The 57,671-nt window shown below is 55.8% G+C and carries 34 protein-coding genes (2 of these 34 cut by a window edge); 5 read left to right on the plus strand and 29 right to left on the minus strand.

All coding sequences use genetic code 11. The annotated features are described in order from the left end of the window. The 5 genes from ACFSKT_RS06380 to ACFSKT_RS06400 all read right to left on the minus strand — a co-directional run. Positions 1–826, minus strand: partial view of a carbohydrate ABC transporter permease gene (locus tag ACFSKT_RS06380; RefSeq protein ID WP_377716670.1) — the 5' portion only. It extends 44 nt beyond the left edge of the window; only the first 826 of its 870 coding nucleotides appear in the window; it begins with the start codon at positions 824–826; the stop codon falls past the left edge of the window. Positions 827–919: 93 nt separating this feature from the next. After that, complete coding sequence (locus ACFSKT_RS06385; RefSeq protein ID WP_377716672.1) at positions 920–2,233, minus strand: extracellular solute-binding protein; 1,314 nt, start codon at positions 2,231–2,233, stop codon at positions 920–922. 166 nt (positions 2,234–2,399) lie between these two features. Continuing rightward, entirely contained in the window at positions 2,400–4,229 is a 1,830-nt protein-coding gene (locus ACFSKT_RS06390; protein WP_377716777.1) for a sugar-binding protein, read from the minus strand. 190 nt (positions 4,230–4,419) lie between these two features. Then, positions 4,420–6,000, minus strand: coding sequence for a response regulator (locus ACFSKT_RS06395; protein ID WP_377716674.1), 1,581 nt, complete (start codon positions 5,998–6,000; stop codon positions 4,420–4,422). Next, a complete protein-coding gene (locus tag ACFSKT_RS06400) occupies positions 6,000–7,817 on the minus strand; it encodes a sensor histidine kinase (RefSeq protein WP_377716676.1) in 1,818 nt (605 codons plus the stop codon). The genes ACFSKT_RS06395 and ACFSKT_RS06400 overlap by 1 nt, the downstream gene beginning before the upstream one ends. Positions 7,818–8,146: 329 nt before the next feature. On the opposite strand from ACFSKT_RS06400, the gene ACFSKT_RS06405 reads away from it, so the two are divergent. Then, entirely contained in the window at positions 8,147–9,898 is a 1,752-nt protein-coding gene (locus tag ACFSKT_RS06405; RefSeq protein WP_377716678.1) for an alpha-glycosidase, read from the plus strand. A gap of 136 nt (positions 9,899–10,034) precedes the next feature. On the opposite strand, the gene ACFSKT_RS06410 is transcribed toward ACFSKT_RS06405, so the two are convergent. The 6 genes from ACFSKT_RS06410 to ACFSKT_RS06435 form a co-directional block, all read right to left on the minus strand. Further along, positions 10,035–11,396 carry an MATE family efflux transporter gene (locus ACFSKT_RS06410; protein ID WP_377716680.1) on the minus strand — a complete coding sequence of 454 codons (1,362 nt, stop codon included), beginning with the start codon at positions 11,394–11,396 and terminating at the stop codon, positions 10,035–10,037. Positions 11,397–11,399: 3 nt separating this feature from the next. Then, entirely contained in the window at positions 11,400–12,110 is a 711-nt protein-coding gene (locus tag ACFSKT_RS06415; protein WP_377716682.1) for an HAD family hydrolase, read from the minus strand. Continuing rightward, on the minus strand, positions 12,110–12,769 hold the full coding sequence (locus ACFSKT_RS06420; protein WP_377716684.1) for a RibD family protein: 660 nt from the start codon (positions 12,767–12,769) through the stop codon (positions 12,110–12,112). The genes ACFSKT_RS06415 and ACFSKT_RS06420 overlap by 1 nt, the downstream gene beginning before the upstream one ends. A 14-nt stretch (positions 12,770–12,783) precedes the next feature. Continuing rightward, positions 12,784–15,876, minus strand: a complete 3,093-nt coding sequence (locus ACFSKT_RS06425; RefSeq protein ID WP_377716686.1) for an extracellular solute-binding protein — start codon at positions 15,874–15,876, stop codon at positions 12,784–12,786. Between the two features lie 71 nt (positions 15,877–15,947). Further along, complete coding sequence (locus ACFSKT_RS06430; protein ID WP_377716688.1) at positions 15,948–16,955, minus strand: zinc-dependent alcohol dehydrogenase; 1,008 nt, start codon at positions 16,953–16,955, stop codon at positions 15,948–15,950. Continuing rightward, entirely contained in the window at positions 16,942–18,741 is a 1,800-nt protein-coding gene (locus ACFSKT_RS06435; protein WP_377716690.1) for an alpha-glycosidase, read from the minus strand. The genes ACFSKT_RS06430 and ACFSKT_RS06435 overlap by 14 nt, the downstream gene beginning before the upstream one ends. Positions 18,742–19,311: 570 nt before the next feature. On the opposite strand from ACFSKT_RS06435, the gene ACFSKT_RS06440 reads away from it, so the two are divergent. Beyond that, entirely contained in the window at positions 19,312–21,411 is a 2,100-nt protein-coding gene (locus tag ACFSKT_RS06440; protein ID WP_377716779.1) for an alpha-amylase family glycosyl hydrolase, read from the plus strand. A 108-nt stretch (positions 21,412–21,519) separates the two neighbouring features. Here the strand turns inward: ACFSKT_RS06440 and ACFSKT_RS06445 are convergent, their stop codons facing one another. The 18 genes from ACFSKT_RS06445 to ACFSKT_RS06530 all read right to left on the minus strand — a co-directional run bounded on the left by ACFSKT_RS06445 (position 21,520) and on the right by ACFSKT_RS06530 (position 54,343). Continuing rightward, positions 21,520–22,953 carry a glycosyl hydrolase gene (locus ACFSKT_RS06445; RefSeq protein WP_377716692.1) on the minus strand — a complete coding sequence of 478 codons (1,434 nt, stop codon included), beginning with the start codon at positions 22,951–22,953 and terminating at the stop codon, positions 21,520–21,522. Positions 22,954–23,327: 374 nt separating this feature from the next. Beyond that, positions 23,328–26,174: an endo-1,4-beta-xylanase gene (locus tag ACFSKT_RS06450; RefSeq protein WP_377716694.1), complete on the minus strand. Its 2,847-nt coding sequence runs from the start codon at positions 26,172–26,174 to the stop codon at positions 23,328–23,330. Positions 26,175–26,229: 55 nt separating this feature from the next. Next, on the minus strand, positions 26,230–28,977 hold the full coding sequence (locus tag ACFSKT_RS06455; RefSeq protein WP_377716696.1) for a family 43 glycosylhydrolase: 2,748 nt from the start codon (positions 28,975–28,977) through the stop codon (positions 26,230–26,232). Between the two features lie 136 nt (positions 28,978–29,113). Continuing rightward, complete coding sequence (locus ACFSKT_RS06460) at positions 29,114–32,590, minus strand: carbohydrate-binding protein (protein ID WP_377716698.1); 3,477 nt, start codon at positions 32,588–32,590, stop codon at positions 29,114–29,116. A 670-nt stretch (positions 32,591–33,260) separates the two neighbouring features. Further along, positions 33,261–34,163, minus strand: a complete 903-nt coding sequence (locus ACFSKT_RS06465; protein ID WP_377716700.1) for a carbohydrate ABC transporter permease — start codon at positions 34,161–34,163, stop codon at positions 33,261–33,263. A 13-nt stretch (positions 34,164–34,176) separates the two neighbouring features. Next, a complete protein-coding gene (locus ACFSKT_RS06470) occupies positions 34,177–35,145 on the minus strand; it encodes an ABC transporter permease (protein WP_377716702.1) in 969 nt (322 codons plus the stop codon). Positions 35,146–35,253: 108 nt separating this feature from the next. Further along, a complete protein-coding gene (locus ACFSKT_RS06475; RefSeq protein WP_377716703.1) occupies positions 35,254–36,960 on the minus strand; it encodes an ABC transporter substrate-binding protein in 1,707 nt (568 codons plus the stop codon). Between the two features lie 578 nt (positions 36,961–37,538). Beyond that, positions 37,539–39,602, minus strand: coding sequence for an alpha-glucuronidase family glycosyl hydrolase (locus ACFSKT_RS06480; protein WP_377716705.1), 2,064 nt, complete (start codon positions 39,600–39,602; stop codon positions 37,539–37,541). 36 nt (positions 39,603–39,638) lie between these two features. Then, positions 39,639–41,384 carry an SGNH/GDSL hydrolase family protein gene (locus tag ACFSKT_RS06485; RefSeq protein ID WP_377716707.1) on the minus strand — a complete coding sequence of 582 codons (1,746 nt, stop codon included), beginning with the start codon at positions 41,382–41,384 and terminating at the stop codon, positions 39,639–39,641. A gap of 144 nt (positions 41,385–41,528) precedes the next feature. After that, positions 41,529–42,476: a carbohydrate ABC transporter permease gene (locus ACFSKT_RS06490; protein ID WP_377716781.1), complete on the minus strand. Its 948-nt coding sequence runs from the start codon at positions 42,474–42,476 to the stop codon at positions 41,529–41,531. Positions 42,477–42,492: 16 nt separating this feature from the next. Then, on the minus strand, positions 42,493–43,404 hold the full coding sequence (locus ACFSKT_RS06495) for a carbohydrate ABC transporter permease (protein ID WP_377716709.1): 912 nt from the start codon (positions 43,402–43,404) through the stop codon (positions 42,493–42,495). Next, a complete protein-coding gene (locus ACFSKT_RS06500) occupies positions 43,401–45,953 on the minus strand; it encodes a DUF5696 domain-containing protein (protein WP_377716711.1) in 2,553 nt (850 codons plus the stop codon). The genes ACFSKT_RS06495 and ACFSKT_RS06500 overlap by 4 nt, the downstream gene beginning before the upstream one ends. Before the next feature lie 16 nt (positions 45,954–45,969). Further along, on the minus strand, positions 45,970–46,557 hold the full coding sequence (locus ACFSKT_RS06505; RefSeq protein ID WP_377716783.1) for a YIP1 family protein: 588 nt from the start codon (positions 46,555–46,557) through the stop codon (positions 45,970–45,972). A gap of 28 nt (positions 46,558–46,585) precedes the next feature. Beyond that, positions 46,586–48,058, minus strand: a complete 1,473-nt coding sequence (locus tag ACFSKT_RS06510) for a hypothetical protein (RefSeq protein WP_377716785.1) — start codon at positions 48,056–48,058, stop codon at positions 46,586–46,588. 17 nt (positions 48,059–48,075) lie between these two features. Continuing rightward, the gene (locus ACFSKT_RS06515; protein ID WP_377716787.1) at positions 48,076–48,939 is read right to left on the minus strand and encodes a carbohydrate ABC transporter permease; all 864 of its coding nucleotides are present in this window, start codon (positions 48,937–48,939) and stop codon (positions 48,076–48,078) included. 14 nt (positions 48,940–48,953) lie between these two features. After that, positions 48,954–49,916: a carbohydrate ABC transporter permease gene (locus tag ACFSKT_RS06520; protein ID WP_377716713.1), complete on the minus strand. Its 963-nt coding sequence runs from the start codon at positions 49,914–49,916 to the stop codon at positions 48,954–48,956. Between the two features lie 17 nt (positions 49,917–49,933). Further along, positions 49,934–52,825 carry an extracellular solute-binding protein gene (locus ACFSKT_RS06525; RefSeq protein WP_377716715.1) on the minus strand — a complete coding sequence of 964 codons (2,892 nt, stop codon included), beginning with the start codon at positions 52,823–52,825 and terminating at the stop codon, positions 49,934–49,936. A 93-nt stretch (positions 52,826–52,918) separates the two neighbouring features. Continuing rightward, positions 52,919–54,343 (minus strand): extracellular solute-binding protein, encoded by a 1,425-nt coding sequence (locus ACFSKT_RS06530; RefSeq protein WP_377716717.1) that lies wholly within the window; start codon positions 54,341–54,343, stop codon positions 52,919–52,921. A 272-nt stretch (positions 54,344–54,615) separates the two neighbouring features. Here ACFSKT_RS06530 and ACFSKT_RS06535 point away from each other — a divergent pair, with 272 nt between their 5' ends. The 3 genes from ACFSKT_RS06535 to ACFSKT_RS06545 form a co-directional block, all read left to right on the plus strand. Further along, positions 54,616–55,362, plus strand: coding sequence for a helix-turn-helix transcriptional regulator (locus ACFSKT_RS06535; RefSeq protein WP_377716719.1), 747 nt, complete (start codon positions 54,616–54,618; stop codon positions 55,360–55,362). 264 nt (positions 55,363–55,626) lie between these two features. Beyond that, complete coding sequence (locus ACFSKT_RS06540; protein ID WP_377716720.1) at positions 55,627–57,192, plus strand: response regulator transcription factor; 1,566 nt, start codon at positions 55,627–55,629, stop codon at positions 57,190–57,192. 11 nt (positions 57,193–57,203) lie between these two features. After that, positions 57,204–57,671, plus strand: partial view of a sensor histidine kinase gene (locus ACFSKT_RS06545; protein ID WP_377716722.1) — the beginning only. 1,299 nt of this gene lie beyond the right edge of the window; 468 of the gene's 1,767 nt are visible here — the first part of the coding sequence; it begins with the start codon at positions 57,204–57,206; the stop codon falls past the right edge of the window.

Genomic DNA, 57,671 nt, shown 5'->3' on the forward strand with positions numbered 1-57,671 from the left:
GGCATTCCACAATAATAAAGACGGATATTGCGCTTCCGTATCCGTATCGGTACGTGTCGAAAATGGTCGTGTACATGAGCGTGCTCGGCACCTCGGTGGAGAAGAACGGCCCTCCGCCCGTCAAGACGTACACCAGATCGAATACCTTGAACGCACCGATGATCGAGAAGACGAGACAGACTTTCAGAATCGGCCTCATCAAGGGAATCGTGATGGAGATCGCCGTCCGCACGCGGGAAGCCCCGTCAATCTTGGCCGCTTCGAAGATATCCTGCGAGATCGACTTCGCCCCGGCGTACATCAGCAGCATATGATAACCGATATACTGCCACAAGGTCGGAATAAACGAGAAGATAAGTGCCGTCTTCTTCTGCCCCAGCCAATCTTGCGCCCAACCGGACAGTCCGATTTCCTTCAGCAGGGTGTTCAGAAGACCATAGTCCGCGTTGTAGATTTTCGACCACAGCTGCGCGATGACAACGGTAGAGATCAGCACCGGGATGAAATAGACGGTACGGTAGAACCCCTCTCCCTTGACCGCGGATGCCAGAATAAGGGCCAGCAGCAGCGAGATCGGCAATTGTATGAACACGGACGCGGCCGCGAACAGTAGCGAGTTTTTCATGGCATGCAAGGCCCGCGTATCGGTGAACATCTCCACATAATTTTGCAGGCCGATAAACGTGCCTTTCCCTACGCCATTCCAATCGAGCAGACTATAATAGCTGGAGACCACGATCGGAACCAGAACGATGCCGCAAAAAATGAGGAGCGTCGGCAGAACGAATAGGCAAATCGCCGTTTTATTCGAAAATACGGTATTCATCAGGGTTCTCCTATTAAAGATGCGATTAGGGGAAGAATCCCTAACCGCATCGGATTTCGGGCGAGGTTCGGATCACAGATCACAGATCACAGATCACAGATCCAGCTCCGTCGGTTTCAGCTGTGCCATCTGTTCGGAGAATTGCTCCGGCGTAATCTCCCCCGACAGCAGCTGCGCAATCAAATTTTTGTGCGCATCCGCCGATTCAGCCGGGAGGATATTATCCCACCACGTAATGAACGAGTTCCCCGATTTCATGATTTCGGCTGCGGCTTGGTCAAGCTCGGACAGGTTGGACGTGTCGAGTCCGTCCGTATTCCAGCAAGGCAGTCCCGCGCCGGCCTGGAACCCTTTCGTGCCGAGCTCCATGCTCAGATACGTGAGGAATTCGACGGCTTCCTTCGGGTGTTTGGTGGAATTGCTGACGTAGAAGCCGTCCTGGCCTCCGCCGAAAATCTCGGTGTTCTTGCCCTTGCCGTCTTCAAAGATCGGGAAAGGAACGACCTTCACCTTGCCCTTGACCGCGGACGAATCGTCCTCGATGCCGCCATTGACCCAATTCGCCTGGACCATCATGGCTCCGTTGCCCGCATTGAAGGCGCCGAGCATCTCGTCGTAGCTCATGCTGAACATGCTGCTGTTGAAGGCGCCGGCTTTCGCCAGCTCCTGCATTTTGGCGGCCGCCGCGACGAAGTCGGGCGTGTTCCACTGGGAAGGGTCCTTGAACGCTGCCATAACCGCGTCGTTGCCCGCCTGGCGCATCGCCATGAGATCGTACCAGTACATGCCCGGCCAGCGGTCCTTCTCGCCGATGAGCGCAGGTGTAATGCCCGCTTCCTTCAATTTCGATACCGCGTCGAGCAGCTCCGTATAGGTGGTCGGGATCTTGGCGCCGGCTTTCTCGAACAGCTCCGTATTGACGTAAAGGCTTGCGATATGCGTATAGACCGGCAGCGTATAGATTTTTCCGTTGGTCGTGATGCCTTCCAGCATCCCCGGCGCCATCTTCGCCTTGATGTCGTCCGTGACATGGCTCGTAATGTCGAGCACGTTGCCGGACTTGATATAAGGCTGCATAAAGCTGCCGCCGCCCATGCCGTAAAAGACGTCGGGCGCCTCGTTCGCCGCGAGCGCAGTCTTGATCTTGGTCTTGTACTGCTCGCCGGTGGTACCGGTCCGTTCGACTTGAATGTCAGGATGCTCGCTGTTCCATTTTTCAATGATTTCCGGCAATAGTTTGGCGGATGGGTCCGTATTGCCGACGGACTGATCCCAGAGCGTCAATTTGATCTTGCCGCTCCCGCCCGATTGCGTATCGCCCGAATTTTGGGACGCGCATGCGGCCATGCTGCCTGCGACGCCGACAGCCAGCACAACCCCCATCGACCTTTTTAGCAACGCTTTCATCTTTTGAAAAACCTCCCCGGCAATTTCGTTGTTTCTTCTCACATTTTAAGAGGCGCGCCTGGATTACTCCATTCACAATCCCTGCATCCGCTTTCAAAATTCCAACATCCAGTATGCAAAAGAAAAGCCTAACCCCCTACGGGAGGCTAGGCTTGGTTAGGCACGCCTACTGAAATAAATCCGGCAAAATGTCATAAATATACTGGTTCACCCAATTCCAAGCATGGGTGCCGCCATCGCCTACGATGAAATAGAAATTCCCTTTCGTCGTATCCGATGAATAAATGAATGTGTCCGTCAATTGCTTCATGGCATCGATCTGCGGCTTCAGGTTGGGATACGCGATATCCAGATTGCCCGTGGCCGCGAACACGTAATAATCCTTCGGCGTATAACCGGAATCTTTCGCAACCTTCGCCAGGTATTCCGCCGTTTCTTTTGGCTTGCTGCCGCCGGCGGCCTGACCTAATACCCAGCTGTCGCCGCTGAGCGGCATGTAATATTTGAAATAGTCCAGACCATGAATAAAGGTGTACCAGGTCGTGACGGACCCCATGGAGAAGCCGCCGAATGCCCGATGCGCCCGGGAGGCTTTCAGGTCGTCCACGCTCGCGGATTGGGCATACGTAGCGTACTTGGTTTCCACCAAAGGCACAATGGTTGAAATCAACTCCTCATGGAACAAGGCGGTGTCGTTCTTGCCGCCGTAGAAGGTAGGCGTCACGACGATCATCGGCTCCATATCGCCGTTTGCGATCATGTTATCCAAGATTCGCTTCAGTTCCTTGCTCTGGCCAGGTCCGCCGAAGATGAGATTCTCGTTCTCCCCGCCGCCGTGCATGAGATAGAGGACATTGTATTTCGTCGTCTTGTCGGAAGCGTCATAACCGTGCGGAAGATAAACGTTCAGCTTCTTGTCGTCTGTCCCGCTCGTTAAATTAGGCGCTTTGTACGCCACGGTTTCGATGGTCCCCGGCTTCTTGCTCTCCAGCCGGTATTCGTCGGGAACCGCCTTGAAATATTTCTCGTTCGCCGCTTCTTCCGTCATTTCCAAGCTGCTGATCGCCTCCTTGATCGCCGCATAGTGTGCATCCAGTCGCGCTTGGGTCGCTTGATCGTCCTGAATGACGTTTTCGGCAATGACGCTCATAATGGCATTCTTTACGCTGGCTGAATTTTTGTACAGCGTGAAATCAAGCTTCAGCGCCTGTTGGATAAGATTCAAGAGATCGTACGGATTGCGTCCGCTCACCGCCCCTTTCGTCTTGCCGGTCAGGAGGACCGCGCCGAATGTCCGCGTATCATTCCATGCGCCGCCCGTCGAATCGAACACATTGATCGTGCCGATGCGTTCCGTTTCTTTGGCGTCATTCACCTGCAATTCGATGCCAAGCGCTTTCCCATTGTCCGGCTTCGCCCCGAGCGCGATTCTGGCTTCAACGACATATCCGCCTTCCGACTTTCTCGCGGCGGTATAAATCCGGTCGACCTTTCCGTTATCCACGGACAGTGCATTGTCAACATTCACGCGAATATGCAGGTCATCCACGCCATATTCCTGTGTCTTGTCGTTGTTCTCGTCCAGGAAGATTTCCACGGAATCCTGCATGTAGGGCGTGCCGGATTTGACGGATAATTGCGGATCTTTGACTTCGGCAAGAATGTACAGCGCATGATCATCCCACAACGTTTTGAAGACGGCAGAAGCCTCCGTTTGGTTGGTTCGGTGTTTGGGCGTGACCACCTGCGCGCTCTTCCAGGCTTTGTCCACGGTGCCGTCAATCACGGGCGACCCGAAATAAGCCACCATTCTCCCTTGGGCATCCAGTCCATACTTGTCTACCGATACTCTTGCCGGGCCGGGGGCCGGTTTCTTGGGCGTCTCGTTCGCGGAGCTCGTTTGGTTCTGGGCAAGCTCGCTTTGAGCTGAGGCCGCAGCGGCATCCACCCCCGCACCGGGCGCGCTCGACAACGCAAGGGAGACCGCGACGGCCATCACCACGGGCTTCAGAAGCAACTTCTTCGTTCGCTTGTTCAACAACATTTCCTCCTCTTCTTATTGTAGCGCTTTCATTTTCAACCTCCGCAGGTGAATCGTTGCTGTACCTCCTATTTTAGGGAGGCGGCCAGACGTACTCCATTCAAAAAACAAGCATCCGCTTTCATTATTCGAGCATCCCGCCGCTTTAGGATTTCAGGCTTCGGTATTCGTTGACCGACCTGCCGATATTTTTCTTGAACACGATGCTGAAATAGTGTGGATCGGCGATGCCTACCTGCTCCCCCACCTCATAGCCTCTTAGGTCCGTTCGTTTAAGCAGCGTCTCCGCTTTTTTCATGCGGATATTCGTCAGATACTCCACGAAGGTTTGGCCCGTTTCCTTCTTCATCAGCCTGCCCAGATGCCCAGGACTAATGAAAAACGCCGCGGCCGTGCTCGTAAGTCCCAGATCCGGATCGCTCATGTTCTGCTCGAGATACGATTTCACGCGGGTAATCAGGCTGCCTTCCGGGGCTTCTTTTTTGGCGCGAATGGTCGTGGACAGTTGAACGACGTAATGGGTTACGATGGACTGTAACTCCGGCAGATTATCCGCGCTTAGCATGGACATCAGCGTCTCCTGATGAAACGCGCGCTCATGCTCGATCTGCTGTTCGATGGCGGCATGCTGACATTCCGTGAAGACATCCATCGCCGCCAAGCGAAATTGAGATACGCTGGAGAACGACGCTCCGAAAATCGCCTGTACAATCTCAACCGCTCGTTCGGACGAACCGACGCTGACATGGAACTGCAGCTGCTTGAGCAGGTCCGGGTCGGAACGATACAGCACGCCATCGTGATCGACGACATCTTCGTAGCAGACGACCCGGTTATGGCCGACGAAGGCTTTATATTGAAGCGCGCGGGAAGCTTCCTGATAACCAAGGCTCAACTCCTGCAGATCCCGATATTTTCGTCCGATTCCGATGTTCGCGGCGCATCGATTAGACGTGATGAGGTCGGCTAGAAGCCGCTGGCACTCGCTTACGAACGCGACGTCCCGGTCCATGGCGATGGCGACGATGCGGTTGCGGGCATCCGATAAGACGATGACGCCCGAATCGTGCTCGAAGGAGGCTTCCGCCTTGTGCTTGGCTTCCATCCGCAGCAGAAGCAGCTGCTCCTCGGATTGCTGCTCCGATACCGGCACAATCTCGATTACGGCAACCTGAAGCGAGACGGCCGGATGTACCGGAATGTTGAAATGGTCCGCCTTTTCCCGAATTTCTTCGGAAGCAAGCATGCCGGTTAACCATTGGTTCAGGAACCTCTCCCTCAGATACGGCAAATTCCGCTCCAAGTCTTCCTTCAGCCGTTCCAACTCTCGAACGCGAATACGCTCTTCTTCTATTTTAAGTTTTAGCTTATGCGTGACTTGGAGCAGCTCCGCAGCGCGGATCGGCTTCAAAATAAAATCCGATATCCCAAGCTGGACGCTCTTGCGCGCATACTCGAACTCGTCATGTCCGGTTACGATCACGATTTTGGTAGCCGGATACTGCTCCAGCACCATGCCGCTGAGCTCGATCCCGTTCATGACGGGCATGTAAATGTCGGTGAAGATGATATCCGGCCTCCACTGCTCCGCCAGCGCAAGCGCTTCATGTCCGTTGGAGGCTTCCGCTACGATCGACATTCCCAGCTGCTCCCAATCGATGCGCATGCGGAGCAAATTCCGAATGAGGTATTCGTCATCCACGATGAGAACCTTTAGATTGTCCATTATGCCTCATCTCCATCTCCTATAGGTATGAATAAGGTGATCGCCGTTCCTTTGCCCGGTTCGCTGTCGATTTTGAAGTGGCTTCGATCATCGTAAAAAATGCGCAATCGCTCCAAGGTTCCCCACAAGCCAAAGCTCTGGATTTGCCCGTCTCTCTCCGAGCCGATGATTCGCGCGACTTCCTCTTCCGACATGCCCATGCCATCATCGGCCACGGAGATCGTCAGCATCCCGCCCGAGCGGCGTGCGCGGATCCGAATGGTGCCCTTCGTTCCATAGGACCTTATGCCGTGATAAAGCGAATTTTCGACAAGCGGCTGTAAGACCAGCTTCGGAATACGGATGGCGCAACAGCTTTCGTCCACATCGTAGACCGCTTCGAAAATATCCCGATATCGCGCTTTTTGGATTTTCAAATAGTTTCGCACCATCTCGATCTCTTCGCCAACCGTGATGATGTCCCGCCCTTTGCTGACGCTCGCGCGATAATAGCCGCCAAGCGCCTCCAGCATGTCGCATACCTGATCGTTCAATCCGGAGAGCGCCAGCGACGTAATCGAGTCGAGCGTGTTATAGAGAAAATGCGGCTTGATTTGGGCCTGCAGCGTATTGAGCTCCGCCTTGCGAATCGTGTGCTGTTCTTCGATAATCCGCTTCAGCAGCTGATCGATTTGTTCAATCATGTTGTTGTAGCCGTTGAAAAGCTGTTGGAATTCGTAGCTGCTGCGCGTGGCGGGAACCTTCTGGAAACGGCCGCTTTTGGATTTGGTCATCGCCCTCAGCAGCCGGTGTATGGGTTGAATAATACTGCGCGAAATCATGAAGGAGGTCACGAAGAAGACGGCTCCGTTGATGATGAGCAGCGCAAGCGCCAGGAGCACGAGCGATTTATTGACCGTGCGGACGACATTGTGGGGCGTAATGCTCAAGAACGTCCACTTATTACTCCCTCCCGTCAGAAAAGATGCCGTATAGGATTGGGACCCGGATTCCAGGGGAAGGAAGCCTGCGTTTGTCTGCTGCAAGGCTGGCTTGATCTCCAGATCGTCCGACGCCAGCAGCTGTTCGAATAACGCGAAAGGCACTTCATCCGTCGCATGGGCGGCGATGATCTGATTTCGCTCGTCCAAAATCGCGAAGGGCAGCGCGCTTGGATTCGGCAGATTGGCATACGCCTTGACGAAAGCTTCGCCCTTGATGTTGATGACCAGTACGCCGAGCGTCGACGTGTCGTCAATGTCTCGAATCAATCGGATGAAGGAAACGAAGTTTTGCTCGGCGCTTTCCGTGAACGCCCCGCTTCCGTTTAATTTCAAGATGTATTTCCCTTGCTCGGACACCACTTGCGAATACCACTGCGCATCCTGAACATTCGCTCTCGTGAATGTCGGCGATTGCTGGGTGCCGATGGAGAAGAGATTGCCCGAATTGTCAAATATATAGACGGAATCAATCATCGGAACCGCTTGCATGAGATTGTATAAATACAGGCTGACCTTGGACTGCGTTGGCAGATTGGCGTACACATTCCCCTGCCGCAGCAGGTTTTGCAAATTTTCATCCGAGAAGATCATCTTGGAGTAGTTATTCACGTTCTCCACCATGAAATCGACGTTGGTTTGGATAGAAGTAAGCGTTTGCAAAGATGCTTCGTTCATGTTGTTCTGCGCCGAATGGGTGGAGATTTGATTGAACACGACATAGCTGAAGGCGACCGAAAGCAAGATGACGAGGAAATATAAGAAAGGGATTTTGAGCGCCAATTTAACTGGCTTGCCGCGAATGGAAGCGCTCATGTTTTGGATCGTTCGCAGCAACGCATGCACCTCCGTTTGTGTCATGATGTTCTCATTTTGTTGTAACTCCCGCACGGGCTGCAACGTCCGTGTTTTTACTTGACCCCGCCAATCTTTACCGATTGCATGATGAATCTTACCCGCAGACGCGATCGACGGACGAACACATCTCCGCAACGGCTTCCCGCCGGGAAGCAGATTCCATTTTTTTCTTCCAAGCCTCTTGATAAGGTGACGAACCTGTGGTAAATTTATGCCATATTAAAGGCAATGTTACCAAAAAGGTACAACCTCGATTTATTCGTGGGTTGTGCCTTTTTTATTTTCCCATCGAAAAGGAGAGAGACGAAATGAACTTGCATGCCGTCTACCATCGCGCGAAAGGAAACTGGTCGTACGCCTACGACGCGACCACGCTGCACATTCGAATCCGTACCGAGCGAGACGATGTCGACCGGGTCGATCTCATCTGTGGCGACAAGTACGATTGGGTCAACACGAAGCTGATCGTGCCGATGAAGCGTATGCTTTCCGACCGGCTATTCGACTATTGGGAAGCCGCCGTTGAACCTCCTCACCGCCGGCTCGTCTATTACTTCGGGCTTCACGACAAGAAGGGAAGCGCTTACCTGCTGGAGAAGGGATTTTTGGAGACCGAGCCCGAGAATGCGTACCACGGCGTATTCGACTTCCCTTATATGAACCCGATCGAAATTTTCACGCCGCCGGCATGGGTGAAGGACGCGGTCTTCTATCAACTCTTCCCGGAACGTTTCGCTAACGGCGACCCTTCCAACGATCCGGAGGGCGTCGAGCCATGGGGCGGCGCGCCTACGCCCAAAAATTTCTTCGGCGGCGATCTGCAAGGGGTCATCGACCATCTCGATCACCTGACGGAGCTGGGCGTCAATGCGATCTATTTCAACCCGCTCTTCGAAGCGACGACGAATCACAAATACGACACGGCCGACTACATGAAGGTCGACCCGCACTTCGGGACGAACGAAACGCTTAAGACATTGGTGGAAGCCTGCCATGAGCGCGGAATCCGCGTGATGCTCGACGCCGTCTTCAACCATTGCGGCAAGACCTTCCCGCCCTTCGTCGATGTGCTCGAGAACGGCCAAGATTCCAAGTACGCGGACTGGTTCCATGTTCGCGACTGGCCGCTTCGCCTCGAAGGCTATGTGCCAACCTACGAAACATTCGGTTTCGAGCCGATCATGCCGAAGCTGAATACGGAGAATGCGGAAGTGAAGGCGTATCTGCTCGGGGTTGCCCGGTATTGGATCGAGGAAATCGGCATCGACGGCTGGCGTCTCGACGTGGCGAACGAGGTCGACCACCATTTCTGGCGCGAATTCCGCCAGACGGTGAAGGCGATCAACCCAGAGGCCTACATATTGGGCGAAATTATGCATGACGCCATGCCTTGGCTGCAGGGCGATCAATTCGATGCGGTAATGAACTACCCGTTCACGAATGCCGTGCTTGAATTTTTCGGCCAGAGCAAAACGGATGCGTTCCGGTTCGCCAATTCGATCAGCGCCCAGCTGGCCAGCTACCAGCGTCAAGTCAACGAGGTCTCGTTCAACCTGCTTGGCAGCCACGATACGCCCCGCCTGCTGACGGTGTGCCAGGGCAGCGCCGAGCGCGCGAAACAAGCGACGCTGTTCCAGTTGACGTTCCCGGGCGTGCCGTGCATCTACTACGGCGACGAAGTCGGTCTCGACGGCGAGAACGACCCCCACTGCCGCAAATGCATGGAATGGGACCGCTCGAAGCGCGACGAAGAGCTGTTCGACTTCTTCAAGCAGGCGATCCGCCTTCGCAAGTCGCATGACGCGCTGCGCACCGGCGAGATCCGTTTCCTGCAGGCCTTGCCGGGCGATGACCGCTTGATCTACGAGCGTTGGAACAACGACGAGCGCTTCCTCATTTTGATGAATACGCGAAGCAAACCGTCCGAGCTGTCTGCCGAGGTAACGCCGGGTCGGTGGACCGATGCTTTCTCCGGTCAAGTGCTCGAGACGTCCGGCAGTTTACTTAGCTTGAAGCTGCCGGCGCATGGATTTGCGGTGCTGCATCGGGTTACGAAATAGGGTAATCGACGAACGTATAAAGAAGCATCCCTCTAGCATCATCGCGGGGGATGCTTCTTTGGCATGGTTCGAGTTTGACGCTAGCTGCAATATTAAAAGGGCTGTACCTGTCATTCCGACCGGTACAGCCCGCGCGTTAAGCCGCTATATCGCTTACCAAATTCTTCATCCATTTCCGCGAACTGATCCGGACCCAACCGAACATGAACCGGACGAGCTCCTCCATGGAGAGCACCAAATAAACGAGGAACACCGGCTGCTTCCATACGAAAGACAACAGCAGCCCGGATGGGACGCCGATTAGCCACGTAGCCGTCGATTCCATGGCGAAGACATATTTACTGTCCCCGCCGCTGTTCAGAATGCCGCCGGCCATAATCATGTTCGACACCTTGACCCACAGGAAGCCCGCGAATACAAGCACGATGTACACGGCCAGCCGGTTTGCTTCGCCGGAAATATTAAACGCCGATACATAGAGCGGCGATAATGCGGCAAGGGCAGCGCCCAGCACCACCGAGATGATGATGCCTAGCCGGACGAAACGGCGCGCATGGGCAAGTGCGATGTCGTACTCCCCGGCGCCCAGCCGATTGCCGACCATGACGGCAGCGGCGCTGGCCAAGCCGGAGAGCAGTCCGATGCTGATGCCCTGGAGCGGGAAGGTCACGGTCATCGCGGTCATCTCGACCGTGCCCATCCGACTGTAGATCACGGCATACGAGGTCTCCCCTAACACCCAGACCAATTCGGTGAGCAGGATCGGATAGGTGGTTCCGATAAACTTCTTGAGCAGCGGGCCCGGAATGCGGAGCAGATTCATCACCCCGACTGCGCCAGGCAGGCGGTACCAATAGACAGCCCCGATGATCAGGACGCACTCCAGCACCTTCGAGATGACCGTCGCCACCGCGGAGCCTTTCAAGCCAAGCTCGGGCGCCCCGAAGTTGCCGAATATCAGCAAATAGTTCAGCACGACATTGGCAATGACGCTGACGAGACTGACGATCGTCGGCCAATTGGCGTGACCGGTGCTGCGAAGAATCGCGGAATACATCATCGTGAGCATCGTCGGCACGTAGCTGATCGCCACGACCTGGAGGAAGATGTAGCCGTATTCCGTTACATTCGTATCGGTCGTGAACAGCCCGAGAAAAAACTGCGGCTGCACGTAGACGGCGATGGAAAACACCAAGGATAACGCCGTCCCGCCGATCAGGCCAATGCCAAGCACCTGCGTAACGCTGCTGGTGTCTTTATTGCCCCAGAATTGCGCCGAATAAATGGAAACCCCGGTCGAAAGACCGGCCAATACAACGGAGATGACGCCAAAAATTTTCGTCGCCATGCCGACGGAGGCAATCGCCGTATCGCCGAGCTGACCGACCATCAGCTGATCCGTAAAGTAAAGCAGCGACATGAGCAGACTTTGCAGCGTGACCGGAATCGCTATTTTATAGATGCTTTTGTAAAATCCATCTTTTTCTTGTTCGGCCATCAATTAACCCGCCCCTTTTGATTTGTTGAGGTCTGTCGCGAATCGGCCGTACCCTTCGACGATCCAGTCCGCGAGCGATAAATCCTGGTTGCCGGAATGGGGATTGCGGAAGCCGGCGCAGGCCATGCCGGCCGCCTTGGCCGCCTTGACCCCGTTGCTCGAATCTTCGACAACGAGGCATGCATTCGCCTCGACGCCAAGCCGATCGGCCGCCAGCAGGAAAATGTCCGGCGCCGGCTTGCCCTGCCGTACTTCCTCGCCGCTCGCGATCGCATCGAACTTCTCGATTAGGCCGATTCGGGTCAGCATCCGTTCGATCAGCGCCATTGGGGAGGAGGAGGCAACCGCGACCGGAATGCCCCGCTTCTTCAGTCGATGGAGGAACGCCGCCGCTTGCGGCATCGGCGCCAGCTCGCGGTGACGCTCGATCGCCTTCAGCACGTTCGTTTGATGAAAGGCGGTGAGCTCCGCAACCGAAGGCGCCAGCCCATAACGCGATTTCACCCGTCTCCACATCTCTTCCGGCGTGATGCCCACGAATTGATGCTGCTCCTCCTCCGCCATATGGATCCCGTAATGGCGAAAGGAAGCCTGCTCAATTTCGAAATAGATCGGCTCGCTGTCCACCAGCACCCCATCCATATCGAAGATAACCGCCCGGATGGCCGACGTCGGGCCGATCTCTATCCCGTTAGCCGCCACGTCCGCCCCCATTACACCGCCCGCTTGAAGCGCATAAGGGTATAGGTGGCCCGGGGCTCGACTTCGACGACCTTGAATTTCTTCGCCAAGTCGATCGTCCGGTAGCCTTCGCCGTCGACCAGCGTGACATTGTCCGCTCCGCCGATAATGATGGGCAGCTGCATGAGAATGATCTCGTCGACGAGGTCCTGATCGAAGATGTGCCAGTTCAGATAGCCGCCGCCTTCCACCATGAGATGCTCCATCCCGTATTGATCTTCCAGCTGGCGATACAGCCCGACGAAATCCACCTTCTCGTAACCGCTGATCAAGCAGTCCTTGCCCCTGCTGCGAATCAACGCCATCTTCTCCGGATCTTGGCCATGGACCGTCGTGACGATGATCGTCTTCTCCTCATCGGTCAGCACGTTGCTGTCGAGCGAGATGTCCATCGTGGCGGTCGGGATGATCCGAATCGGATTTTTATTCGTCTCATAGCGGTTGGTCAGGAACGGATTATCCGTTTGAATCGTGTTCTTGCCGACCATAATGCCTTGCACGTTGCCCCGGAATTTATGGATAAATTCCATGTCCTCGCTCGAAAAAAGGGTGAACAGCTCTTTGCTGGAGCTGCCCGCGCCGAGCGTCAGTTTGCCGTCGATCGAAATTTGGCTGAATACCGTCGTTTTCATCGCGTTTCCTCCTCCTATATCCGGTTCGCGGCGGCAAGCTTCTCTTCGAGCTTGCTTTCCATTCGCGCGCAAATTTGATCGATTGTGTAATCCGGCAACAAATGCAGGCCGAGCTCCATCGCGATCCAGACATAAATCATATGCGGATGGATCGGCATCGGGCGGCACTCCTCCAGCAGGGCGATCAGCCGCCGTTTGGACGGGGAACTCGATTCGGCCAGCATCTTAAGGACCGACTGATTGGTCGGGATCCGCTGCACCTTGTTCGCCCATAGAAGCTGGCATTCCTCGCTTAGCATGAAGCGCGTGAACGAGAGGATGTCTTCGGCGTATTCCGATTCCAACGACTGATTCGGGTAGACCAATCCGATCGAAGAAGACATGGAGATCGATTGGCCGTCGTATAGGCTCGGCAAGCTGCCGACGACCAGCCGTTCGCCCATCTTTTGGTCGAGATAGTTGAAAATCCACTCGCCGCAAATGATCGCGCCGATCCGGCCGTCGATAAACTTCTCGAGCAATTCCGTCGAGCCGTCGAAGCTGGCCAGTATCCCCGCCTCCTGCTTATCGCGGACGAAGGCGAGAGCCTGCTTCATCGCCGGCGTCGACACGGACGGCTTGCCCTCTTCCATCGGCCAGCCGCCGAAAGCGGACAAGAACGGCACGAACCAGTACGATTGCTTCAAATCCCCTGCGATCGGCACGATGTCCCGCGCGAGCAGACGCTCGGCGGCGTCTTCAATAGCCTGCCAGCTATCCGGGGCCGTCTCATAGACGTCGCGGTTGACGAACAGCACAAGATGGTTGCCTTGCAGCACCGGAATGCCGTATTGGACGCCGTTCATCCTCATGCTCGCAAGCGTGTCGTCGGCGAGCAGATCGGCGACAATCCGATCCGGCACCTTGGAATAGGCTCCGATGTCGGCATAGCTGGCCATATCCGCCGGCACGAACGCCATATGCGGCCCGACGCCCAATTCCTTCACGCTGCCGAGCCGTTCACCCAGTTCGGTAATGTTCATGACCTGCGGCGTCACCTGTACGCCGTTACGCTCCGAATAGAGCCGGCAAATTTCCTCCAGCACTTCGATCGAGGTATCCCCCGGGCCGTCAAACTCATGCCAGAGGATTAATTCCTTCTTGTTATTCGTCCGTTCTTGCATCGTTCTCATCTCCCCGCGGTTATGTTGGTGTAAGAGCAGGCCTTGATACGGCGCCAGCGTCAATTGCGACACGGCGCGATTCCCCAACGTCGAATCAAGACTGCTGTCGAGCTTAATCTCGTAGGCTTCGATGTCCGGCCTTATGGCGGCCAGGTCGACTTGAACCGATGACGCTCCGCTTACATTCATGCAGACGAGCGCAGTCTCCTCGCCGTTCTCGTAGCCGTAGATCACGACATCCGAAGGCGATTCCGCGATAAAGAACCGATCGGGCCGAAGCAGTCCCGGCTTGCTCGATTTGAAGGCATGCAACTCGGCCAGCAGCCGCATCATGTCATGGTTCTCCGTCCAACTGATCGTCATGCGGTTAAAGAATGCCCTCGGAATGTCGGCCCCGTTCGTGTTGTCGCCAAGCCCGCAGTTAAGCGGCTGCTTCTCGTTCACCTCGTAACCGGTCGTCAAATACGGGATCGCATGGGGCAGAAACTGGTTGAACACGGCGAGCATTCGCGCCAGCTCAACGCCGCCCCGGCTCGTAATCCGCGGCGTATCCGCGGTTTCGGCGCAGGCGAAAATCGGGATGCTCAGCTCGGGGAGCTCCCGCAAGTACGATAGCAAGTTGTCCTTCGTCAGATCGGTCATGACGTTCCATCCGCTGCCGAGCATAATGTTGTAGCCGGTCGCCGCCGCCTTCGCGTGATTGCGGTTAAACAAATCCTCGCTGATCAGGATCGCGTGCGGGTTCTTCTCCCGGATCGTCTCGAACATCCGCGTCAGCAGCGGAATCGGAAGTACATGCCCGATATCGATGCGGAACCCGTCGATGCCGTACGTATCCAGATTGAAGCGGATCGCTTCTAGCAGACGCTCCCACAGGTCTTCGTTCGGCTGCTCGCCCGGGTAGTAATTGCATTTGATCGTATCGAACAGGACATAAGGCGCCTGACCTTCGCGCAAATAAGGCCGGGACTGCGGGCATACGTCCTTGTACAGCCGCAGGAAGGTGATGTCCGTCCAGATCGGCTGCACGTCGTTGATCCAATCGGAATGCGCAGGCGCGGTCGTTATGCCCATCTCCTGCTCGACCAGCGTCAGCAGCTCCTCGCCGGTCTGCGCCGAACGCGCTTTCAGCGCCTCCCACAGCGCCAGATCCAGCTGATTCGGAGGCAGCGAGAATTTGTCCAGGAACGCCTGCGTATCTTTGCTGCGATAGACGGTCTCCAGCTTGTCGGGCGTGCACTCCTCGAAAAATCCGAGTTCCGGAATCGGCGGCGGCGCAAAGCCTTCAAGCGCTTCGTTCTTGATCCAATACACCCACTCCGGGTTTTCTTTCATCAATTCGCTGTTCTTCGCCGTTACCCGCGGTATGAAATCGACGACCGCTTTGATGTCGAGCAGATGACAGGCCTCTACAAGCGCGGCCAGCTCGTCGTGCAGCGTGAAATCGTCCATGCCATCCAGCAACGGATCGTGCAGATTCGGATCAAGGTCGAACAACGATTGCACCGCATACGGCGAACCGATGTCGCCCTTCAGGTTCAACAGACTGTATCGATTGACCGGCAGCATGTACAGGATAGTGACGCCGAAGGTTTTGAGCAGCGGGAGCAGCACGATCAGACGCAGGAAGGTGCCGGATTCGATCATGCCGTCATGATCGTAATCCCACGCGGTCGTATAACGGACGAGCGAAGAATAGATGACGCTGTCATGCGGATCGGTTGCCTTGGTCGGCGCGTATTGCTTCGACGTTGCCCGCAAATAACGGAAGTGTTCGCTAAGAAATTGATAGGGATGGACGAGGATTTCCCCATCCCGCTCCCCAAGAATGGATTGAAATCCGCATTGGTTCCAAACGGCGGGCATCCAGATCGGCTTCGCCTCCGAATGCGCGCGCGATGCCAGAAATGCGGTTAAAGCCTCCAGTCTGCTATTGCTCTCCATTTGTAAGACTAGCTCCTTCCAAGTCGTTCTTCTCTTTTTAAAGTTCCTTGTTCTGGCCGTCTTCCCGATCTTCAAGGTACCAGCACGGTCTTGACGGACTCGCTGCTTACCTTGGTCAAGGTGTCGAGTTCGTAGCCGAGCAGCTCATGGACGGCGTCCGCGTAGTCCGCGAGCTTGTAGGTTTTCGTAACCAGGCGGCTGAGCTCCGGGTGATCCGCCGCAAAGCGCAGCGCCTCTTCGAACGTATGGCGATATTCGCCCGCCCCGATTAGTTTGACGGCGCGTTGAATATAGCTCGTCGGCGCGATCGTATGCCGATAGCTGCCATTAATGCCGAACGGTATGATCGTACCGCCCCGGTCGACCCAACGCTCGGCGACTTCCAGCTGCGTGCCGACGGTATCGATGACGACGTTGAACTTGCCTCCGGGGACAAGCTCCGACGCCGCCTCTTCGGTTAACTCCTCCGGAAGGAACGCGCGGTCGGACAGCTCGCGGGCGAACGACAATCGATACGGATTCACCTCGGTCGCGGCGGTAAATCCCGCTCTTGTCTGACTGACCATTTGGCACAGCAGTCCCATCGGTCCCGATCCGAGGATAAGGACCGAATCTTTGCGCGTGATGTTCGCGACGTTGAAATTATGGAGCACGCATGCCAGCGGCTCGATCAGCACGGCGGCCTCCATGCCAAGCCGCTCCGGCAAGCGGTGAACAAACCGCTGATTCGTCACCATGTACGGCGCGAACGTGCCGTGCATGTTGATGCCCGCGATGCGCATCCCGTTCCCGTCCGCACCTTCGCACAAATGCGGATTGTCATCCCGGCAATAGCGGCACCTGCCGCAGCTTTCGTTCGGATCGATGACGACCCGGTCGCCAAGTGTGACGCGATCGACGCGTCCTCCGACCGCTACGACGACGCCAACCGCCTCGTGACCGCGAACGATCCCGTGGGCCCCCTCCTCCTTACCGGTTATGACGGCCAGATCCGTGCCGCATATGCCGGTCAGCTCGATGCGGACCTTCACGTCGTCCGGCGTGTCCAGCTGCGGCTCTTCGATTTCAGATAACTCCAACCGGTTTCTTGCGCTCCATACTAACGCTTGCATCATGTACCCCCGCTTGTTTGAAAATTCGAAACCCATACGGCGGAAGCAGGAACCAGCCATCGCTCTTGTCGCCCGCTGCCGCTTCCTCATGCCACGCATCGCGCCAAGATCCGTCCAACTGCGGAAGCTCGATCGTCCGCGCCTCCGCGCTCGCGTTCAACAGCACGATGATCCGCTCCTCCTCGTTCGAACGCTCGTACACGAGCGTCCTGGCGCCCGATTCCGCCTGCAGGAAACGGAATCCGCCGTCCCTCAGCGCGCGGCTGGAACGTCTTAGCCTCGTCGCCTGCCGATAGAAGGCCAGCAGATCGAGATCCTGCTTGTCTGGGTCCCACTCCATGCATTGGCGATTGTCCGGGTCCCCGCCGCCCGTTAAGCCAACCTCGTCGCCGTAATAAATGCACGGCGTGCCCGGATACGTGAACTGGAAGATCACGGCCAGCTTCATTCGATCCTTGTCGTTATGGCATAGCGTCAACAAGCGGGGGGTATCGTGGCTGTCCAGTAGATTGAAGGCGATCTCGCTCACCTTGCTCGGGTACATCGCAAGCTGATTACCGATGCAATTCGCGAATTGTGCCGCATGGAATACGTCCTTCACGAAAAATTTCATGGCGAAATCCGTGACCGCGTAATTCATCACCGCATCGAGCTGGTCGCCTTGAAGCCATGGCGTCGCGTCGTGCATAATTTCCCCCAGAATGTAAGCGTCCGGCTTCAGCGACTTGACTGCTTCGCGGAACTTGCGCCAGAACGCATGATCCACTTCGTTGGCGACGTCGAGCCGGAAGCCGTCGATGTCCGTTTCCCGAATCCAGTAACGGGCCACCTCGAGCAAATAATCGCGCACCTTGGGATTGGCGGTGTTGAACTTCGGCATATGCGGCTCGAATCCGAACGTTTCGTACGTCGTTGAACCATCCGCCTTCGCCTGCATCGGCCACTCGCGAACGAGGAACCAGTCGGCATATGGCGATGACGCTCCATTGTCGATCGCATCCCGGAACGGCGGAAAATGTTCCCCCGCATGGTTGAAGACGGCATCCAACAGGACGCGAATGCCTCTTCGGTGACAAGCTTCCACGAGCTGCCGCAGCGTTTCCTTGCTGCCGAAATGGCGATCGACCTCGAAATAATTGGTCGTATCGTACTTGTGGTAGGACTTGGCTTGGAACAACGGATTAAAATAAATCGCGTTCACGCCGAGCGTCTCCAAATAGTCGAGCTTGTCGATGACCCCTTGCAGATCGCCGCCAAAATAGTTCTCTCGCGTCGGCTTTCCGCCCCAAGCCTCGACCTCCTCCGGGTCGTTCGTCGCATCCCCATTCGCGAAGCGGTCGGGAAAAATTTGATAGAACACAGCATCCTTCACCCAGCTTGGCGGCTCGTACAGATCGGCGTTGCCCACGTACGGATACTCAAAGTTGCCGAATTCGCCCTCGCCCGGCTGCGGCGCGTCCCACCGTTCCGCATACCAGTGACGTTCCTCGCCTGATTGCAGCTCGAAGCGATAGCTCAGCCGGCCGAACGGCGGCCGAACCAGCGCTTCCCAATAATCGAACCGCTCATCCGTAATCCGCTTCTCCATCGATGCTCGGCGTTCCGTGCGATACCAGTCGTATTTGTCGCCAAATACAATCGTCACGGCATCCGCATCGTCTCGCTTCGTCCGCATCCGCACCAAGACGGCGCCCGAGCCGTCCGGGAAAGCCCAGCTCCCTTTCGCTCGATGGTAGAAAGCCTCTACTAACATGCCCTTACCTCCTTTAAGATCTGAATGTCCGAATCTCACGCCATGCCCCAAGGAACGCAAAAAAAGGCACAACCTGCGTAATTACGCGAGGTTGTGCCTTTTTGCAAAGGTAACATAGCCTTCAGATTCGAGTATAGTATTGGGTTGATCTAGATGACTGAAAATTACTATGGACGAAACTTTATCATACTGAATTTGTCCTTGTAAAGCCGAATTTTGTCGACAACCTTATTAATTTTTTGTGGAAATTAGGCAGTTATAGCAGAGAAAGCGCATCCAAAATAGGTGTTGACAAATTTACCCTCCGTCGCCTAAACTCAGAAACAGGAAACTTGAGGGCGATGATTTTTAGACCAGCCGGTTTAAAACAACCCCGTTCATCTCACATGAGATAAACGTGGGTTGTTTTTTGTTTCCCAGAAAACGGAGATAGGAGATGAGGCCCCGATTGTAGCGATTCCGTAAGTCTATACAATCCGAATTTGTTTGCGAAACCTAATTCATATCTCAATTGGAGGTTATTTCGTGAAGAAAACAGTCTTGAAGCTTACTTCAACCCTTACTTTATCCATGGCGGTGGCGTTCAGCGCGGTTCCGTTCGCAACGGCGGCTCCGGACACATCCGTACAGAACAAGCAGAACTTCAGTACGGACGTTATCTATCAAATCGTGACGGACCGGTTCCTTGACGGCAACGCCTCCAACAATCCAACAGGCGCGGCTTTCGACGGGACATGTTCCAACATGAAGCTGTATTGCGGCGGCGACTGGCAGGGCATCGTCAATAAAATCAACGACAACTATTTCTCCAATATGGGCGTAACCGCGCTGTGGATCTCGCAGCCGGTGGAGAATATCTTCGCGGTCGTGAATTACTCGGGCGTCAACAACACGTCCTACCACGGCTATTGGGCCCGCGATTATAAGAAAACGAATCCGGCGTTCGGCAGCATGACCGATTTCGAGAATCTGATTGCGGCGGCGCACGCGAAAGGCATTAAGATCGTCATCGACTTCGCGCCGAACCATACCTCTCCGGCGATGGAGACGAACACGGCGTTCGCCGACAACGGACGACTGTATAACAACGGCACGCTCGTGGGCGGTTATACGAACGATACGGCGGGCTACTTCCATCACAACGGCGGCACCAACTTCTCGTCGCTAGAGAACGGCATCTATAAGAACATGTACGATCTTGCCGACTTCAATCTGCAAAACCCGACGATCGACGGTTACATGAAAGACGCGATCAAACTTTGGCTGGACAAAGGCATTGACGGCATCCGCGTCGACGCGGTCAAACATATGCCGCTCGGCTGGCAGAAAAACTGGATGGCCGCCATCAATAATCACAAACCGGTGTTCACGTTCGGCGAATGGTTCCTCGGCGCCAACGAGGTCGATGCCGCGAACCATCAGTTCGCCAACGAAAGCGGCATGAGCTTGCTCGACTTCCGCTTCGGCCAGAAGGTCCGCCAGGTGTTCCGCGACGGCTCGGATAATATGTACGGCCTTGACTCCATGATCTCCGGCACGCAAACGGCCTACGAAGAAGTAAACGACCAAGTGACGTTCATCGATAACCACGACATGGACCGTTTCCAAGTCGACGGCGCGAACGGCCGCAAGCTGGAACAAGCCATTGCCTTTACGCTCACTTCACGCGGCGTACCCGCCATCTACTACGGCACCGAGCAGTACATGACCGGCAACGGCGACCCTAACAACCGTAAGCGCATGACGTCCTTCTCGACAACGACGACAGCCTACAACGTCATTAAGAAGCTGGCTCCGCTGCGCAAGTCGAACCCGGCGATCGCCTACGGCACAACCCAGCAGAAGTGGATCAACAATGACGTCTATGTTTACGAGCGTAAATTCGGCAACAATGTCGCCGTCGTCGCGATTAACCGCAGCGCGACTGCGGCAGCCTCCATCGCCGGACTCTCGACGTCCCTGCCGGCTGGCACTTACGCGGATGTACTCGGCGGCACGCTGAACGGCAACTCGCTCACGGTAGGCAGCGGCGGCGCGGCTTCCACCTTCAACCTCGCGGCAGGCGGCGTAGCGGTATGGCAGTACACGGCCGCAACTTCGGCTCCGACGGTCGGTCACGTCGGTCCGATGATGGCGAAAGCCGGCAATACGATTACGATTGACGGCCGCGGCTTCGGCGCGACCAAAGGCACGGTATACTTCGGCACGACGGCCGTAACCGGAGCAAGCATTTCGTCTTGGGAAGACTCGCAAATTCGAGTGGTCGTTCCGGCCGTCGCTGCAGGCAAATACGCGGTGAAAGTTCGCACGTCCTCGGCGGTCGACAGCAACGTGATCAACAATGTCGACGTATTGACTGGCCAGCAAGTGAGCGTGCGTTTCATCGTCAATAACGCGACAACCAATCTGGGCGAAAACCTGTACCTCGTCGGCAGCGTCAGCGAGCTGGGCAATTGGGATGCGGCGAAAGCGATCGGACCGCTGTTCAACCAAGTCATGACGACCTACCCGACGTGGTACTACGACGTCAGCGTCCCGGCTGGCACCGCGATTCAATTCAAATTCATCAAGAAGAACGGCTCCACTGTTACATGGGAGGGCGGCTCGAATCACACGTTCACGACGCCGACCAGCGGTACCGGGACGACGATCGTCAACTGGCAACCGTAAGCGCATGACGATACTTTAACCCCATAGGAATGAAGCAAGCCGTTCATCCGAAGCGATGAACGGCTTTTGCTCGTTTTCAACAGATTACCGGATTCAGGCCGAACCGGGTTATTTCAACTTCGGAAGCTCATCCTTGGTGATCACATTCGATGCATTGTATACCGCTCGGATCTCGGCATCTGTATTGTACTCCACCCCGTTAATGGGCTCGTACACCCATTCCGACCAGCCCATGGCGAAAGCCCATTTGGGCTGTGCCGCAAGAACGCTCGAGCTCGGCAGCTTGGCGCATTCGCCGATGGCGATCGGCTTGCCGCCGGCTACGGTCAAGGCCGCATTATACTTCGCCGTCGTGAAGAAGTCCGGATTATAAATATCCAGCGCGAAGATGTCCCAGTAAGAACTGCCGGGGTTATAGGAGCTCCAGGTGGATACGAACTTGTCCGGACTTTCCAGATCCTGCATATCCCACACCCAGATCAGGTTGGTCAGGCCCTTGGTATTCACCAGATAATCGCGCGTCAGTCGGTACAGCGCCGCCGTTCCATTCGTCCCCGGTCTGCCCGCCCACCAGAATACGCTTTGGTTCATTTCGTGAAATGGCCGGAAAAGAACCGTGACTCCGCTGTCCTCCAGCTGCTGCAGATAACCGGCATACGTGTCCAAACGTTTTTTCCACGCGGTATTCAGCGTTCCTCCATTGGTAATGAGCGAGGACCACTGCGAATCTGACAGCTCGCTCACCACGCCGCCATCCCAATTTCCCACTTCCGGCTGCGTTGGCGGCGTGACATGCATCATCAGTTGCACGATAGCCCCATTCGCCCACTGCTTCTTCGCTTCGTTGATCATCGTCTGCCGATTGCTCACATCGCTGGAGGAGAAGAGGAAGTCACCGCTCCAGAGAGCCGGGGTTTTGCCCGTGATGCCAATAATCGCGTTGGTGTATTTGGCCGGATCGGAGTTGGGCTCCCGGTTGTGCTCGCCGATAACCGTACCCGTTCGGCCTGTCCCCTTGAGGTAATCCAGAACGCCCACCGCACTTTCGGAAGCGCTTCCATAAACCTCAAACTCCCAGATCGAGAAACCGTAAGCGGTTGCGCGCTTAATCCCGAACATCTTCACATATCGGGCGGTTACAGCCGGAAAGGAAATCGAGCTGGTGCCACCGGTCGCATTGTAGTTCTCGTATCTCGTCGTCCAGCTCACATTGTCCGTGGAGGTCTGGATCTGAAACTGGGTTGCATAGGCGGCCTCCCACTTGATCAGCACACGCGATACGGTTTGAGGGGATCCCAGGTCAACAATAAAGTTCTGGTTGTCCGCAAACCCTGAAGACCATCTCGTATTGCCATTCGCGTCCACCGCGTTGGATCCCGGATGGGCGGATTCGGAAGACGATACGATAACGGGGCGGCCGTACGCTAGATTGATATCGGCCGCAGACGACGGCGATGGCGTGAAATAAACGAGCATGCTGACCAACATCGAAAGGATCACGATCCATTTAACACCTTGATCTTGAGTTGCCATTTTCATCATTATACCTCGCTTTTTTCGTCATTTAATAACCTTCACATCCCCTGTACTCGATATGGCTCGGCACATGCACGAAGCCCCTAGCCCCCCTCTCGAAATATTTGTATTCGCTTACATTTAAATATTCTAAACAAATTAACCTACCGTGTAAATATGTTTAATTAAATAATTTATACTTATTTAAATATATTTTTACTTTTGGGGTCGCCTGCAATTGCCCTCCACGCTACATCCCCCCCCCCACGGCTTAGGCATTGGGTGTCCGGCATGTGACAGGCGCTTCGCCGATCGAATCGACAATGCAGCAAAGAAGCCGCCGCGAATGTAAATTCGGGCAGCTTCTTCGTCTAGTCATTCATCGCGGTTGTCTCATCCGGTCATTGCAGAATCAAACTCGCAATGGCGGAGAGGTCTACGATATCGATCAAGCCGTCATGATTGAGGTCCATCTTGCTGTATTGGCTCCAGTCCGGATCGCCGGCCTTCTTGCCGTATGCGGAGGCGGCCATGGCAAGGTCGCCAATGGAGTAGCGTCCGTCGTTATTCAGATCGCCGGAAGGCTGATCTACGATTCGGAGCGTATGGCCGGCAGCGGCAAGCTCTACTTCTTTACCTTCGCCGTTGGCCAGCTCGGCTTGCGCGAGCTGAATGCCGGTGCTTGCAGCCGGACGGAGCGGTTTCCATTCCAGCTTTAACAACGCGCCTTCGGCCGTTACGGCATTGTCCGATCCTTTGCTGGCCAGCAGGATCCGGACTTTGCCGGCGGTATCCTCGTTCACGCCGATGACGTCAATCGCATCGTCGAGCGATGTCGCCGTAACGAATTGCAGCTTCTCCGGATCGTAGGTAAAGGTTAAGTCCTGCGCCAGAATACCGTTGTCGGCTTTCACTTTCGTTAATCCGTAGGTAAGCTCGAATGGGTGTCCGGTAAATACTTGCGCGGGACCGGACAAGGCAACGGCCGGGACGTCGGCATGACCCGTTTTGCCGGTCAAGGTCAGTTCGCCGAACACGGACGGATCCATGTAGCCAGTTCCGGTCGCGTCGTTCCATGCCGCGATGCTTTGGCGGATGCCGTCTTTGGCGTCATTGATCTGGACGTCGAACCCCAGCTTCTTGCCATCGGCCGGCGATAGGGAAGTCAGCGGGATTTTGACCTCCACCGTGTAATTCGTGCCCGATTTCTGAACAGCCGAGAAGAAGCCATCCGCGATGCTCGCCGGATTGAACGAAATCTCGTTGTCGAAATTGACCCGGTATTGCCCGTCATCTTCCTGATAAGACGATGTCTTGGCATTGTTCGGATCCACGAAAATCTCCACGGAGTCCTGTTCCCACGCATTGACGTTCGTCTTATCCAACTGCGTGTCTTTCACTTGCACCAGAACATACAGGTTCTGATCGTCCCATAAAGCTTTGGCTGTTCCGGCTGCCCCCTGCCAGGCCGTCTGATAGCGGTTAACCGGCATCGGCTGCGCTTGGCTCCAAGCCTCGTCGACAGCCCCGTCGACGACCGGCTTGGCGAAGACCGCCGTCCCTTGATTGGCGCTGCCCGATGTCGGCGGATGCTCCTCGATGAACTTGGCCGGATCGATCACGCCGTAATAAGCCGGTTTGGCTTGCAGATCCTTATCGAACAGCAGCGGATTGTTCGCCGACCTCCAGCTCGTAGCATCCGTCAATCCCCAGAAGGTGACGCGGGCAATATGCTCCGCGTGTTCGCCATATAGCTGGAACAGCTGCGCGTACAAATACGCCTGATCGATCGCTTGCTCCTCCGTCAGAACCCCATCGCTGCCAGCTTGAATATCCAGCTCGGTGACGCTCACTTCAACGCCCAAGGAAATGAATTTCTCCAGCGACAGCTTCACGTTGTTCGGATTCGTATTCACGCTATAATGCGCCTGCATGCCGATCCCATCGACCAGCCGCTTGCCCGGGTGCGTCAGCGCATATTTCTCGTTGAGCTCCTTCACCATGCTGTAGATCGCTTGCGCTTTGTTCTGATTGTCATCATTGTAATCGTTATAATACAGCTTGATGTCCCATTCCGGGTGCGCATCGAGTACCTCCCGCGCCGCCAGGAATGCTTGCTCGACATAGTCTTCGCCGATCGCCTTATACCAATCGGATTGGCGCAGCGCCGCTTTCCAATTGGATGGATTCGACGGATTGTCGTTCATCGCTTCGTTCACCACATCCCACGAGATGAGTCGATCGCCGTAATGCTCCATGACGGTCTTAATATGCGTCCGCATGTTGGCTAGCGCTTCTTCGCGGCTAAGCGGAGAACCATTCGCCGTATTCATCCATGCCGGCGTCTGCTGATGCCAGACCAGCACGTGACCGTGTACGCTTAAGCCTTGCGCCAGCGCGCCGTCGACGAGTTGATCCGACCACGTAAAGTTGCCCTTCGTCGGTTGGGTCGCATCTGGCTTCATCGCATTCTCCGCCGTAATGACATTGTGGTGGTGCTTGAGCAGCTCGAGCTTCACCCCGCTTAGGTCAGCCGCGGAAGCGACATTGCCGATCAGAAAATCAGGTTGATACGCCTCCTTGATCGGTTTCAGGTCCTTCTGGATGGCGATTGGAGCGGATCCGCGTTCCAACCGGATATCGTCGATGTAGAAGGAAGCGGCGGCGGCGCTTGAGCTCTCCACATAGATCGTCGCGAACCCGTCGCCTAGACTGGTGTAGCGGTAGGTTCCTTCGAGCAGCACCCATCCGTCGCCTTGGCTAATCGTTTTGCCCTGCAAGCTATTGTAGCTGGCGCCGCTGCCTTGGCCGATCTGCGTCGAGAGCTGGAGCTGCGAGCTCGCCGGAGAGATCAGCTTCACCCAGGCCGAAATTTTGTATTCATAGCCTTGCTCCACGAATGTCTCCACGCGCAGCGCGGGACCGTTCCACGTCTGCGTCCGGCCCTCTACCTTCAGCGCGTAAGAACCGCCTTCCGTGTGGTTGGCTTCATTCGTTACCGTCAACGTCTCCGTCCCCGCCCGACCGGCAAAGCCGCCTGTCGTTTGGTTCTCGAAGTTGATCGCGTCGAATGATACGGCGGAAGCCTCGGCAACCTCTACATCATGCGTAACCGAAGTAGGCTTGGCGATGCTCCTGCCGCTCGCAGCCGACGCCGCCGATTCCGCAATTGGCGCAACCCAAACAGCCGGGATGAGCAAGGCTGCAGCGAGCAATCGCGAGATCGTTTGCTTGAATGTTCTTCTCATTTCTTTCTCCTCCTTCTATATGCAAGCGAGACAACCTTCTTCTTCTTGAACGCTTCTAATCGAGGATTTTGGCTGCCACATCGGACAGATCGACAATATCGATTTTGCCGTCGTTGTTCATATCGACCCGCTTGGCTGCCGCCCAATCCGCGCTGCTGGTATCCTTACCGTAATGGGTCGCGACCATCGCCAGATCGCCTACGGAATAGCGTCCGTCTTGGTTCGCGTCTGCCGACGTTTCCGGACTGCCTACCGTAATGCGCTTGCTGCTAAGCGCGGCCTCGATCTCGGTTCCCGCTGCCGTTACGCCGAGCTCGGCCCGGGTAACCGCGATCGTGCCCGTCGTATCGTGGATGCCCGCCTTCACCTTGAAGGTTACCTTCAGCGCCGGCGTACTAGCCCCGGATACGCCGCCAATATTCGCGGCGATCAATCTGACCTGGCCGTCCGTCTCCGAGTCCTCGCCCGCGATCTGAACCTTGTCGTTCGCGCCGGTCGCGCTGACGTATTCGAATACGTCGGCGTCGTACGACAAGGTGATGTCTTCGGCATATACAGTTTGTATCATCGCATCCAGACTTAAGGACACCGCTAAGCTTGCGCCGGGTTTCACCGTGCTCGGCGCCGACAGCGAAACGGAAGGCGCTTGCGGCTGAACGGGCGGCCAGATCGGATCCGCGGTCGAGCTGCTCGTCGTCAGGTAAATCCGGTCGATCGACAGTCCGTCCTCCCGGCCCCAGAAGTTCAGCTCGTGCTCGCCGGGCGTGAGCGTCAGGGCTGCGCCTCCGAATATGCCCCCGTCGGCGCCGCTAATATTGGCCCATTTGAACTGACCGCCGCTTACGCCGTGAATCCCGTTGGACGTGAAACGGTAGGCGTTATCCACGCCGACATGGACGGAGTCGCCGGAATAATCCGCGCTCTTGGCCAGCAGCCAGACGTTATAGGCGCCTGCCGCCGGCACGTTGATTTTGTAGCTGAGCTTGGAGCCGGAAGCGAGCGTGGCGGCGTCCGTTCCCGTCATCGCGAAGCCCGTATCCGGTCCGAACTGCATCGCTTTCGTCGCCTGTCCGTCGGTCTGCGACCAGGCGTGCCCTTCGATCGCACCCTGCACCGACGCCGTCTCGGCTTCGATCGCCACGACGGAGCTGTCGTCGAGGTTCGCTCCTTTCAGCTTGTCATCGAGGTTGAAATAATCGAAATCGACATAACCGCCCGTCGTCTTGGTCGCGTAATTGAACAAAGCAAAACGGTAGCCCATAAAATGCGGCAGCGTATACGACATTTGGAGCGTGCTGCCAATGGAGGCCCAACGCTCGCCGTCCAGACTGTAATAGAAATTGGCTTTATCCGTCCGATTCTTAAAATCATTCTCGACCCTTAAATACACGATGTTCTGAGACAGCGGTACGTTCGATACTTCATCCGCGGAGCTCGAATTGCCTTTGACCATCACGATGGATTTGGACGTACCGGTCATCTTCACGCCAACGAAACCGTAATTCTGCTGGAAAGCCGCAATCCCGGCAGCATCCCCGTCTTTCATCTGGCTGACGTCGATCGCGATCGTCCCCGAACTTTCGGGTCCGAACGTTCGCTGCGTAAGCGTATTGCGGGCATTCAGAATACTCGTGCTCGTCCTTCCGGTCGTCAATCTGAGATACCCTGGTCGATCGGTGAGCGACCAATGGCGATTGTCCGGATTATGGTTCCATTGCCACACGCCCGCAAGATGGGAGCCGTTGCCGTCATTCTCGCCGCTAGCGGTCTCCGTATGATAGGCATGGATTTGCTTCTCGCGTTGATCGAAGCTGTCGGATGCGACCCACGCTCTGGACAACTCGGCAGGAATGCCCGTGTCATTGACATCGCCGAACACCGGCCAACCATCCCCGCTCCATGTCATCGGCACCACGTAAGGAATACGTCCCACGGAACCATAATCCTGGAACAGCATGCCGTACCATTTGCCGTCGGGCGTCTGAACGATTCCGCCCTGCGCTACGCCGGCGCCATTCGATTGGCTGCCCGACTTCAAAGCGACTCTCCCTTCATAGCTGCCGTCGATTCGATCCGCCCGATGGACAAGTTCCGTGCGGATTCCCCCTGCCGGCCAGGAGATATTGAAGATGTAGTATTTTCCGTTGATTTTGTGAATGTGCGAGCCTTCTGCCCCTAGACCGCCCGTTCCTCCGGGAGCGCTCGCATTTTGAATAATCGTCTTATTCATCCCGCCGGGCTTAATCGCGGTGGCATCCGCGGTCAATTCAATGACCTTGATCGATCCGCCGCCATATACCATGTAGACGCGTCCATCATCATCAAACAGCAGCGACATGTCATGATACACCCCGCCGGCAAGTTCATGCTTCTCCCATGGGCCATGCTCGATATCGGCCGTCTGTAAGATGAACGTTTTCCCGATATCGTTGGAAGCAAACGCGATATAAAATTTGCCCTTATGATACCGGAGGCTGCTTGCCCAAGAACCTTGCCCGTACATGTTCTGGCCATTGGAGAGCGTCTGTTTGTCGCCGTCCGCGAGAATGTCGTACACGTAATTGACGATTTCCCAATTCACGAGATCCTTGGATTTCATAATCGGAACGCCCGGATTCATATGCATCGTCGTGCTGCTCATGTAATACGCATCATTGACCCGGATCACGGAAACATCCGGCACATCCGCCCATATAATCGGATTCTTGGCGGCGGTTCCGTCCGCATAGGTTGTTCCGACGGGCAGGACACCTAGCGCGCACACGATGGCTAATAGGAGCACCATCCATTTTCTTTTCGGCATATTTTCGTGATCCTCCCCGATTTGGCAATGCGAGATGGGGGAACAAGCCGTCCCCCATCGATGAAGACAAAGCCAGCAGGCTGTTGGCCGATCGAGCCATATTCTTGTTCAACCAACAGCCGGCCCAATGCATGACCTATTGGAGAATCTTGGTTGCCACGAACGCCAGATCGACAATATCGACTTTGCCGTCGCGGTTCATATCCGCCTTCTTGGCCGTCGTCCAATCCGCGCTGCCGGCATCCTTGCCGTAATGGTTCGCCACCAACGCTAGGTCGCCTACGGAATAGCGTCCGTCTTGATTCAAGTCCGCGGACGCTTCCTTCACGACCGCTGCCTTGAAGGTATTTACCGCGCTATTCAGGGTAGTTACGGCGCTATCGACTTCAGCCTGCGTCGCGCTGCCGTTGTCTCTGACAGCCTTCGCCGCGTTAATGGCTGCTTGAAGCGCTTCTTTGGCGGCTTGCGGGTATTGCCCCGGCTGCGTGCCGACGACTGCGGCGTCGTAGAGACTTTGCGCATTCGCGATTGCCGTCGTCAATGCCGTCTTATCGACGACTACGTCCGCGCTGCCAACCGCAATGCGCTTGCTGCTAAGACCAGCCTCGATCTCGGTTCCAGCGGCCGTCACGCCAAGCGCTGCCCGGGTAACCGCAATCGTTCCCGTCGTATCTTGGATCCCGTCCTTCACCTTGAAGGTTACATTCAGTATCGGCGTGCTGGCGCCGGATACTCCGCCGATATTCGCGGCGATAAGTCTGACTTGGCCAGCCGTTCCCTTGTCTTCGCCCGCGATCTGAACCTTGTCGTTCGCGCCTGTGGCGCTTACGTATTCGAATACGTCGGGATCATAAGTCAGCGTGATGTCCTCGGCGTATACATTTTGTATCATTGCATCCAGACTTAAGGACACCGCTACGCTTGCGCCGGGTTTCACCGTGCTCGGCGCCGACAGCGAAGCGGTAGGCTCTTGCGGCTCAACAGGCGGCCAGATCGGATCCGCGGTCGAGCTGCTCGTCGTCAGATAGATGCGGTCGATCGCTAGTCCGTCTTCCCTGCCCCAGAAGTTCAGCTCGTGCTCACCGGCGGCGAGCGTCAGGGCAGCGCCTCCGAAGATGCCCCCGGCGGCCCCGCTTATATTGGCCCACTTGAATTGACCGGCGCTTACGCCGTGAATGCCGTTTGCGGTGAAGCGATAAGCGTTGTCCACGCCGACGTGGACGGAGTCGCCGGAATAATCGGCGCTCTTCGCCAGCAGCCAGACATTGTAGTTTCCTGCCGCCGGTACGTTGATGTTGTAAGTCATCTTGGAGCCGGAAGCGAGCGAAGCCGCATCCGTTCCGGTCATCGTGAAGCCCGTGTCCGGCCCGAACAGCATCGCTTTCGTAGACTGTCCATTCGCCTGCGACCAGGTATGGCTTTCGATCGTGCCTGCCACAGCTCCGGTCTCCGCCTCGATCGCCACGAAGGAAGGCGCGTTGACCGTAACCGTTATCGGAACCGATGCCGCTTCGCCCAACTCGCCCTTGAAGCTCGCGGTGATGTGCGCCATACCGCTGGATTTTGCCGTTATCGTTCCGTTCGATACCTCGGCCACATCCGGATTTGTGCTGCTGTAGGCGGCTTTATTCGTGACATTCTCCGTATGTCCGTCCATATACTCCGCGGTTACGTTGAAGGAAGCCGTTCTGCCGGCCTCCAGCGCGAAGGACGCGTTATCGACGGTTATCCGTTTCACCGTAAGCTCGCTGTTCAGATCTTTGACGAGCATATGGAGGGTATCGCTCTTCCCGCCATAACTGACGTTAATGCTTGTAGCCCCATAGCCGATGCCGGTTACGGTTCCCCCTTGGATGCTTACGATTCCGTTTTGCGCCGGCGTCGCGACAGCCTTAGCGGTCACGTCTTCGCTTGTTCCGTCGGCATATACGGCGGTCACCTTCAAGATTGCTTTATTCGTGCCGGTTACGATATCGATTTTCTGCTTATCGATTGTGGCGTTAACCGCGGCAAGTTCATGTGCCGTTAGCTTCTGCCCGAACTGCCAATAGTCGATCTTGAAGAGATGGCCTGCCGCCGTTCCTCTGTAGACCATATACAGATCATGCACGCCGGTCGCGCCGGATACGCTAGCCGTTTTTGTCTGCCAGCTGTCGTCGCCCCCGGTGTTCGCGATCGGCAGCATCCCGATCAATGGACCGTCGGGGCTATCGAGTCGCAGCTCGATCTTGCCGCCATTGGAACCGCTTGCAACATGAGCCGTGAAGGTCCCGGCGCCTACCGAACCGAAGTCCACCTTGGAAACAGCCGTCCAGTCCCCATCGTTCGTGCTCGTAACAGCGAGATTGACGGGCTCCACCATTCCCCCGGGCTCCGTCGTTCTTTCCGTGGCGATGCCGCCGTTCCAGCCGATTGTTTCCGCCTCGACTCTCGCATAAGGGTCAACATGGCCCACCTGCGGAACACCCGCGTAATCGCCGGTAATATTCTGGATAACGCCGCTTGCATCGAAGCTCACTTGATTGACGTGCGCGTTGCGATAGCCATGCGGCTGGCCGCCCATTTGAGGGAAGGTCCCGCTCTCGGCCATCGCTTTGGCCAAGGTTTGAGCATGGTAGGTGATGTACCACTGGTCTTTGAATTCGAATAAGGCATGATGGTTGTTGCCTCCGACGCCGAAGAATACGCCCGGGTTTGGCAGGATGGTTTTGACGTATTTGAACGGCCCCATCGGATTATCGCTGACCATATAAGCAATCGTTCCGGTCGGAAAATCCGCCGGATGCGTACCCGAGAAGTTTATGCAATAGGAGTAATAGTATTTGCCGTTATACTTGTTGATGCCGGAATCCTCGAACAGCCATGGCGGGTTGATCGGCTTCGCGGAACCGCCGCTTGCGGCCAGATCGAGGCTGATCATATCCGCCCCAAGTTTCGCCACTCGCGCCGTTCCCGGATCGGCCTCCTTTCCGTTCGGCACGCCGCCGCCAAAGTAAAGATATCCGCTCCCATCGTCGTCCACCAGCACCGCCGGGTCGAAGAGCCACGTCACGTCGCTAGCTCCCGGCGTGCTTCTGCTCACCAGGGGCTTGCCGATCGGATCGGTGAACGGCCCGATCGGGCTGTCCGCCGTGAGTACGCCAATGCCGTTGGCGCTGTCGGCGAAATAAAGGAAGAACTTCTCTTTGCCGTTAATCGTCTTGTGCGCGGCCGCCGGCGCCCAGGAGTTGTTGGCCCATCGGGCCGCGCCCTGCGGGCCGGCGACGGGAATCTCGCCATGATCCGTCCAGTTCACCATATCGGCGGATGAGATCACGGTAATCTTATTGATTCTGCCATAGGTGTTATCCTTGACGGTGCCGTCGGCGTTGTACTCGAAGATGTCGTTGGTCATATAAATGTATACGCGTCCGTTATAAACCATCGCAGATGGATCGGCGCCGAACTTATGCGATAGCAGCGGATTGCCTTTTCCGGGCATCTTGCCTATCGCCGGCGTAATTGCCGCTTCCGCGGCCGTTACCTTGACCGCAGCCGGGCTTGATACGGATGCAAGCGTGAGAGCCGTAGCCGCAGTCAACGTCGCCGCCATGAGCTTTTTCCATTTTTTCATCGTATACCCTCCACTTTTCGTCAGTTCACTAGATATTGCCATGACTTGCACTTATAGAACTGCCCAATTGCTTGTGCGTGGATGATCACCTCCTTCATGAATCCATGCTGGTTGAATTGAATTGCTTGTAAGCGCTAACAATCAGAAGCGCATTGAGATGATCTTAATGCAATCCTCTGCTGTTTTCGATGCAATTTCTTAGGAGAAACGTTAAACATTTTACGGGCTTTCACGGACCCGAAAATAGCTTGAAAGGCGCGATTTTACTGGGTTTTGTCGAACTCCCACCGCATTTTCGTCACCTATTTTCATTTTGATGGCACTCCTGATTTGAATACAACGTTCATGTTTTTACATGTCCTCACCAACATTTACCTTTTCCTGATTTTACCGTGCGCTTCTGATCCCACACGTGGGGATTGGACGAATCGGTGGCGGCCTGCAAGCTCCGCATGCTCGTCTTAGATCGCATAAAAAAATCCACGAACCGCCTAAAAAATTGCACTTTTTCAGTCAAGCGTTATGGTGCGCCTGTATGCTCCGAGTAAGATAAAAAAGCCGCCCGCGAAAGAAAACATCGGGGCAGCATTTTCGTGTTTCCATTCTCCACGAACAAAAAACCGCCTGTTTTCGAATGATTCGAAAACAAGCGGTTTTTGTCTCCTGCCCCTTACTCTTTCACGCTGCCAAGCTGCATGCCGTGCACGAAATACTTTTGCAGGAACGGATAGACGAGCAGGATCGGCAAGGACGCGACGATCGTGATCGAAGCCCGGATCGACATCGGCGTGACCATGTTTCTCGCCGCTCCGGGGTCCGCGCCGCTGGAGACGGCCGCACTGCTGTTGGAGAGCATCGACGAGGACAGCAGCTTCATCAGCTCATACTGCAGGGTACTCAGCTCTTGCTTGGAGGACGCATACAGGAACGTATCGAACCAGGAGTTCCATTGGCCCACCGCGACGAACAGAGCGACCGTTGCAAGCACCGGCTGGCATAACGGCAGAATAATGGAGATAAAGGTTCGGAAGTCGCCGGCGCCGTCGATTTTGGCCGACTCGATCAGTCCCTCCGGCAGCGTCTGGATATAGGTCCGGATGACGATCATGTTGAACGCGCTGATCAGCCCGGGGATGATGTACACCAGGAAGTTGTTCAGGAGATGCAGATCCCGGATCAGAAAATACGACGGAATCAAGCCCGCATTAAAGTACATCGTCATGACGACCACGATCGTGATCGGCTTGCGGAAGACGTATTCCTTGCGGCTGATCGCATAAGCCAGCATGGACGTCAGGAACAGACTGAGCACCGTCGCAAGGACGGTTCGCGCCACCGAAATCCAGAACGCGTGATAGATCGTGCCGCCCGCGAAGACGGCTTTGTAGTTCTGATCCGTCCACACGCGAGGCAGCAGGTAAATCCCGCCTCGGATCGTGTCGTTCCCCGCATTCAAGGAGATCGCGAGCGTATTCAAAAACGGATACAACGTCACGATCGCGATGCAGATCATGAAGATGGAATTGAGCGTGTGGAAGACAACCGGCTCCAGCTTGAGCGATCTCGTTCTCATGGGTGTGCCCTCCTCATATCAGTCTGTCCTCGCCAAAGCGCTTGGCGATCGTGTTGGCCGCGAAAATGAGCGTAATGCTGACCACGGTCTTGAAGATGCCGGCAGCCGTAGCCAGCGAGTAGTTGCCGATCTGCAGCCCGTACTTTAGCACGAATATATCGATCGTCTGCGACCAGTCCACCACCACGCCGTTGCCGAGCAGATATTGCACCTCGAAGCCAGCGTCCAAAATCCAGCCGAGGTTCATGATCAGGAGGATGATGACGATGGACTTGATCCCCGGCAGCGTCACGTACCACATCTTCTGATAGCGGTTCGCGCCGTCGATCTCGGCGGCCTCGTAGAGCGACGGGTCGATCGACGTGATGGCGGCGAGATAGATGATCGCGTTCCAGCCGACTTCCTTCCACACATGAGAGGCGCCGACGATTCCCCAGAAGTACTTCGGCTCGCTCAGCCACATGATCGGCTCGTTGATGAATCCGAGCTTCATGAGGAGAACGTTTACGATGCCGCTATCGACCGACAGCGAATTCGCGACAATGCCGGTGACGATAATCCACGACAGGAAATGCGGTAAGTAGGAGATCGTCTGAATGCTCCGCTTGAACAACTTTTGCTTGATCTCGTTGAGCAATATCGCGAAGACAATCGCCGTCACGAAGCCGAGCACCATGTTAATGACGCTCATGCCGATCGTATTGCGCAGCACCATCAAGAACGTATCGTCGCTGAACAGAAATTTAAAATGCTTGAATCCCACCCATTCCTGCTGATCGAACGATCTGGCCGGCTTGTAGTTCTGGAAGGCCATCGTCCAGCCCCAGATCGGATAATACGAGAAAACGAATACATATAACAGTATAGGCAGCGACATCAGCATGAGCTGCTTTTGACCGCTCATCCGCTTCCACAAGGACGATTTCGGCACGACTTGCGGCGCTGCTTGTTTCGATGGAATCATTTCCGGGGAACCCGCCATCGCACTCTCCTCCTATCTTTCATCTCTCTCTTATGCGCTTGCCGAAACTGCGCAAAGCACGCGGCGTAAGACGCCGGTGCCCTGCGCGCGTTCTATGGGCCGCGATCGTTATTCGCCGCTCGTCCAATTCTTGATCCGCCATTGAATCTGCTCGTTGATGCGGTCCTCGTAGGCCTTCACGTTGATTTTCTTGTAAGCCTCTACGTATTCGTTCCACACCCCATCGAACTCGGCTGCCTTGGCCGTAATCGCTTTTGGCAAGAACTTGAGCGATGTATCCGACATTTGTTTGTTGGCGATCGAGGCATCCGAGCCTTCGATCAGATCGATCTGCCATGCCGGGTAGAATACGTTATTCTCCGGCGGCGGCGAGAAGAAGTCGGTCCACGTTTTGTGTCCGTAGGCATCGAGCAGCTCCTTGTCTTCCGGTTTGAGGGAGGCATAGAACTCATCCGGTTGAAGCCCCGCGCTGGTCGCGTTGCCATCCGAGAACGTGCCTTCCATCTTCGGCAGCGCGCCCAAGAGCGCATCGGCCCGATTAGCCAATTTCCACGTCGGGTCTTCCTGCTGCTTGCGCTGCTCCGGCGTCCGGTAGAATTTGCCGCCGTCGCCGACCATGTAGTCGACGCCTTCCTCGCCCCAGTTCAGGAGCTTCTGGTACTTCTCGTCCATGAGGGCGTCGAGGAATTTGATGATCCGCACCGGATCTTTGGCATCCACGCTGATCCCGAATCCGTTGTTCAAGTTCGGAACGGGCTGTTCGAGATACCAGTCTTTAATACTGGTGTCGTAGACTAACGGGAATCCGACGTAGGTTTTGCCGATCTTGCCCTGGCTCACGAGCGTATCTTCCGCCGGTTGGAAGTTCCAGTGCTGATCGAACATGCCGAGCACGCGGCCGGAGGACAGCTTCGCCAGATACTGGTCGTAGTTCTGGATGAAGGCTTCTTTATCCATGAGCCCTTCGTTATAGAGGGCATTCAATTCCTTGTAGTAGCGTTTGGACATCTCCTTGTCGGCAAAAACGGTCGCCACCCCGTCATCCACCACGACGCCGCCGTCGTTTGGATGGCCGGTCAGATGCTCGGGCGCGTTCAGCAGCGGGAAGGTCCGCCAGTCGAACGCCAGCGTCGTATAGCCGATGGTCGGCTGACCGTCGATCGTCGGATGCTTGGCCGCGTAATCGCGGATGAGCTTCATGTAATCATCCAGCGTCTTCGGCGTCGGATAACCCGCTTCTTTCAGAATATCTTTCTGGATCCAGAAGGCGGGACCCGAGTAGCTGTTGAACTTGGGCTCCCCGGTCACGACGCCGTAATTCGGCAGCCAGTAGATATGACCGTCGCTGGAGTCCTTCATTTTGTTCCACGCTTTGGCGTAGTGCTTCTTCAGGTTCGGCGCATGCTCTTCAATCAGGTCCTCCAGCGGAATGACGGCGCCCGCCGCGACCAGCTTCGTATCGGCCGTGATCAGATCCGGGTAATCGCCGCCTGCGATCATGACGCCGAGCTTCTGCTGCAGATCGCCGACGAGGAATTCCATATTGAGCGATACGCCGAGCTCATCCTTAATTTTCTTATAGATCCGGTTATCCGGCGTCGGCGCCTGGTTCGGCGTACTAATGAAAGCCGAGAGCGTAACCGGCTTCGTTTCTTCGGCGGCTTCGCCGCTGCCATTGTTGCTTGTCGGTGTCGAGGGCGTGTTATTACCGCCCTTATTGCCGCCGTTATTGTCACTGCAGCCGACAAGCGCCATACTCAGCGCAAGCGCGAGCGACATGGAACCCCACAATTTCTTATTTCTCTGCATAACCATCCCCTGCTCCTCCTTTAGCCATCCAACCTTATCTTCGGCTTGCATCCACCGAGGATATCGTCTTCTTGTAAAAAGTGTAGCGCTTACAATAAACGACAACAACCGGACGGAATAAAGGTCAATCACCTGTCTATGTATAGGTTGCGGCCTATTCCCTCCCCCTTCCGAAGGGCTCTGCCCCTTTGACCCAACTTTTGTTGCTCCCTCCCCCTTCCCCCTCCGCCGAGGGGAACCAAAGGACTTCGCCCTCTGGACACCCTTTTCGTGCTTGCACGTTTGTTCGCAGTCAGCGGATGGGCTTGAGCGAGGCACGCTTTTGTCCTTGCGGACAAAGCTTACGTGGTTTTGGAGGCATTCCCAAGATATACGCCAGTCAAATATGGGCCACAGGTGACGCGTTGTGCCTTGGGTGGTGCCTCCCTTTTGCCTGCTCCTAAGTTTCTCTCTGCTGACCCTCGCTTTCGTCCGCTTCTGCGGGCACGCTTTACGTTTTTAGCTACACTAGGAACGGTCGCTTATTTCTCGAAGCAACAAAAAATCCTTCGAAAAGATTCGAAGGATTCACCGCTATATTTCTTCTAAGCATAGATACCTCGGTTATGCTCATCGGGAATGCCTGATTTGCGGTAAAAGTACGTGTTGACCTGATCTCGCCATTCCCGCGCGTGCTTCACTTGTTCGCGCAGTCGATCCCGCACCTGTTCGAACCGGTCCGCATCCAGCTTGTGCTCGAGCGAGCTCCATGCGTTCAACAGCTCGACAGCCTGAAGTACGCCTTCGAAGCGGGTGTCGTAGATATGCTGGATGACCGTCTTGCCCGTCTTCAATCTGTACGTATACGGAACATGGTGGAAGAACAATAACAGTTCATCCGGGCAGCTCTCCAAATTCTCGTACAGCTCGGCATTCGGCTCGAAATATTGCGCCGTGTAGCGCGTTCCGGTACGTACCGTTCGATCCACCCCGATCCCGTAACGGTCCGCAAAGTGATAGGTCCCCCAGCGGGAATACTCGTAGCCGTCTACATTCGGGCCGTAATGGTGATCCGGGTTGACCATCCAGCCCACGCCGAGCGGCGCCGTGTATTTCTCGTAGATGCGCCATGAATCCAGCAGCATCTTTCGTAGGGTCTCCATCACGTCGGGGTCTGCGCCGAACGTCTGGCCAATCCATTCCCTCGCAATCTCCTCGGCCGTTAACCGCGGGTTCCAGGCCAGCCTGCCGAATCCGTATAGATTCGCTTGCGCAAGCACGTGTCCCGTCCAATTGGGCGCGTCGCCAATGTTCGATACGGCCGCGATGCCGCCGCGACGACTGCCGAACAATCGGCCTCCTACCACATTGGCGACGGTGCTGCCGGCCCCATGCGCATGCGTATCGAAGTCCAGCACTTCCTTCCACTGCGGGACCAAGAAGCATAGATGGCGCTGCTGCCCCGTATATTCTTGGGTGATCTGCAGCTCCAGCATCTGATTCGTCGCGGGCATCGCGCCGAATAAGGGGGAGACAGGCTCGCGAACCTGGAAATCCATCGGACCGTTCTTAATCTGCAGCAAGACGTTGTCCCGAAACTTCCCGTCCAGCGGGGTAAAATGGTCGTACGCGGCTCTGGCCCGGTCTGTCGTGCGGTCGCGCCAGTCCTGCTGGCAGTTGTAGACGAAGCAGCGCCAGATGACCAAGCCGCCGTATGGCGCCAGCGCGTCCGCCAGCATGTTGGCGCCGTCGGCATGATCCCGGCCGTAGGTGAACGGTCCGGGTCGTCCTTCGGAGTCGGCTTTCACCAGGAAGCCGCCGAAGTCCGGGATGGCCCGATAGATGTCTTCGACCTTCTCCTTCCAGAAGCGTCTGACGCGTTCATCAAGCGGGTCCGCTCCGGGTAAGCCGCCGAGCTGCATCGGGCTGGCGAAGTTGACGCTCAGGAACGTGGATATGCCATATCGCCTGAAAATGTCCGCGACTCTGGCGACATCCGGTAACAGCTTTTCCGCAATGAGTAGGCTTTCGACCGTATGCACGTTGACGTTGTTGATCGCTATCGCGTTGATTCCAACGGACGCCAACAGGCGGGCATAGTCGCGAATACGGGACATATCCGGTACAAACTCGTTATTCCGGAAGAAAATAGATCGGCCTGCATAGCCGCGTTCAATCGAACCGTCCATGTTATCCCACTGATTAAGCATCCGTAATTCGTTCGACGGCGCTTCATTAATCGCCAAGCCGGAAAGCTCCTCGCCGCATTGCATCAACCGAAGGAGATGATAGACCGCATACAAAGCCCCTTTAGCCGATTGCCCGGCCACGATCAGCCCGTGCTCATCTTCTGCCGGCATGCTTCTAATGACGTATCCGTCCCCGGATCCGGCCGGTCCCGCCGGCTCGATCGGCAAATCGTCCATTTGCCCGCGAATGCCGAGCCGAATGCCTCCCTTTCCCGTGTATGCGGCAGATCTACGGGGTCGTACGCCGAGCATCGCTTCAAGTCCGTCCATCAGCTCTGCCGCCGCGGTCTGGAGCACTTCGTCCGCCGGATCGGCGACGGCAATCTCCTGCCCCCATTGCCGGTAGTCCTCCAGTCGCTTACGGTCCGTTATCGGCGTGAAGCGCAGCCAGCAAGCATCCCAGTTCGCCGTGTCATTCATTGCGCGAAACCTCCACTAGTATCGTTGATAAATGCATTACATCGTATAGCCGAACCCCAGAATCGTAAATTTCTGATGCTCATGCCCGGGGGCCATCCGGATCTCCACCTGATGCTCGCGCGACGTCTCCTCTTGGTAGAGCAGAACGGGATTGCAATGCGTCCAGTTAATCTCGTGCGGGTCGGCGAGTCTCGCCATTCGCCCGTCCACCCATATTTCCGCGCTGCCGAAGTCGGGGCGACCCGAGTCTTTAAAGACTAGAATGAGATTTCGGCTCGTGATCGTCATGACGAAGCTGTCATGGCCGGTATCGCCCGCGTGCATCCAATTGTGCGGGAAATGCGGCGTGCCGAAGGGATCGTCATCCATCTCCGCTAGCTGCAGATCGGTATCGGTTGCCGTGAAACCGCCTGCTTGGATAGTGGCGATGCCGTCGTAGTTGGCTCTGTCGAGCAGACGCATCTGCGCGAAATCGCTGCCGATCAGCGGCGGTTGATCCAGCGCGATATCCTCGCGATCCTCCTCGGACCGGTCGGTTACGGCAAATAGATGACGTAAGCAATCCGCCATGATCGTATGACCCGCATTGGTCGGATGATAGATATCATAGAAAAACTGCCGCTTGCTGATGACATTCCCCTCTTCCTTCTTCAGACGGAATTGATCGACGACCGCATCCTTCACGCTGACCATCGGCAGCCCGTAATGCCAACCGATCGGGGCAAGCCGGTCTTGAAGGTTCCAATCGTTGACGAAGACGCTGAACAATAAGATGACCGCAGGCTTGTTCTTTGCGGCGAGAATTTTCAAGCAGAGGCTTTCATAGCAGTTCCCCTTCGTTTCGTCCCCGGCATCATTAACGGCAAACTCGACGATGACGATATCCGGCTCCGCGGTACCGCCACGCAGGATGTCTCGGTCATAGCGAACGACGCCAAGCTCGGACGGCGTTCCACCCAAGCCTCCCTTGATGAACCGAATATGGTCTCGATCCGGATTGCCGAACATTCGCTCGAACGCCAGATAGGACTGATAGGCGTAGCAGTTCGTATGGAGCGGCTTCGCTCCGGCGCCATGCGTAATCGAACCGCCGATGTAGGCGATGGTGACCGCTTCGCCTCGCTTGGCTTTCGCGATCGCCGCTTTCAGCCGCTTATTGTTCCCCGGACTAACCAAGGATTTCGCGATCATCGCTTGATAGTCTTCCGATTCCACGTTGACCGCCGCCTCCGGCAGCATCTCCTGGACCTCGTAAGGTTCATGTAGATATAACATCACGCTGGCGGTAGCCAAGACGCCGGCATGCTCGAATTCGAAGGCGATTTTGCCCGGAACGTCGTCGTCCGAGGACCAGGCGATTTCATCCAGCATCACGATCGTCTCCGAACCATCGGCTGGACAAGGAAGGCGAAGGCGGGTACCCGTCTCGTATTTGCTCGTCCTTCCCCAATTCTCGAGCACGAACACGACCGAGGAATCCGCGTCTTCCCCTGCCTTCACGCGTACGCCGATACTGTGCACGAGCCTGCGAAATCCGGCGCAGTCCTTGAGCAGCTGTAGGATAAGGTCATCCGTCACGCCGCCCGCGACTCTCGCCAAGTTCATGAGCTGCTCACCTTCCAGGTAGAACTCCTGACTGTTCGTGCCGTTCCCCCGTGCCGCAGCCTCGATATCCATGTCATAGATGATATAGAACCCGCTGCGCTTGGCTGCCGGATCTTGCGGCGCTGCAGGTCCTTGATCTCCGGTAACCGCAAGCTCTTCCGAACGATTCTCCTTCATCGCCCAACTCCCCTTCCCATCCTCGAACTTGTGTCTTTGCTATAGAAGTCTATCTATTCTATCCTTATCTCCGCGAAGAAGCATCCAGCGGTCCTCCTATCCCGGAAGCCCTGCTGGATGCTTGTGTTGACGTAAGGCCTGCGACTACCCGACAAGTCCTGTCCGTTCGATGCTTTCCACGAAATAACGCTGCACGAACAGGTATAGAATGATCAGCGGCAAGATCGCCAGCAGAATACCCGTGTCCTGCACCATGCTCATATAGAACGGGTCGGCCTTCGAATTCTCGCCATCGGAGAGGAAGATCGACAGGTTATACGGCAAGGAGCTCAGCTGCGTCGACATGACCTTGCTGGACGTGAGATACGTCGTCGTGAAGAAGCTGTCGTTCCACTGCCAGACGAACGAGAAGAGCGTCACGGTCACGATCGCCGGAACCGCGTTCGGCAGCATAATCCGCAGGAACGTCTGGCCCACGCCGGCGCCATCCATATAGGCCGCTTCTTCGACCTCCTTCGGAATGCCCCGGAAAAACTGCCGGAAAATAAAGATGTACAGGCCGGCCTTCAACGAATTCGCCGTAATCGACGTTAAGATGAACGGCCAATACGTGTTGAGCAGATTAAGCGATTTGCCGGTGAGCAAAGGGATGATGCCCATGAGCGTGAAGTCTTTCAGATTCAAGTAGATCGGGATCAGGATCGTCGTAGGCGGAACCATAATGGTCAGCACCACGCCGCCGAACAGCAGCCCGCTTCCCCTGAATTTGAGCCGCGCAAATCCGTAACCGGCAAGCGCGCAGGAAGCCGCGGTCAGAATCGTCGTCGACGACGACAGTACGAACGTATTCAGCAGCGTATGCCAATAATCCATGATCGAGATGGCCTGTTTGAAATTGTCCAGCGTATAATTCGCCGGAATCCAGACGACGATCGGCGAATACAGATCGGTTTTGTCCTTGATGGCGGTCGAGATTTTCTGCAGGATCGGATAGAGAATGACGAACGACAAGCCGACGATCAGCGCCAGCCTGACGAACGACCACAGCCCTCGCTTCCAGCTCTCCGCCGATAACAATCGGGCGAATATCAATGTACTCACGCTCCTTCTATTCTTGGTAGAACACCTTCTTGGACACCAAATACGAGCTGACCAAGAGGATGATCATGATCGCGACGAAATAGAGCCAGGCCATCGCAGAGCTGAGGCCGAAGTTAAACGTCGTAAAGCCCGTCTCCCGGATTAATTCCGTCATGTCGTTGCGCGCGAAGGAGTCGATGATCGTATAAATCATATTGACCAGAATGAGCGGGCTGACCATCGGGAACGTAATCTTCCAGAATGCTTCATAGCCCGTCGCCCCTTCCATCTTGGACGCCTCGTAGAGCTGGGGCGAGATCGACTGAATGCCGGCCAGGAAAATCAGGATCTGCACGCCCGATTGGCTGACGACTTGATAAATGCGATCGACCGCGCCCGTCAAGTAGTCGGTGATGGTCTCGCTGACGCCGGCATTCATCATCATGGATGCCAGCTCATAGGAGCCTAACCCGCTCAGAATGCCGGAGCCCGCGTTCTGGTCGTTGACCGCCTGAATCAGGCTGCTCGATTCCAGGGTCATAATGACCCCCGAAGCCAGGATGACCGGCAGGAAGAAGATCGATCTGGCGATCGCCCGGCCGAAGAACTTCTGATTCAAGAGGACGGCCAGGAATAAGCTGAAGATGACGATGAGCGGCACGTTGACGACCATGTCCAGGATCGATTCGGTCAAAATCCGGTTAAAGCTCGTGTTGACCGTGAGCGCTTCCTTATAGTTGGAGATCCCGACGAAATCGATCCGCATCCCTTCCGAGTTCGCTTCAATGGCGCTTAAGCTGTAGCGAAAGGAAGAGATGAACGGAATCAGGAAGAAGAATAGAAAGCCGAGCAGCCAGGGCAGAACGAAGAGAAAGCCCCATAACGACTTTTGCTCCGCATAGGTGCGCGGCTTCATGCCGAGCTTCAGGATGTTTTTCATGTTTGTTCACCGCCCGTGACGTAGCTCTCGGCTTCAACCGTCTTGCCGTCCACCGTGACCGAAGCGCGATTATAATTGACGATCACATAATAGCCGTTCTCGTAGACCGTCTTGAATACGCCTTCCTCCAGCTTCTCATGACCGGCGATCCGTTGGCCCTGGACAGGCTTCAGCACCTGATTGACTTGCTTGTAGATGTCTGCCGCCTTGTCGATCCATAGTCCGTAATGGACGGCGTAGAGATGGTTATATTCCGTATCCTTCACCTTGTAGTTCGGCGCGTAGATCCATTCGAAATACACATTCGCGCCGTACTCCAGACTTTTCAGCACATACTGCCGTTCATTCGTATAGGTGGATAAATTGTAAGGCGCTCCGGCATAGTCGACATACCCGCGGACGACCAGCGGATAGAACGGAATTTCCTCATCCTCCAGCTTGAAGCCGCTGCTGGATAACGGCGCGTTCGTAAGGTCCGTCAGGAATGGGAGCGCATAAGCGTTGCCTCCGCTTGCCATCACGCGCGCATGCGCATCGCGGACCTTGATCAGCGCTTCCTTCGAAATCCCCTCGGATTCCGTCCGGTCGATCTGCTTCCCTTCCCGATAATCGCTGCTGAGCGAATCGGCCAAATCGCGAAGCGCGATCCCGCCCGCCTGATAGTCGCGAAGACCCTCAAGCGTCGAATCCACATAGTCCGGAACCACCCTCGGCGAGATCACATAGGACGGAGACTTCTGTCTGTCGCGCCGGTTCAAAGCCAGATCCAGCGGATAGAGCTCGGCCGGCACATCCCGCAGCGTGCGCGACGCTTCCTTGTTCTGATCGAAATCCGAGCCCGAGTTAGCGGCCAAGAGCGCTACGTCCGGGAAGAAGCCGACTCCCTTGTCTTGCGCGAACGCGATGAAATTGCGCATGCCTTTGCTCCCGCCGATCTCGCCGTCGACTTTAATGGAGTCCGGTACTTTATGGTCGAGCCCGTCGTTGAACCAGCCGGCATACCGGAGCTTAATATTGGCGATATCGCGCGCCTGCATCTCGCTGACGATGTGCTGCGCCTGCTCCCACGTCGTCAGCGGCTCCAGCGACTTGTACGGAATGCCGACGACATGCTTCTTCTTGGTGATGCCGCCGACCAGCTGCAGATAGAACGGCGCATTGCCCGGCTCCTCGCCCTTCGAAGGCTTGGGCAGACCGTCGTTCTTCTCCAAATATTGCCGGTAATAGCGGGCCATCCCTGTATAGGAAGCCTCATCGCCGCTTAGAAACGCGTAACGCACCTTATAATCGCTCTTCATCGGACGTTCCTGAAACTTCGGAAGCGAGCGCTGCTGGCCGTTCGCATCCAGCGTGACCTCGCCTTTGTTCACCACGAAGAAGCTTGGATAGACATAATTGTAGCCGTTCAGCCGGCCGGCGATATCCGCGTTGATCGTGGCGACCGACGCCCCTTCTTCTATAATGCCAAGGAAGGCGCGGCCCTCCCGGATGATGCCGAATACCGGAAGCCGGACTTCCTGCTCCCTTGAAGCGTCTTCCGTTCTGTCCAGCGTCTGATCCGCGCCGTAGACGAACTGCTGGTAGGCCGGATACTGCGTCTTCCCGTTGTTGAAATGAATAAGCGCGCCCGCGCCATCCGGGACGAATAACGAACCTTTATCGCTTGCGCCGCCCGCGCCGAAGAAGCTAAGGACGGAGATCATGTTGACCGGGTATTCCTCCGGATACCGAATGCCGTCGACCGGCACATGAACGACAAGGCTATCGCCATCGAGCGTATAGTTCATCTTCGCTTGGAATATTCGAGGCGCCGGCTTCTCCTGCGTGAAGTTCAGCTCCGCCATATCCTTCTGCAAATCCTCGTCCGTATAGCCGGCTTGCTCGATCGCGGCCAGCGCCCGCTCCAGCTGCAGCCCGTTCAGCGCGTTGTCGTTGCGCTCGTACGCCGGTTGATCCTCCTTCTGCGTGTACGCGATCTTTAGCGCGCGCTGACCGGCTTTATCCAGCTTGCCGCTCAGCTCCTCGAAGCGCGCGATGCTCAGCATCTTGGGCAGGTCCTCCGCCGTCTTCTGGGCGGTGCCGAATTGGTAGCTGACGCTCACGCCGCCTTCGATCGGTTCGAACTTGATCTGCTTATACTTGACGCTATCGGTGTACGTATTGATCGCATTGATCTGCCCGAAGCTGTTATAGAAGTCGAGCTTCAGCTGCGCGGACAATAAGTCCTTGTTCACGCCCGCGGCGAGCTTATCCGAGCTTCGCTCGAGCGGGTTGCTGTACCACACCTCGCCCGTCCGTTTCTGAAGCACGGCGATGGCGCCGGATGCTTCATCGATGAACAGCCGCAGCTGCTCGCTCTCGGCAACCCCCTTCATGCCGCTTACCCGGGAATCCGTGAAGGAAGCGTTCAATGCCTTTCCTTGCGTAAAAGCGGCCACGGCCTCGCTTCCCTCTTGCGCCTTGCCGCCCGACTTGGCATCGGAGCAGCCTGTCATCATGATTCCGGCCAGGAAGCATGCGCCGAGCAGGGTATATCTAGCGAACCCCATGTCCATGCCCCCTCCCTTAACTGCGAAGTACGATTTCTTGATAAATAATCGACACGAACGCGACAATCTGCTGCATGAGGCTAAAGAACAGCATGCATAAGAAGGCCATAAACCCCATCGCCACGATCGTTAACACACCGGTCGCGATCGTCTTCATCGGCGAGTATTGATGCACCGTCATGTTGCCGACGAACATCAGGAACAGGAACCACGCCACGGCGACGCTGCCGGAGAAATAATAGAAGCTGGTCTCCTGAAGCGAAATGACGTTGCTGAGCCAAATCCACGGGAAATGGATCAACACGAGCGGAATCAAGGCAAAGCAGGTCGAGGTGAAGATCTCTTCGAATTTCCCCTCCCCGTCCATAAGTGTCGTGAGCGACCAATTCGCCACGCACCAGAATAAGACGGGCACGACCACATAGACGATCTCCATGAGGCTGTTCATGTTATCCGGGTTGACTACGTTGACGAGAAAGCCGCTGTACTGCGTCTGCATAATATTCGTCAACGCCAGCAGGATGAGAATCGCGAAGGCAAGGATCAGGTTCGTCTTCCGGCTGCGCTCGTATTTTAAATCCCAATAGCCATTGAACGGGTGCATAATCACATAGAACGGATAGCTAACGAGCTCACGCTTCCATGGGAACAATCTTCTTCCCTCCCTTGTGCTTCAAGTACCTTCTGATGAAGAAGAGCGCCAGCGCAAGCACGGCTGCGCCGGTCATAATCGCCGTGAAATGTTCCCGCAGCACTTGCTTGCGATAGAGAAGGAATGCCTTCGAATATCCCCGCTGATCCATGCTCTGCTTGAAGTATTTCATCGCCTCGCCATACTCTCCTTGGCGAAGCAGCGCCTTGCCGATGCCCGCATAAGCGAACTCCAGGTTGGCATTCATGTTGATCGTCTTCTGGAACAACTCGTAAGCCTTCTCTTCCTCGCCCTTATAATAGCTGCGAACCGCTTCATTCAGCGTCCGGCCGTATTCCGTCGTCTGGAATACCGTCAGCTCGCCAAGCGCTTTATCCAGCACGACATAATCGTCCCCGATCCGCTCGATCGCGACCGGCGTATGGAATTCGCCGAGCTGATTGCCGATGCCGCCGAATACGTACATGAAGTGGCCGTCGCCGCTGTACGTGAAGACCCGGCCGCGCGTCGCATCGAGGATGGCGAAGATTTCGCTGTCCGCGACATCGATATCCGCCAAGCGTGTAGGACCGTCGAGCGTCGTGAAGCGGATATCGCCTTCCGGCGGAAAGTACCCCTCTCGCCGCAGGATGTCGCTGCCCTGCGCGTTCAGCTTCTTCACGTTATCGCTCGCCTGGCCATTGGTCGCGTAAATGAACCCTTCGTCGTTCATGTCCAAATTCGTGAATTCCGTCGGCGTGAACATGACCATCTGGCTGCGCTGCGCCCTGGTCGAGAGCATCTTCCATAAATAATCGGTCGGATCGAAGTTGACGCGATTGGCGCCGATAAAGGACGTAAAGTCGCCCGAGGCGCTAAATTCCATGAAGCCGTCGTAGACGCCGGCCGCCATGACGTAGATCCGCTGCGCCTTGTCCGCGACCACCCGAACGGGTTCGAAGTTGAATCCTTCCGCCAGCAGCTCGGATTTGGGCGAGTCGATCACTTTGACGACGTTGTCGTCTTGATCCAGATGAACGACGCGCTTGTTGCCCGTATCCGCCACGATCAGCTCCTTCCGATCGGTCACGAATAGCCCCTGCGGGTTCAAGAAGGCTTCCTGCTTCCCGTCCCGCCGGAAGGAATCGATGATGCGAACGAGCTTGAATTGCCGATCCAGAACGATGACGCGGTTGTTGCCGGAATCCAGCACGTAGACCTGTTCGTCTGCGCTCACGAATAGATCGGACGGGTCCTTCAGCGCCCCGGTTCCCAGCTTCGCGCCGTTCAACAAAGCGGTCGCCTCGTAAGCTTTCGGCGCGGCCACCGTATCGCCCCAGAACGAATAATTGTAAGAGCTGGCACCGTCATCCGCATGGACTTGCGTGACGCTCGCTCCGAGCGCTCCGAATCCGATCAGGCAGCCAAGCGCAAGGAGGAGGCATCCTCTTAGGTGCGCAATCCGTTTAAGCATCATGCTTTGACTCCCTTCTACTCCTTCATCCCGGAAGTCGCCATCGTCTGGATGACGCTGCTCTGGGAGATGATGAAGAGCGTGATCGGAACCACCATGAGGATGAGCGCGACGGCGGCGCCGACGCCCGCCCTGGCGATTCCTCCTTGCGTAATCTGGCCAAGCGCATAGTGCAGCGTCTTCAGGTTCTCGCTGTAGATGAAGCTGCCGCCGTCGGTCCCCCACAGCATGGGGAACTGCAGAATCATCAGCGTCAACCAGGCCGGCTTGACGTTCGGCATGACGATGGTCCAGTAAATGCGGTACTCGCTGGCGCCGTCGATCTTGGCCGCTTCCAGCAAGGCGTCCGGTATTTGCTCCATGAATTGCTTCATGAGGAACAACCCGAGCGGAAACGCCAGCGACGGCACGATAATCGAAGCATGCGTGTTGATCCAACCGAGCCAGGACATCACCATATAGTTCGGGATGGCCGTGACGTGCCCGGAGAACATGAGCGACAAGACGACGATCGAGAATAGCATTTTGGAGCCTAAGAACCGGTATTTGGCCAGCGGATACGCTGCCGCCGAAGCCAGCAGAATATGGCCGGCCGTACCGACCAGCGTAATGAGCAGCGTGTTGCCGATATAACGGGACAACGGCACCCACGAATTGCCCATCAAGGCGATCAGATCGTAGAAGTTATCCATCGTCGGATTGTTCACGAACACTCTCGGTGGGAAAATAAACAATTCGTCGAGCGGCTTGAACGCGTTATTGATGGCGAATACCAAAGGCAAGCCCATGAATGCGCCGAATACGGCCAGAAAGACAAACAGTATGAAGCTGACGGTAAAGGAGCGATTGAGCTTTTTGGGCGCCCGGAAAACCCCGATCATTTTCGTCACCACGGTCAATCGCCTACCTTTCGCAGCAATTTCTGCGTCAGCATGTTCGTGCCGATCATGAGGCCGAACAGCACCGTCGCGATGGCCGACGCGTAGCCCATCTCGAAGCGGATCGTGCCGAAGTCCATCAAATGGGTCACGACCGTATGCGCCGCGTAGTTGACGCTTGGGAACCCGGCCAGCGCGATCGAAATTTCGGCAACCGCGAAGGCGCCGGTAATTTGCAGCACCGCCCCGAACATCAGCTGCGGCCGCATCGAGGGCAGCGTGATGAACCACAGCTCCTGCCAGCGGTTCTTGATGCCGTCGACCGTCCCCGCTTCGATGAGCGATCGGTCGATCGTCTGCAAGCCCGCGATAAAGGCAAGGAAGCTGGTGCCCAGACTCAGCCACAATTGCACGATAATGACGATCGCCAGAATATACCGCTCGTTCGTCAGCCACTGAATCGGCTCCAGCATGAAGCCGTATTTGATCAGAAATCCGTTCAGGTAGCCGTAGCTGTCGCCGGAGAACACGATCAGCCAAATAAAGAACACGTTGCCCGAAATCGACGGCGCGTAGAAGATCAGCGTCATGACGGCGCGGACCTTCGGCGACAGCTCGTTAATAATCCATGCGAACAAAAAGCAGGCGAAGTAGCTGATCGGACCGGTCACGACCGCGAACATGAACGTGTTCTTGAGGGCCATCATGAACACGTCGTCGTTCAGGAACAGCCTCGCGTAGTTCTGCCAGCCGACAAAGCGCGGAAATTCCAGCATGTTGAAGTAGAAGAAGCTGAGCGCCAGCGAGAATACGACCGGTATGACCGTGAATAGAAAGAAAATAATCATGTACGGACTCATCAAAATATAATAGTGCTTGTTCTTGCCCAGCTCTCTTGCCAACTGCGCCAATCTGCTTTTCTTGCGAGGAGGATAAGCGAGATCAGGAACGGCCCCGCGCGTTGATGTTTCAGCTTGCACCGGCTTTCACCCCCTGACTAATTCGGTAAATTGAATTCCTTCCGTTTGATCGCGATCTCGTCGTTCATGTACAGGATATAGTCGGACAGCGCCTCGCGCGGGTTCTCGCCGGCGTTGACGACCTTGCGGAACGCGTTATCCAGATGGCGGCCGGTGAAGTAACCGCCCGGCACCTGCGGTATGCCTTCTACCCATTGCCACTGGCTCTCCAGGTTCCGATAGTCCTTCATCGGCCATGGCAGCTCCATGAGCGCTTCCGTATTCGCGGTCGGATAACGGGCCGCTTCCCCCATCAAGCCTTCCATCTCCCGTCCGTACGCAACCTGGGTATCCTTATCGGTCCACCATTTCATGAACGCCCAAGCCGCTTCCTTGTCGGCCGCATGCTGAAGCATCATGACCGCGGTGGTATGGCTGGCGACCGTGTGATCCACGCTGCCGTCTGCCTGCGCCGTACCGGGAACCATCGTGAAATCCCACAGGCCTTTGATCTCCGGCGCCATGACGGTGAGCGAGTTATAGGTCGTATAATCGGCGATTCCGATCGGCATCTCGCCCGTCCGGAAGCGGTTCGGGAAGTCCGCGAGCAGCGGGAATTTGTAGTTCGTATAGAATTTCGTCCACGTCTTGAAGGCTTCCATGGCAATATCGGAATCGAGCGCGCTCTTCTTGCTATCCGGTTGGTAGAACTTCCCGCCATTCTGATAGAGCAAGGTCGCGAAGGTCGCATTCGGCACGAGCGTCGCATTGTTGACCGCCGTATCGATCGGCAGCCAGAACTCCATGTTGTGCTTCTGCAGCACGGAAATCATGTTATAGACGTCCTGCCAGGTCTTCGGCGGCGTCAGCCCCAGATCGGCCAAAATATCTTTGCGATAGAACAGCATCGGGAACGTCTGCTGCTCCGGAAGCGCGTATACCCCGTCGTTGTAAGAATAAGGCGCCAGCCCGCTCTCGCGGAAACGCGAGGCGACCTCCTCGAAATCCGCGAAGGCAGTCAAATCCGCGGCCGCGCTTCGCATGGCATAGTTGACCGGCACGTCTTCGCCGATCTGCATGGCCACGTCCGGCCCTTCGCTGGCCAGCGTCGCCGGCAGCAGAATGTTCGGCGGGACGAGCCTCAGCTTGACCGAAATATTCGATTCGGGGGTAAAGGTGTCGTCGATGAGATTTTTGAGCACCTGCGCCTGGTCGCGGCCGGTCGTAATCCAGACCGTGATGGAACGGCTGCCCTCCCCGGTGTTGCCGATGCTGTCATAGTCCTCGGTGTAGGAAGCGATATAACCGCCCAGCTCATGCTTCAGCCGCGCCCATGTCGAGGCTTCCGCCTTCGGCAGCTTCGCTTCCGGCGAGGAGACGACCAGGTAATCCAAGGTGAGCGGCTGCTCGCGGACGGTGAGAATCCATGTGCCCAATCCGCCGACGTTGATCTTGAAGGCGTTCATGCGACGGGCGACCGTCTCCGGCTTATCCGCCATCTCCTTCAGCTGCCGCACCATCGTGTGCAGCACCGCCACCTTATCGCTTCGTTCGCCCGTCGTCTGCTCCAGGTAATCGGCCACACGTTGGATGGTATCGGCCTGCTCTCGAAACGCGCTTACCATATCGGGAATCCGCTTCTCCAGTTCATAGTCCCGATAAGGGTCCGGCGTATTCGACGTGATGATCAGGATCTTCCGGTACATCTCGTTCAGCTTAAGGACGCTCGACTCGATCGTGCGCAGCAGCGGCGCGATCTCGCCCAGGGACACCGCCATTCGGATCTTGTGCGCGCCCTTGGTCAGATGGAACAAGTACGGCTCTTCGCCGCCAAGCACATCCATCCGCCAATCCGTGTCGAAGCCGAATCGGATCCGCTTCATTTCCTTGAACGGGTATTCGCCGTCGATCATGAGGCTCCGCGTGCTGTACACGCCCCGGAGCTGGTCCTGCTTGCGCTTGAGCGCGATTTGGTACAAGCCGTCTTCCGGCACCTCCACGTTCCACTCGATCCACTGCCCGGGCAGCTTCCAATTGAGTCCGCCGATCGCATTGATTCGGATCTTGGACACGTCATACGGAATGACGGACGGACTGGAGCGGTCAGACAACGGATATAACGTCGGAGATGATTTGCTTGAGGCCTCTTCGGCCTGAATCGTCAAGGACAGCTCCTTAACGGGCGCAAGCCCCTTCGCATCATACTCTTTTTTGACCTCCGCGTAGGGCTTCACGGCTTTCTCCTGATACAGCTCGATGTAATCGATCGCCATCGGCTCTCGGGATGCCGTGAGCGATAATCGCTGCGTCCCTTTGCCGAAATAGAACAAATACGGTTCGTCCGCATACCCTTCGCTATCTTCAAATGGCGCTGTCTGCCATTCTGCTTTCTCCACTTGTCTCGGGCGCAGGTCGTTGTCTCTGTCGTCGCGCCTGATCTCCGCCTCTTTGTTGCCCCACAGCCTGTCGAACGACAGAAGCTCCGCGCCTTTGAACGGCACCTGCCCGTTAATGGCGAATTGTCTCTCGATGGCCGAGCTTTTTCCCTCTAGCGGGTAGTAATGGATGCGGACGTTATATAGCCCTGGCTGATCCACCTGCACATCCCAGCTGACGGAGCCGGTATCCGGCGTGACGACGGCTTTACCGTCCAGGCCTTCCTGCCGGTCCGCGATTCGCACGCCTTCTCCCGCCGCTTCGGCGAAGCGCTCGCCTTCGATTCGGATCACCCGATCGGGTCGCTCCGCTTGCTCGTACTGCTTCAAATAGCTGTCATATCCGCCGGTCTCGCCGGCATCGACAATCGCCTCGAAATCGCTCATGCCCATGGCGCGATCCGCCGGATCCGAAGGATAGAAAGCCCATATGGACAAAAAAAATACGACCAGAACCAGTATGGCAATCCCGAGCTTTTTCCCTCTAACGTTCAACTCTTCTCCCCTCCTGGCAGCAAGCGATCCTAATTGGACGACAGTCCCCTCTCTAGAGAGCTCTAAAAAGGGGACTGTCGCCTTTTTCGTTAACTATTTTTTGTACACTTCGTCAATGGCCGCTTGTACCGGCGCTTTGAACTTATTGATGACGGTCGATACCGAGTTGCCGGCGGTCAGCTCGCCGATGATATCGTAGTAAGGCAGTTTCGGGAACGTATTGTGATCGAGCACGAGCATGCCGTCCGCTGCGGTGCGCGAATTTTGGATGTCGTCCTCGTTCGTAAAGTTGCTTTCGAGCGAAGCTTGATCCGGGTAATCGTAGATGGAGTCGATGTCGTTGATTTTCTCCCAGATGTACAGCAGTTGGTCCGGATTCTCCACTTTCTTCGGAATGGTCAGCGCTTGGAAGAGCGCTTCGCCGGAGTGATAAGCCGTCGCGCTTGGACCTTTCGGGAATGGCACGAAGCCGATATCGTAATCCTTCATATCCGTCTTCAGGCCGCTCACTTCATAGCCTGCGCCCGCGTACATCAACGTGTTGCCTTGACGGAAGAATTGGCCCGGCTCCGTCCAGTCGCCGCCTTCCGTCGGTCTGGCCACCTTCTCCGTCGCGATGCGAGAGAGGAAGTCGAACGCTTCGACCGTCTTCGGATCTTCCAGATTCTGCTTATCGCCGAGCGTAAGGCTGGCTTCGTTCGAATACAGCGACTGGTCCATCAGACCACCCTGTGCAAGCCCCCACGTATCGAGCTTGCCGTCGTTATTCGTGTCTTTGTTCGCTTCCTTGGCGACTTGGATGAAGGTATCCCAGTTCCAGTTATCCTCGTTGACATAGTCTTGCAGCGGCTTCATGCCCAACTGATTCATAAGCGTGCGGTTGTAGTAAATGCCCGTGATCAGGTTGGATTGACTCTCCGTGAACCCATAACCTCTGCCTTCGTACTGCATGAACTCGCTGGTGACCTTCTGATTGAACACTTTCGTATTCTTCGTATATTCGTCGATCGGCCACAGCAGGTCTTGCTTGACCAGCGTCGGAATCGAATACGTTTTGCCCAAGCGGACGATATCGCCGATCGGCTCGCCCGCCAGCAGTGAAGCGACGACCTTCTGCTGGTACTCGCCGTAGTCGATCGCGACGTACTCGATCTTGAAGTTATGCTTCTTCATCAGCTCGTCCAGGTTCTTCTTCTTCTGGATATTGTCCGGATTGTCTTCCGGAATCGCCATATCCCACCACGACACGACCTTGATTGTTCGGCCGCCCATATCGAAATCCATCTCCGGCGTGCCCAGATCCTCTTCGGCGTTGCCGGCCGCGTTGCCGCCCGCATTATTCGCGGCTGCCGGCTCGTTCGTCGCTGCTCCCCCGCCGGCATTCCCGCTCTCGGCTGCGGCATTGCCGTTCCCGCTGCCGCCCGCATTCTCCGTGCTGCCCGAACCGCCGCTGCAGGCGGCCAATGCAAAGGTCAGCATCAAGCTTGTGCACAGTAAAGCTGCTTTTTTCAATCGCACGTTGATCCCCCCTGATTTTGGATTACAGGGAAAAGTGTAGCGCTTACATTTTGGACCAACAACCTGCCGCTGTTTAGTTCAACCACCTGCCGAACTATAGGAATCCGCCTATTTCGCGGCTTCTCGCGGCACCCTCATTTGCAAAAGGTAAACAAATGGTAGACGGATAAAGAAATGCACATTGTCGACACTTAGGCGGGTTGAACATAATAAAAGCAGGGCGCAAACGATCGCGAGATGCCCATTAACCAATTGGAAGCGAGGTTCTAGCCGTGTATAAGGTACTGCTTGTTGATCCGAATCGACGTTCAAGAGAAGAGACCGACCAACTACTGGACTGGAGACGACTGGGCTTCGACATCCAAGCGTATGCGAATGATTCCTCCGAGGCGCTGGCGCTTCTGGCAAGCGATCAGGTCTCCCTCGTTCTAATCAGTCTCAAGGATCCGCATGCCAACGGGATGCGTACCTGCGAACATATTCGCCAGAAGAGCACGGTGCCGATTATCCTCATTGGCGGCCCTGACGATTTCCATATGGCCAGGCGAGCTTTGGCCTTTCAAGTAAGCGATTACATTGCGGAGCCGCTTCGCGCGGCGGATGTCCTGGAAAGCTTGCATGCCGTGAAGAAGCAGCTGGATGGCGTCTCTTTGCAGCTCCCCTTGAAAGCGCTACCGAAGCGAAATCCGGACATGCCGATCATCGATATCGTCAAGCAATACGTACAGGAACAGCTGAACCAGAACATTACGCTCAAGAAAATCTCAACCCTGCTGCACTTTAACTGCGCGTACCTGGGCCAGAAATTCAAAGACCACGAAAACATGTCGTTCAACGAATATCTCCTCCAGCAGCGCATGGAGAAGGCCAAATTGCTGCTCGAGCAAACGGACATGCGCATCTACGAAATCGCCAGCGAGGTGGGCTATACCGAAATCGACTGGTTCTACAAGAAATTCAAAGCCTACACCGGGGCGAGCGCGAACGAGTATCGCAAGCAGATTACCGTCACGGCGTAAGGCTGAATGAGGGAAGACGGGGATTATTGGGGGAACCATTCGATTCAACATACAAGGCCATCCGGTGGTACAGTCGGATGGCCTTGTTCCATGATTACATGCCGCCGATCCCCTTCTCATTCTCACGATCACCGTATCGTAATGTCCAGATAACCAAGTATAATACCTTTACCGCATCCGCTAGCAGATAGCGGTACGCATGCTTGGAATTGGCATGGATTGCATTATACGACCTACGTTGAGGTCTTACGAGGAGGAAGGCTTATGCATAAGGTACTGATTGTCGACGATGAGGTTTTCGTACGCAAAGGCTTAATCAATCTGATCGATTGGTCGTCGCTGCAATTCGAGATCTGCGGCGAGGCGGACAACGGCGCGCAGGCGCTAGCCTTGATCCAACATCTCTCCCCTGATCTGGTCATTGTCGATATCCGAATGCCCGTGCTTGACGGTCTGGAGCTCATCCGTCAGGTGAATGCGGAGGGCGGCCATCAGCCGGTATTCATCATATTAAGCGGGTATCCGGATTTCTCGTATGCCCAGCAAGCCTTCCGTTACAAGGTGTCCGACTATATTTTGAAGCCGGTTAATGAACAGGAAATGGTATCGACCCTCCGAAGAATCGCGACGACGCTGAATCAGAAGCAGCTGCTGTCGATGACAAGAGACAAGCCGCTGGTCGAGATCATTATCGAGAGCTTGATCCAGGCCGAACCGGGCGAGCAGGTAATGACGCAAATTGCGCACACGCTCGAGCTGCCTCTGACCGCCGCCTACACCTATGTCATTGTGGAAATTCAGGACCTGCTCCCTCATCGGGAGATTGACTATTTGCAGCCGTTACAGCATACGCTCCGGCGATATTTCCAGCTCGAGGGGCAGACTCTGCTCATTCATGTACGCGCGTACAATCAATACGGCGTTATCGTGCCGCCATCGTGGCAAGCCGAGCAATTCGGCTCTGCGCGGGTAGGCTACGCGAAGCTGCTTCAAGGCTTGGAGAACCATTTATCCACGGAAGTCGCTTTGTTTGTCGGTCATCAGGTCGATCAATTGCAGCGAATCGTTCATTCCCGCGCCAGCGCCGACGAATGCTTGAAATATCGTTTTGCCGCAGGTGTTGACGGTATATTTATGGCGGCGGAGCTGCTAGAGAGGCCCTTGTATTATTATGATGTCGATGAAGAACTGCACGGCAAGCTGATCTATGAGATTGAAGCCAATCACAAGGAAGGCTACAACAGCGCGATCGATGCAATTTTCATGGCCTTTAAGGAGCGGTATTTCACGCCCGGCGCGGTTGCGAATACCGTAAGGCGAAGCATGATTGCCATGATCAACATTATTCGGCAGCTAGAAGGCAATGAGGCGGAGCTGTCATGGCTTCCGGAGCTGCTGAATTGGCAGACGAAATACCGTAATTTGGACCAGCTAAAGGGTATTTTCACGCGCTTCATCGAGGAAGCCGCCGAATATATCGCCAAGCAGCGCGGGGAAAAAAGCAACGGCAATATTGAAAAAGTAAAAAAATATATCGACGGCCACTTCAGGGACAACATCTATCTGAAAGGCATCGCGGCCGATTTCCATATGAACCCGATTTATCTTGGGCAGCTGTTTCGCAAACATTACGGCATGTATTTCAACGAATACCTCCTGACGCTTCGCATCGAGGAGGCGAAACGGCTGCTGCGGCAAACGAAAAAACGCGTGTATGAAATCGCGGAGCTGGTCGGCTTCCAGAACGCGGATTATTTCGCCACCCAATTCGAGAAGCTGGAGAAAACGACGCCGTCGGAATATCGCCAAAACATGATCGATCATTCATAAGGAGGCCCGTCTTGTTCAACTTTCGATTAGACCATCTGAAGCTCCGCAACAAGCTGATCGTCATCTATGTGATCTGCGTGTTCCTGCCGATCGTGCTGACCAACGTGATGTTTTACCACGTGACCACCCTTAACGTCAAGAAACAGAAGACAGCCGACGCGGACCAAGCGATTACCTTATTGCAGTCCGAATTAGGCGCCCTGATCGACGATGCCGCGGGCATCTCCTATTTGTATTCGATCGACCATCAGCTGGGCGATCATCTGAATCTCGACCATCCCTCCTATGATCACTATGTAGAATCGCTAAGCGGCGTATCGAACTTGTTCAATCGCGCGGACAAGGAGTACAAAACGATCAGCTCCGTGACGATTATGAGCGACAATCCGACGATTCTGACTTCGAGTCATATTATCAAGCTCGAGGATGATATGCGGGATGCGGATTGGTATCGTCAAATCGCAAATTACAATAACGCG

This window comes from Paenibacillus xanthanilyticus (genome assembly GCF_042682185.1).
Classification (GTDB): Bacteria; Bacillota; Bacilli; order Paenibacillales; family Paenibacillaceae; genus Paenibacillus_Z; species Paenibacillus_Z xanthanilyticus.

Excerpts from the sequence above, each read along its gene's own strand:
- ACFSKT_RS06385 (WP_377716672.1), bottom strand. The coding sequence starts at position 2,233 with ATGAAAGCGTTGCTAAAAAGGTCGATGGGGGTTGTGCTGGCTGTCGGC.
- ACFSKT_RS06390 (WP_377716777.1), bottom strand. The coding sequence starts at position 4,229 with ATGGCCGTCGCGGTCTCCCTTGCGTTGTCGAGCGCGCCCGGTGCGGGG.
- ACFSKT_RS06395 (WP_377716674.1), bottom strand. The coding sequence starts at position 6,000 with ATGGACAATCTAAAGGTTCTCATCGTGGATGACGAATACCTCATTCGG.
- ACFSKT_RS06470 (WP_377716702.1), bottom strand. The coding sequence starts at position 35,145 with ATGGCGGGTTCCCCGGAAATGATTCCATCGAAACAAGCAGCGCCGCAA.
- ACFSKT_RS06415 (WP_377716682.1), bottom strand. The coding sequence starts at position 12,110 with ATGGGGGCGGACGTGGCGGCTAACGGGATAGAGATCGGCCCGACGTCG.
- ACFSKT_RS06500 (WP_377716711.1), bottom strand. The coding sequence starts at position 45,953 with ATGGGGTTCGCTAGATATACCCTGCTCGGCGCATGCTTCCTGGCCGGA.
- ACFSKT_RS06460 (WP_377716698.1), bottom strand. The coding sequence starts at position 32,590 with ATGAAAAAATGGAAAAAGCTCATGGCGGCGACGTTGACTGCGGCTACG.
- ACFSKT_RS06435 (WP_377716690.1), bottom strand. The coding sequence starts at position 18,741 with ATGTTAGTAGAGGCTTTCTACCATCGAGCGAAAGGGAGCTGGGCTTTC.
- ACFSKT_RS06480 (WP_377716705.1), bottom strand. The coding sequence starts at position 39,602 with ATGAATGACACGGCGAACTGGGATGCTTGCTGGCTGCGCTTCACGCCG.
- ACFSKT_RS06510 (WP_377716785.1), bottom strand. The coding sequence starts at position 48,058 with ATGCTTAAACGGATTGCGCACCTAAGAGGATGCCTCCTCCTTGCGCTT.
- ACFSKT_RS06445 (WP_377716692.1), bottom strand. The coding sequence starts at position 22,953 with ATGATGAAAATGGCAACTCAAGATCAAGGTGTTAAATGGATCGTGATC.
- ACFSKT_RS06405 (WP_377716678.1), top strand. The coding sequence starts at position 8,147 with ATGAACTTGCATGCCGTCTACCATCGCGCGAAAGGAAACTGGTCGTAC.
- ACFSKT_RS06410 (WP_377716680.1), bottom strand. The coding sequence starts at position 11,396 with ATGGCCGAACAAGAAAAAGATGGATTTTACAAAAGCATCTATAAAATA.
- ACFSKT_RS06515 (WP_377716787.1), bottom strand. The coding sequence starts at position 48,939 with ATGATCGGGGTTTTCCGGGCGCCCAAAAAGCTCAATCGCTCCTTTACC.
- ACFSKT_RS06465 (WP_377716700.1), bottom strand. The coding sequence starts at position 34,163 with ATGAGAACGAGATCGCTCAAGCTGGAGCCGGTTGTCTTCCACACGCTC.
- ACFSKT_RS06495 (WP_377716709.1), bottom strand. The coding sequence starts at position 43,404 with ATGAAAAACATCCTGAAGCTCGGCATGAAGCCGCGCACCTATGCGGAG.
- ACFSKT_RS06475 (WP_377716703.1), bottom strand. The coding sequence starts at position 36,960 with ATGGTTATGCAGAGAAATAAGAAATTGTGGGGTTCCATGTCGCTCGCG.
- ACFSKT_RS06455 (WP_377716696.1), bottom strand. The coding sequence starts at position 28,977 with ATGCCGAAAAGAAAATGGATGGTGCTCCTATTAGCCATCGTGTGCGCG.
- ACFSKT_RS06485 (WP_377716707.1), bottom strand. The coding sequence starts at position 41,384 with ATGAAGGAGAATCGTTCGGAAGAGCTTGCGGTTACCGGAGATCAAGGA.
- ACFSKT_RS06505 (WP_377716783.1), bottom strand. The coding sequence starts at position 46,557 with ATGCACCCGTTCAATGGCTATTGGGATTTAAAATACGAGCGCAGCCGG.
- ACFSKT_RS06440 (WP_377716779.1), top strand. The coding sequence starts at position 19,312 with ATGGCGGTGGCGTTCAGCGCGGTTCCGTTCGCAACGGCGGCTCCGGAC.
- ACFSKT_RS06450 (WP_377716694.1), bottom strand. The coding sequence starts at position 26,174 with ATGAGAAGAACATTCAAGCAAACGATCTCGCGATTGCTCGCTGCAGCC.
- ACFSKT_RS06420 (WP_377716684.1), bottom strand. The coding sequence starts at position 12,769 with ATGAAAACGACGGTATTCAGCCAAATTTCGATCGACGGCAAACTGACG.
- ACFSKT_RS06425 (WP_377716686.1), bottom strand. The coding sequence starts at position 15,876 with ATGGAGAGCAATAGCAGACTGGAGGCTTTAACCGCATTTCTGGCATCG.
- ACFSKT_RS06540 (WP_377716720.1), top strand. The coding sequence starts at position 55,627 with ATGCATAAGGTACTGATTGTCGACGATGAGGTTTTCGTACGCAAAGGC.